A 57,671-nucleotide genomic window follows, 5' to 3' on the forward strand; every position below is an offset into this window, starting at 1 on the left:
CCGCCCGCCATTACAGATGCCATCACGACGCTACCACCTTCAGCAACGGTCGTTGCCAATGTTGCAGTACCAAAAACATAAGCGGCTTTGTTGATTGGGCCGCCTAGATCGGCTGCCATCATCGCTGCTAACAAAGCGCCAAGTAAAGCTGCGTTGGTACCACTTAAGCCAGTCAAGAAGCTGTTCAAACCGTCGTTGATAGCTTTCATTGGCACGTTGATCAGTAACATCAAGAAGCCAGTGATCAATAGGCCGAAAACAGGGTAGAAGAGGATCGTTTTGATTCCTTCTAATGATTTTGGTAAGCCTTTGAATAATGAACGTAAGAACTTGATGACGTAACCAGCTAAGAAACCGCCGATCAAGGCACCTAAGAAACCAGCACCACCTGTATTTGCTAACGCACCTGCTGCAAAACCGACGATCAATCCAGGTCGGTCACTGATACTTGAAGCGATAAATCCAGCTAAGACAGGTAGCATAAAACCAAATGCCGCGCTACCGATTTGATTGAACCAAGAAGCTGCTTGGTTGTAGTTTCCTAATTGACTCAAGGCATCTTGAGGGACACCCATGAACTGGTCCACCATGAAGGAAATAGCGATCATGATTCCACCGGCAATAACAAATGGCAGCATATGAGAAACACCATTCATCAAATCTTTATAGATTCGTTGACCGACTGAACCATCAGCAGAAGCGTCCTCTTTATCAGAAGCTTGGCCGCTACCATGAAAAACAGGAGCAGTACCGCTCATTGCTTCATTGATTAATTGCTCGGTTTTACGGATACCATCACTGACAGGACGGTTTACTAAATGTTTGCCGTCAAAGCGATCCATTTCTACTTTTTTATCAGCAGCTACGATTACACCAGTAGCTCGGGCGATATCAGCTTCTGTTAGACGATTTTTGATTCCTTCTGAACCATTTGTTTCGACTTTGATGTCAACACCCAGCTCTTTGGCTTTCTTTTTCAAAGCATCTTCTGCCATGTAGGTATGGGCGATTCCTGTCGGGCAAGCTGTAACTGCGACGATATAGGGACGTTCGCTAGCGGGTGCTGCTTCTTGGTTTGCCGCTTCTTCTGCTAAAGCATCGGCTTCTTGCTGTGCCTCAGCTTCTGAGAAAAGTTGCTGTACTTGATCAGCAGTCGTCGCTGTTTTTAATTTAGCAACGAAATCCGGATCGATCAACAAGCGAGATAGCGCTGCTAATGCTTGTAAATGAGTATCATTTGCTCCTTCTGGTGCTGCGATCATAAAGAAGAGGTACGTTGGTTGTCCATCTAACGCCTCATAGTCAACACCCGCATTACTTTTTGCGAATAAGACCGTCGCTTCTTTGACCGCACTGTTTTTGGCATGAGGCATTGCGATGCCGTCACCTAGCCCTGTTGATGTTTGAGCTTCTCGGGCAAGAATTCCTTCTTTGTAGACCTCGATATCTGAAATTCGTCCGACAGCATATAATTTTGCTACCATTTCATCAATGGCACCTTTTTTGTCTGTTGCTTGTAAGTCCATGATCATGGACTCTTTCAGCATCAACTCATTGATTTTCATTTTTTCCATCCTCCTATAGATTCACTTGTTCAATTATGACTTCCGGTAGTAATTCTTCGATAAATGACGCCTCAGCTAAATCATCTGAAAACGCAGTGGCACTGCCACAAGCGACTCCCCATTTGAATGCTTCAACCACATCTTTGGTCTTTGCATAACGCCCAATGAATCCAGCAATCATGGAATCTCCAGCGCCAACTGAATTTTTCAAAGGTCGTTTCAAAACATTGGATCGATAGATCTCATTGCCAGTAAAGAGCAGGGCGCCATCGCCGCCTAGAGAGACAATGACATTTTTAGCGCCATCCTTTAGCATTCTTTGACCATAAGGCAAAATATCTTCGATTGTTGAAAAAGAAGTTTCATAAAGTTCGGCTAATTCATGATTATTTGGTTTGATCAGCAAAGGCTGATCGGATAAAGCATCAAAAAGTTCCGCGCCGGTCGTATCAATGACAAATTCCGCACCCGCTTCTTTAACGATTTTGATCAATTCTTTATAAAAGTCGGTTGGAAGACCAGCTGGTTTACTTCCTGATAGGATGACGATGTCTTCGGCAGAAAGAGTGGCTAATTGGTGTTTCAATTCAGCAATTTCTTGCTGGCGAATGACTGGACCAAGACCGTTGATTTCTGTTTCTTCGCCGGATTTTAGTTTGATATTGATTCGTGTGTCCGCAGCGACTTGGGTAAAGTTGCTGCGGATTTCCTCTTTGGTCAGCCACTCTTCAATAAAACGACCAGTAAATCCGCCAACGAAACCAAGGGCAGTCGAGGCGATGTCGATGCGTTTCAAAATCCGTGAGACATTGATTCCTTTGCCGCCAGGTAGTTTAAAGTCTTGTTTCATTCGATTAAGGGCGCCGATTTCCAAATGATCGACATGGACGATAAAGTCGATCGATGGATTGAGTGTTACTGTGTAAATCATTGTATTACCTCCATAATGGTTGTTTTTGCTCTGAATTTCGCTAAATAGTTTTTTGGGCAATAATCGGTGATGATCGTCGCACCTTCGATAAAGGCAACTTGAGCAAAAGTCGTTTGCTGAAATTTGGAATGGTCTAGCAAGACATAGGCTTGTTGACTGTGCTCTAAAGCGATCTGCTTGATCAGGGCTTCTTCAGGATCAGGTGTTGTGAATCCAGCCTCAGAATGAGCCCCGTTCATGCCCATAAAGCAACGATTAAAGCGTAGTTTTCGCAGTTGCTCACCAGCATTGATCCCTAACACAGCGTTCGTCGATATCTTAATGGTTCCCCCTAAAATCATGGTGTCGATCCCGTGATCGATCAATAGGGAAGCGTGTTTGACGGAGTTTGTGACCACCTTAAGGCCTGTGATAGCCGATAGGAAAGGAATCATTTCGAGGGTCGTTGTGCCAGCATCTAAGTAAATGACTTCACCATTTTTGATCGTCTGGGCAGCTGCTCTTGCTATCTTTTGCTTTTCCGTTTGAAACTTCGCCGTTTTTTCTGACATGTTTGGTTCGAAGCCTAATTGCTGACTTTTCTTGGCTCCACCGTGAATTCTGACTAAAAATCCTTTGTCTTCCAACTCTTGCAGGTCTCGACGGATCGTTGATTCTGAAGCATCTAACAGTTGAATCAGTTCACTGACCTTGACGATCTCTTCTTGTTCCAATCGTGCCAAAATCGCTTGATGACGCTCCTCTGTAAGCATTTTCATCACCTCTTCACCTGCCATGATACCATATGATTCGTTCAAAATCAATCATAAACAGTAAAAAACATTCAAAATGAAAGCGTCAATAAATGGAATCGGTCATAAACGGTCATGATAACCGTCATTTTGATTTAATAGCTATCCTTATATTTGACAATTTTTACTATTATTTGGCTTAATTGAAGTAAGGGGGGATAAATAAATGAATAACAAAGTCATTTTACAAGGGTTCGAATGGGACCTGCCGGCAGATAGCCAGCACTGGAACAAATTGAAAGAAATGAGTAAAGAAATCAAAGAGTATGGATTTACCGCAATTTGGCTGCCGCCTGCCTATAAAGGGACAGCTGGGTCCGAAGACGTTGGGTATGGTGTCTATGATTATTATGATCTAGGCGAATTCGATCAAAAGGGGTCGGTGCCAACAAAATATGGGACAAAGGATGAATACCTAGAAGCCATCAAAGCACTGCAAGAACAAGGAATAGAGGTTTATGCCGACATCGTTTTCAATCACTTGATTGGTGCCGATGAAAAAGAAGTCGTTCCAGCGGTTAAATACAATACCGAAAACCGTAATGAACCGATCAGTGATGAGGAAGAAATCGAAGCTTGGACCAAGTTCACTTTCCCAGGACGTCAGGGGACGTACAATGATTACGTTTGGACGTGGCATAATTTTTCTGGTGTCGATTATGATGACCGCAACAAAGACCACGGGATTTTTAACTTCGCTGATAAGGGCTGGGAAAACCAAGTGGATGATGAGATGGGCAATTACGACTACTTAATGGGTTGTGATTTGGACATGGAAAATCCCGAAACAGTGGAACAACTCAATAAATGGGGCCAATGGTACCAAGAACTGACCGGCGTTGACGGGTATCGACTAGATGCGGTCAAACACATTGAGTTCAACTATTACGCGGATTGGATTTTAAACCGACGCGAGGAAAAAGGCAAACCACTATTTGTTGTCGGAGAATATTGGTCAGGGGATCTGCCAAAATTAGAAGAGTATTTGGATTCTTCAGGAAATTTGATTTATTTATTTGATGTGCCATTGCACTACAATTTATATGAAGCATCTCACTCAAATGGCGAATACGATATGAGCCAAATTTTTGCAGGTACGTTGACCGCCGCTCGCGAAGATTATGCAGTGACTTTTGTGGATAATCATGACACGCAGGTTGGGCAAAGTTTACAATCTTGGATAGACGGATGGTTCAAAGTCCATGCCTATTCATTGATCCTTTTACGTAAAGCTGGCGTACCAGTAGTTTTCTGGGGGGATTTATTTGGGATTCCCGCGCAAGAAATCGCCCCTGTCGGGGATGCGCTGGTCCATATGCTGAAACTTCGGGAGAAGCTTGCATTCGGGAATCAAGTCGATTATTTCGATGATCCTAATTGCATTGGCTGGGTATTAACTGGCGATTATGAACATGAGCTTTCTGGATTAGCGGTCGTGATGACCAATGCCCAAGGAGCGGAAAAAGAAATGACTATCAGTGCGATCCATGGTGGAGAGACATTCGTGGATATATTGAGAAACAATGAAGCGAAAGTTGTTTTAGATGATACCGGAAAAGGTGTTTTCCCGGTCAATGATGGGCAAGTCTCGATTTATGTAAATGAAAAACTAGTAGAGAAGTACTTTAGTTAACCAAAATCTTCAAACGAATAAAAAGGCTGGTAGGTTTACAGCCTTTTTATTATGTAAACAAACCAAGCCTGCTTTCTCTTGAAAAATCGCATGAATCGTAAGGGAAAAAATCAAAGCGCTTTTAATTAAAAGTTTTCAAAGCGTTCGGTTTTCCCCTTTCCCGGATAATGCTATAATTGAGAAGATTGAGAAAGAAAGGATGTTTAAAATCATGTCATCCAAAAGTGAATTACTTGAACGCATGAACCCACGGCAAAAAGAAGCCGTTATGCATACGGAAGGACCGTTGCTGCTGATGGCAGGTGCAGGAAGCGGGAAGACCCGTGTCCTAACCCACCGAATCGCCTATTTAATAGAAGAAAAAAATGTGAATCCATGGAATATTTTAGCCATCACATTTACCAATAAAGCGGCACGTGAAATGAAGGAACGGGTCAGTCAACTATTAGGATCGGGTGGAGAAGACGTTTGGGTTTCAACCTTCCACTCGATGTGTGTCAGAATCTTGCGCAGGGACGTTGATCGTATTGGCTATTCGAAGAATTTTACCATCATTGACTCTTCTGAGCAAAATACACTGATGAAACGGGTATTAAAAGAATTGAATATCGATCCCAAAAAATATGATCCTCGTTCTATTTTGGGAACGATCTCTCATGCAAAGAACGAGCTGTTGACACCTGAAGCTTACCAAGCCATGGAAGGTAGTCTATTTGAGCAGATCGTAGGTCGTTGCTATGAAAAATATCAAAAAGAGCTGCGAAACAATCAATGCATGGACTTCGATGATTTAATCATGAATACGATCCGCCTCTTCCAAGACAATGAAGATGCGCTGCAATTTTATCAACGGAAATTCCACTATATCCATGTCGATGAATACCAAGATACCAACCACGCCCAATACACGCTGGTCAATTTATTGGCCGCTCGTTTTCGAAATCTTTGTGTTGTTGGGGATGCGGACCAAAGTATTTACGGTTGGCGTGGTGCCAACATGCAAAATATTTTAGACTTTGAAAAGGACTATCCAGATGCCGCAACGATTTTGTTAGAGCAAAACTATCGTTCAACGCAAACGATTTTAAATGCGGCAAACCAAGTAATCAAAAATAACCGCAACCGTCCAGATAAAAATCTATGGACAGAAAATCATGATGGGGAAAAGATCACTTATTATCGCGGGGATAGTGAACGAGATGAAGCGCGATTTATCGTCAGTGAAATGCAAAAACAAATTGCAGAAAAGAACCGTAAATTCGGTGATTTTGCGATATTGTATCGGACCAATGCCCAGTCACGGATCATTGAAGAAATGCTTTTAAAAGCCAACGTTCCTTATACGATGGTCGGCGGCAGAAAATTCTATGACCGCAAAGAAATCCGTGATATTTTGGCCTATTTATCGGCGATCGCCAATCCGCGAGATTCCATCAGCTTAGAGCGTATCATCAATGTACCAAAACGTGGGATCGGTGAGACATCCGTCGAGAAACTACGAGCGTTTGCGAATCTTCATGAATGGTCATTGTTAGAAGCAGCCATGAACGTCGAGTTAGCGAATATTTCTGGAAAGGCTGGCAAAGAATTAGGGAGCTTTGGGATGATGATGGATGGCTTCGCCCAGATGGTTCCTTACCTATCAGTAACCGAACTGACGAAAGAAATATTAGAAAAAACGGGTTATCGTCAAGAGTTAGTCAACCAGAATAATTTAGAAGCACAAGCTAGACTTGAAAACTTGGAAGAATTTTTATCGGTTACCCAAGAATTCGACAAACGATTTGAGGCGCAAAACGAAGACGATGCAGATGCACCAGATGAGAAGTTGAGTGTTTTCTTAAATGACTTAGCTTTATTGTCAGACGTCGATAGTTATGAAGAAGAAAGTAGTCAAGTGACTTTGATGACCTTGCATGCTGCAAAAGGACTAGAGTTTCCAGTGGTATTTTTGATTGGGTTGGAAGAAAATATCTTCCCGCTTTCTCGTGCCTTAATGGAAGAAAGCGAGCTCGAAGAAGAACGGCGCCTTGCTTACGTGGGAATCACTCGTGCCGAGGAAGAGCTCTTTATGACCAACGCTTTTTCCAGAACATTATACGGTCGGACCCAATACAATCGTCCGTCTCGGTTTATCGAAGAGATCGAACAAGATCTGCTGCAATCATTAGGCGAGCGTTCACAGCCGAAAGCTGCTGCACCGTTTCAACCAAAAGTGTTCAAACCGAGCTATACACAACCGCGTCAAACGACCGTCGCTTCTAAACAACAGACTTCTGCAGCTGGTAATACTTGGCAAGTAGGCGAGAAAGTTCAACATAAAAAATGGGGAATCGGTACCGTCGTTCGGACGACTGGCAGCGCGCAAGATGTTGAATTAGATGTGGCGTTCCCACAACAAGGCGTCAAACGATTGTTGGCGGCCTTTGCGCCGATTGAAAAAGTTGAAAAATAAGGAGGATATTAGGATGGATGTCCCTTCAAAAGAAATCCAATCACGAGCAGAAGAGCTGCGCACACAATTAAATCAGTATGCTTACGAATACTATGTAAAAGATCAGCCTTCCGTGGAAGATTATCTCTATGATCAGCTATATGCAGAACTGGTTGAAATTGAAACCAATTATCCGCAGCTAGTAACCGAAGACTCACCCACCCAACGAGTAGGCGGTATCATTTTACCTGGCTTTGAAAAGGTCACGCATGATATTCCGCTGTATAGCCTGAACGATGTCTTTGACAAAGAAGGAATCGTGGCTTTTGATGCCCGTGTTCAAAAAGCACTGGGGAAAGCGGTAGATTATGTCTGCGAGTTAAAGATCGATGGATTGTCAATTTCCTTGAAATATGAAGAAGGGCGCTTTGTTCGGGGAGCAACTCGAGGAGATGGTACGGTAGGTGAAAACATTACAGAAAACCTAAAGACCGTCAAATCGATTCCACTGAAATTAAAAGAACCGATCTCGTTGGAAGTTCGTGGCGAATGCTATATGCCAAAGGCTTCGTTTTTGAAATTGAATCAACAGCGAGAAGAAGAAGGGGCGGAAGTTTTTGCCAATCCTAGAAACGCAGCGGCTGGAAGCTTGCGACAATTAGACACACGGATCGCAGCCCAAAGAAACTTAAGCACCTTCTTGTACACACTAGCTGACTTTGGACCAATTGAAGCCAATGATCAATTTTCAGCATTGAATGAACTGGATCAATTAGGCTTTCGTACAAATCACGAACGCAGAGTGTGTCATACCATCGATGAGGTTTGGGCATATATCGAAGAGTTTCATGACAAGCGCAGTGAGCTTCCCTATGAGATTGACGGCGTAGTCATCAAAGTCAATAATTTCAAAGATCAAGATGCGCTAGGCTTTACCGTAAAAGCACCCCGATGGGCGGCGGCATATAAGTTTCCACCGGAAGAAGCGGAAACAGTGATCGAAACGATCGAATGGACCGTGGGACGGACGGGTGTTGTGACACCGACCGCTGTTATGACCCCTGTTCGTGTTGCTGGAACGACGGTCAGCCGTGCCAGTCTCCATAATGTAGATTTCATTAAAATGAAAGACATCCGCATTGGCGATTCGGTCATCATCTATAAGGCGGGGGACATTATTCCAGAGGTTGCGAAAGTCTTGGAAGAAAAACGCACAGAGGCAAGTCAACCCTTTGAATCGCCTACACATTGTCCCGAATGTGGGAGTGAGCTGATCCATTTAGATGAAGAAGTTGCCTTGCGTTGTATCAATCCAAAGTGTCCAGCACAGATCAAAGAAGGACTCAGCCATTTCGTTTCACGGAATGCTATGAACATTGACGGTTTAGGGCCCCGTGTTTTAGAGCAAATGTTCGATAAATCCTTAGTTAAAGATGTGGCCGACTTGTACTTTTTAACAGAAGAACAATTGTTGACCCTTGATAAAATCAAAGAGAAATCAGCCAATAACCTGTTGCGGGCGATTCATCAAAGTAAAGGAAATTCGGTTGAACGTTTGATTTTTGGGCTAGGCATCCGTCATGTCGGTGCGAAAGCGGCTCGGATTTTAGCAGAACATTTCGGTGATCTGCGGGCGCTCAGCAAAGCCAAGGAAGAAGAAATCATTTCGCTAGAAGCTATCGGCGCAACGATTGCTGAAAGTGTAGTCACGTATTTTGACAATCAAGAAGTTCACGACCTGTTAGATGAACTTGAAAGAGCGGGTGTCAACTTTGCTTATTTGGGGCTTAGAAATGAACAGTTGGAAGACGTCGAATCACCATTTAAAGAGAAAACCGTCGTTTTAACAGGAAAATTAAGTCACTTCACTCGTGAAGAAGCCAAGGAACGAATTGAAAATCTCGGTGGGAAGGTAACAGGGAGTGTATCGAAAAAGACCGACATCGTTGTTACTGGGGAAGAGGCAGGCAGCAAACTGACCAAAGCACAATCCCTAGGTGTCACTGTTTGGGATGAAGCTCAAATGGTGGCTGCGATCGAAGGCAGTCATTCGGCAGATCAATAACCTTTAAGCATTGTCACAGACGAGAAGCAGTTGTTTTTTCTTGTCTAATTGAAATCATTTCTTCCCTGCACTACGAGGAAAGAAATGATTTCTGCTTTTATTTACAATTATATTTGATAATTTTCAAATTCTATTTCATGATTTGTTAAAAAAATGATACAATACATTGGAAAAACGTAAACGTAGATTACGGATACGAGAAAGAGGAGGATTTTATGGCGATCAGCGAAGAACAAGTCAAACACGTTGCCAAACTAGCAAAACTTTCATTCTCAGACGATGAATTACATGAGTTTACCTCTCAGCTAGGGAAAATTATTGATATGGTTGAAACACTTGAAGAAGTGGACACCACAGGAGTACCATTCACATCGAATGTCGCAGAAACGATTAACGTGATGCGTGAAGATGTAACGACCGGCGGCTGGGACCGTGATGAATTAATGAAAAATGTTCCAGAATCCGAAGAAGGCTTTATCAAAGTGCCTGCAATCATTGATAATGGGGAGGCGGGTGCCTAATGACTGAATTATATAAAAAAAGCTTAGAAGAATTACACAGCTTATTAGTGTCAAAGGAAATTACTGCAACAGACTTAACGAGCGAAACCTTTGCTCGCATTAAAGAAACAGAGCCGAAAGTCGATGCGTTTCTAGCGTTGAATGAAGAAAAAGCGCAGGAATTGGCACAAGCCATCGATCAAAAAGGCATCACTGAAAGCAATGTGTTGGCGGGAATTCCAATCGGAATCAAAGACAACATCGTTACCAAAGATTTGCGGACAACAGCTGCTTCAAAAATCTTAGGTAATTTTGATCCAATTTACGATGCGACCGTTATGGACAAAGTTTACCAAGCAGACATGATTCCAGTTGGTAAGTTAAATATGGATGAATTTGCCATGGGCGCAAGTACCGAAACGTCGTTCTTTAAGAAAACGAAAAACGCTTGGGACGAAACAAAAGTACCTGGTGGTTCATCAGGTGGCTCGGCAGCTGCCGTTGCAGCTGGACAAGTTCCCCTATCATTAGGTAGCGATACGGGTGGTTCGATTCGTCAACCAGCAGCTTTCAATGGGATCGTCGGGATGAAGCCAACCTACGGACGGGTTTCTCGTTTTGGTCTGATCGCGTTTGCATCATCTTTAGATCAAATTGGTCCGATGACGCGTGGTGTGAAAGACAATGCCTTTGCATTAAATGCCATCAGTGGGTTTGATGCGAAAGATAGTACGTCAGCAGGCGCTGCTGTTCCTGATTTTACAGCAGGTTTGACGGGTGATATCAAAGGTATGAAAGTCGCTTTGCCAAAAGAATACTTAGGTGAAGGGATCCAAGCAGGCGTTCGAGAAGCAATCTTAAAAGCAGCGGACACTTTCCGTGAGTTAGGAGCGACTGTGGAAGAAGTCAGCTTGCCACACTCAAAATACGGGGTAGCCGTTTACTATATCATCGCTTCTTCTGAAGCAAGTTCTAATTTGCAACGTTTTGACGGTATTCGTTATGGTTTCCGTTCAGAAAATGTCAGCAATCTAGAAGATGTCTATGTCAATTCTCGCAGTGAAGGATTCGGGGAAGAAGTAAAACGCCGGATCATGTTAGGTACGTTTTCACTAAGTGCTGGCTACTACGATGCCTACTTCAAAAAAGCCGGTCAAGTACGGACGTTGATCAAACAAGATTTCGATAAGGTCTTCAGCCAATACGACTTGATCATTGGCCCAGCTTCCCCAACGGTAGCATTTGGTATTGGAGAAAACATCAATGATCCGATCACCATGTACTTGAATGATATTTTAACCATTCCTGTGAACTTAGCAGGACTGCCAGGGATGTCGATCCCAGCAGGTTTTTCTGAAGGACTGCCAGTCGGCTTGCAGATCATTGGGAAACATTTTGATGAAGCAACCATGTATAAAGCGGCTTATGCCTTTGAACAAGCAACTGATTTCCACACGAAAAAACCAGTGATTTTAGGAGGGGATAAGGCATGAACTTCGAAACAGTCATTGGGCTTGAAGTCCACGTAGAATTAAAAACAGAATCAAAGATTTTTTCTCCAGCACCTGCTCACTTTGGCGCTGAACCAAATAGCAACACGAATGTGATCGACTGGGGCTATCCAGGTGTTTTACCAGTAATGAACAAAGCGGCTATCGAATTTGGGATGAAAGCTGCGCTTGCGCTGAATTGTGAAATCTCAAAAGAAACGCATTTCGACCGCAAAAACTATTTCTATCCCGACAATCCAAAAGCGTATCAAATTTCGCAATTCGATCAACCGATCGGTCATGATGGGTGGATCGAGATCGAAGTGGAAGGCAAAAAGAAAAAGATTCGCATCGAGCGAGTTCATTTGGAAGAAGATGCTGGGAAAAACATGCACGGCAAAGGCGGTTATTCTTATGTTGATCTAAATCGTCAAGGAACCCCTTTGATCGAGATCGTTTCCGAAGCGGATATGCGTTCACCAGAAGAAGCATATGCGTATCTAGAAGCGTTGCGTTCAATCATCTTGTTTACAGAAGTATCCGATGTGAAGATGGAAGAAGGTTCCATGCGTTGTGATGCGAATATTTCGTTGCGACCTTACGGCCAAGAACAATTCGGAACAAAAACAGAACTGAAAAACTTAAACTCTATGTCCTTCGTGAAAAAAGGGTTGGCATTTGAAGAAAAACGCCAAGCCAAAGTATTGCTTTCTGGAGGCGAGATCCAACAAGAAACTCGACGTTTTGATGAAGCAACCAGCAAAACCTTATTGATGCGTGTCAAAGAAGGTTCTTCTGATTATCGTTACTTCCCAGAACCAGATATCCCACGGTTTGTGATCGATGATGAATGGATCGAACGTGTACGTCAAAGCTTGCCAGAAATGCCGCAAAAACGTCGTGCCCGTTACATCTCTGAATTGGGCTTACCAGAATATGATGCAATGGTCTTGACTTTATCAAAAGAAATGTCCGATTTCTTTGAAAAAACCATCGATGCTGGTGCTGATCCTAAACAAGCTTCTAACTGGTTGATGGGTGAAGTTTCAGCGTATCTGAACAGCGAGAAATTGGAACTGCCAGAAACGAAATTAACCCCAGACAATTTAGCGGGAATGATTCGTTTGATCGCCGATGGCACGATCAGTTCGAAGATTGCGAAAAAAGTCTTCAAAGAGTTGATCACAAACGGCGGCGACGCTGAAGAAGTCGTAAAAGCCAAAGGATTGATCCAATTATCAGATCCTGCGCAATTACTACCAATGATCAATGAAGTATTAGATAATAACCAACAATCCGTCGATGACTTCAAAAACGGAAAAGACCGCGCAGTCGGTTTCTTAGTTGGTCAAATCATGAAAGCAACCAAAGGACAAGCGAATCCAGGCGTTGTGAATAAGCTGTTGCAAGAAGAACTAGCAAAGCGATAAGAGGCAAGCGATGAAAAGAGCAAGAGTAATCTACAACCCGACATCTGGGAAAGAATTGATTCGAAAAAACTTAGCAGATATTTTAGATGTTTTGGAAACTGGCGGTTATGAGGCGAGTGCATTTGCCACGACCGCTGCGCCATTTTCCGCTCGTGATGAAGCAAGAAGAGCCGGCGAAGCTGGTTTTGATTTGGTGGTAGCTGCCGGTGGGGATGGCACGATCAATGAAGTCGTCAATGGGATCGCTCCTTTAGAAAAGCGACCAAAAATGGCGATCATTCCTGGAGGCACGACCAATGACTACGCACGAGCGCTAAAGATTCCCCGTACGGATATCAAAGCAGCTGCGGAAGTGATTTTGAAGCAGCAGACAGTGAAAATGGATGTCGGAAAAACACCCAACACGTATTTTATCAACATTGCTGCTGGTGGGCACTTAACGGAATTGACCTACGATGTTCCTTCTGAACTGAAAAGTGTTTTTGGCTACTTAGCTTATCTAGCAAAAGGAGCGGAATTACTCCCTCGTGTCAAACCAATCAAGATGCATCTAAAGTATGAAGACGGAGAATACATTGGCGGAGCGTCGATGTTCTTTTTAGGGCTGACGAATTCAGTGGGGGGCTTTGAACAGATTGCGCCTGATGCAAAGCTTGACGATGGGAAATTTTCGTTGATCATTGTCAAAACGGCCAATATTTTTGAGATCGTCCACTTAGTTGCTTTAATGATGAATGGTGGAAAACACATCAACGATCGTCGTCTGATTTATACGAAAACATCTTTTCTTGAAGTAGACGCACCAGAACAGGTCAATCGTTTAATGATCAACCTTGATGGCGAATACGGCGGAGATGCTCCTATGCGCTTTGAAAACCTACACAATCATATTGAGTTTTTTGCAAATGTCGATCAAATCCCTGACGATGCGGTCGTTGGTGAGCAAAATTATCAAGAGATGAGCGAAGGTTTTATTAAAGAAGTCGAACGTCTTTCCGATGAGGACATCAATGGGGATGGCAAGATCGGCGACGAAACAAAGTAAACGATTTTTCTTTTCATGCGAGTTGAAAGAACAGGGACTTTTGGACCTGTTCTTTTTTTAAAACGTAATTGTGGAAAAGCAGGCACCGATTTTTTTCGAATACTTGATAGAATAGCTTTTCTTAAATTTTAGTAAAGGATGTTTTTTATAAAGTGTTTCACTATTTGTCTTTGTTTCACGAGATCGGGCACGGATCATATAAATAAAACGAATAAAATTTCCAAAACACGAATGATAATCATCAAAAAGCGAACTTTTCGAATATATGCTCATTAAAGTTCGTTATTTCCGTATTTCTATCCAATCTATGGATGCAAAAGCGAATAAGAATATGCTATAATGGTGAAACGAAGAAATGGGGGGACCGGAATGGAGCAAATCGATTCTACAAAAGCGCTTGATCTGCTGAGAGATGACGCAGAACGAATCAAAAAGCTGATCCGAAACCAAGAAAATAGTTTATGTATCGCACAATGCAAAGCATTTGAAGAAGTGGTTGATACCCAGATGTATGGTCTATCACGGCAAGTGGCATTTGCGATCCGCTTGGGGATCGTTGATAATCAAACAGGGCAGCAATTGATGGCGGATCTTGAAAAAGATTTGAACCAATTGTATAGCGAGGTCTACGAGGACCAGCGGACACCTGACATCGGCAAGGAGGCATAAACTTGCCAGAGAAAGTAAAGAAAAGACATTTATTAGATTATAGTATTTTATTACCATATATTGTTATGTGTGTCACGGGCTTGATGATGGTTTATAGTTCCACATCTTACGTTGCGATGACCGCCACACAACCGACCACAGCTGCTTCTTACGTCATCAATCAAACATTATTTTGGTTGGTGAGCCTAATAGCGATCACTGTCATGTATAAAATGAAAACGGATGTTTTTCGGAACAAAAAATTTGTCCAGATCGCCATGATCGTCATCTTGTTCTTATTGATCGCTGCCTTCTTTTTCCCAAGAAGAAATGGGGCACTCGGTTGGTTATCGATTGCTGGCTTTTCCATTCAACCAGCAGAGTATTTAAAGTTTATTGTGATTTGGTTTTTATCGGTGACGCTATCTTATCGTCAAAAAGGTATCCAACAAGAATTTTGGAAAACGGTTTGGCGTCCAATCGGAATCGTTTTTGTCTACACCGGGATCATGGCACTTTATCCCGACTTAGGGAATGCTGTAATCGTTATGTTGCTGGCATTTGTCGTGTTATTGTCTAGCGGATTGAATTACCTGTATACCTTAATATTAGGTGTGGCAGGTATTATCGGTAGTATGTTGATCGTCTTGTTTGTGAATCTAACCGGTGGTAAGCTTTTACCCGACTATGTCTATAGTCGTTTTTCATCTTTTTTGAACCCGTTTGCTGATGAATACGATACAGGTCATCAAATGGTTAATGGGTATTACGCAATGTTCAACGGTGGGCTGTTCGGGCGCGGGCTTGGAAATAGTATCCAAAAACGTGGCTTCTTAAACGAAGCGCACACCGATTATATATTTTCGATCGTTATGGAAGAATTAGGGCTGATTCCATCGATCATCATTTTAGGTGTTTTGTTCTATATGGTGGGACGAATCTTTCTTGTCGGTATCCGTTCAAGAGATCCCTTTAATTCCATGATGTGTATAGGTATAGGGACATTATTTATGTCTCAGATTTTTATCAACTTAGGTGGAATCACTGGTTTGATCCCGTTGACGGGAATCACTTTCCCATTTCTAAGTCAAGGTGGATCAAGCTTGCTGATGCTATCGATTTGTATCGGTTTTGTGTTAAATATCAGTGCCGAAGAAAAGAGGAAACAGGTTTATTTGAATTATTGATCAATTGAATGGAGTGGATTAGATGAAGAAAATTCTTGTTGCCAATCGTGGAGAAATCGCGATCCGTGTCTTCCGCGCATGTGCGGAACTTGGGATCAAAACTGTCGGAATTTATGCTGCGGAGGATGAATACTCCGTCCATCGCTTTAAAGCAGACGAAGCGTATTTAGTGGGGAAAGGCAAACGTCCGATCGATGCGTATTTAGACATTGAAGATATCATTCGCACGGCGAAAAAGGCCGGTGCCGAAGGAATCCATCCTGGATACGGCTTTTTATCAGAAAATCTGGGATTTGCTCAACGCTGTGAAGAAGAAGGTTTGATTTTCATCGGACCATCCACCCATCATTTAGATATTTTTGGCGACAAGATCAAAGCAAAAGCAGCAGCGATCGAGGCCGGGATTCAATCAATTCCTGGCTCTGACGGTCCAGTTGCATCGATCGATGACGTTTTAGCTTTTGCAAACGAACATGATTATCCAATTATGATCAAAGCAGCCCTTGGGGGCGGTGGGCGAGGCATGCGTGTCGCTCATGATGAAAAAGAAGCAAGAGACGGCTACGAACGTGCCAAAAGTGAAGCCAAAGCGGCATTTGGTAGCGATGAAGTCTACGTTGAAAAATACATTAGTAATCCAAAACATATTGAAGTCCAAATTTTAGGAGATACGCACGGAAACGTCGTTCACTTATTTGAACGTGATTGCTCGGTTCAGCGCCGCCACCAAAAAGTAGTCGAGGTGGCACCTTGTGTGTCAATGACTGATGAACAACGGGAAAAAATATGCCAAGCAGCCGTTCAACTAATGAAGCATGTCGGGTATATCAATGCTGGAACCGTGGAATTTTTAGTAGAGGGCGACAAATTCTACTTTATCGAAGTAAACCCACGGGTTCAAGTGGAACATACGATCACTGAAATGATCACCAATTTAGACATCGTGACGACACAAATTTTGATTGCACAAGGCAAAGACTTGCATAAAGAAATCGGAATTCCTGAACAAAAAGACATTCGCTTTGAGGGTGTTGCGATCCAATGTCGCGTGACGACAGAAGATCCAGCGAATAATTTTATGCCAGATACTGGTAAGATCGATACCTACCGCTCTCCGGGTGGATTTGGGGTTCGTTTAGATGTCGGAAATGCTTATGCCGGTGCAGTGGTAACCCCTTATTTCGACTCGCTACTTGTAAAAGTCTGTACGCATGCTGCTTCGTTCGACCAAGCAATTCAAAAAATGATGCGCTGTCTGAAAGAATTCCGAGTACGTGGTGTGAAAACAAACATTCTCTTTATGCGTAATGTTGTTTCTCATCCAGCCTTTCGTTCAGGGGAAGCCAAAACCACCTTTATCGACAATACGCCAGAACTATTCAATTTCCCTCGGATTCGTGACCGTGGAAACAAAACCATGAAGTATATCGGTGAAATCACGATTAATGGATTCCCGGGAATCGAAAAACAAAAGAAACCTTTCTACAATGAACCACGGATGCCACAACACATCCAAGCAACGCCTGATTTTGTCAGCGCCAAAAATATTTTAGATACGAAAGGTGCCGAGGGTGTCGTTGAATGGATCGGTCAACAAAAGAATGTCTTACTGACGGATACAACCTTCCGAGATGCCCATCAAAGTTTGTTGGCAACTCGTGTAAGAACCCATGACTTTAAGAAAATTGCCGCGATGACGGAAGCTGGCCTACCACAATTGTTCTCAAGTGAAATGTGGGGTGGGGCAACCTTTGACGTTGCATACCGTTTCTTAACAGAAGATCCATGGGAAAGATTGCGGATGTTCAGGAAAAAAATGCCGAATACACTCTTACAAATGTTGTTTAGAGGCTCCAACGCTGTCGGGTATTCCAATTATCCAGACAATGTTTTGGAAGAATTCATCAAAGAATCTGCGGCACAAGGAATCGATGTATTCCGAATCTTTGATAGTTTGAACTGGGTCCCACAAATGGAGAAAAGTATCCAAGCTGTTCGTGATACGGGGAAAATTGCAGAAGCGACGATTTGTTATACAGGGGATATCAATGATCCATCCCGCCAAAAATATTCGGTACAATATTACAAAGATATGGCAAAAGAATTGCAAAATCTTGGTGCCCATATTATTGCGATCAAGGATATGGCTGGATTATTAAAACCGCAAGCGGCTTATCGTTTGATCAGTGAGTTAAAAGATACGATCGATGTACCGATCCATCTGCACACGCATGATACCAGCGGGAATGGGATTATCACTTACTCAGCAGCTACCAAAGCTGGCGTTGATATCGTGGATGTCGCTATGTCAGCTATCAGTGGCGCAACGAGTCAGCCAAGTATGAGTAGTTTGTATTATGCTCTTTTAAACGGCGAGCGTTGCCCAGAGATCAATGTGGATAATATCCAACAATTGAATCACTATTGGGAAGATGTCCGCATGTACTATCATTCCTTTGAAAATGGCTTGAACGCCCCTCAAACGGAAGTGTACAAGCATGAGATGCCAGGAGGACAATATACCAATCTCCAGCAACAAGCCAAAGCCGTTGGTTTAGGCGAAAAATGGGATGAAATCAAAGAAATGTATCATGAAGTCAATATGATGTTTGGAGACATCGTGAAAGTGACACCTTCTTCGAAAGTCGTGGGCGATATGGCGCTCTTCATGGTACAAAATGGCTTGTCAGAAAAAGATATTTTTGAAAAAGGCGATACATTGAGTTTCCCAGAATCAGTGATCACCTTCTTCCAAGGCGAGTTAGGTCAGCCAGTCGGTGGTTTCCCGAAAGAATTGCAACGCATTATCTTAAAAGGACGCCCAGCCTTTACGGAACGTCCAGGAGCCTTTGCCAAACCAGTTGATTTTGCTGAAGTGAAACAAGAACTAGCTGAAAAAATCGGCTATGAACCAAAACACGAAGAAGTCTTGAGCTACTTGATGTATCCGCAAGTCTTCCTTGATTATCGAAAAGCGTATGAGCAGTTTGCCGATGTAAAAGTCCTTGATACACCAACCTTCTTTAATGGTATGCGTTTAGGCGAAACGATCAATGTCGAATTAGAAAAAGGCAAAATTTTGATCATTCGTCTCGATGAAATCGGTGAACCAGATATCGAAGGCAATCGGACCCTCTTCTTTAACTTGAACGGTCAACGACGAGAAATCGTTGTGAAAGATAGTTCGATCATCAGTTCTGTTCAAACAAAACGCAAAGCAGAGCCAACGAACAAAGAACAAATCGGTGCCTCCATGAGTGGTTCAGTTTTAGAAGTATTAGTCAAAAAAGGTGACCGAGTAGCACGTGGACAGACGTTGATGGTCACTGAAGCGATGAAGATGGAAACTTCCGTCGAAGCTCGCTTTTCTGGTGTAGTTGAGCATGTTTACGTGACCGATGGGGAACCAATCCAGTCAGGAGACCTTCTGATTGAAGTCAAAGAAAAATAAGGAGTCGATCAGCAGATGAAGCGAAGGGGATTATTATTTTGCGGCTTATTTGTCCTAGCCCTGATAATCGTGTATTTGCAGCCAGTATTCATGCAAAACGCTTCAGATTCAAGAATGACGATCGAGAACCCAATCAAAGCACCAACGACCATGAATTACGAACCAATCGCAGCCCAAGGATTAGCTGAATTGATTGGGGAGCCTGTTTCTGATTTTGAAGAAATCTACGGGCTTCCAGTTCAAACGTATCGCTCGGGCTACGAGTTTGAAATTCGGGTCTACAATCAATTAGACGATCAGCAATATGTTGAGATCAATACTGATGGTGAGAGTGTGCAGGCAATCAAAGTGATCGGCGCCGGGGGATCTTCCCTAGCGCCCTTTGCAATGGGCATGACCTTGACTGACTTGACTGAGCTGACCATGATTTATCCAAATTTTACCTTGACACAAAATGATCGCACCATCAGTTTTGAATTGATGGAAGAAGATATGAACTACCGACCCTTAGTAGCGTTTGATAATGGGACATTTGCTGTTTTATTCTTTGATCAAGAGACGGCTCAACTGCAGGCGATCACTTATTTGGATCAGACGACCCTGCTTAAGTTAGCGCCCTATCCCTTGACAGAAGGAGAACGACCGCTGTTTCAAGTTTCGCAAACGATTGACCAAGCACAAGCTGATCTTGAAAAAGAGACGTTAGCCTTTGTCATTATTGATAAGCTTCGTAATCAAATCGGTTTGGAAAGCTTTGTACAAGATACCCAGACGCATCAAGATGCGGTCGGACTTTTAGCGGATTTGACGAATAATCTATCGGATCATTTGACCTCTCAACGCATCCATTCCTATCAACGTGCTCTTTCTTCGGAAAAAACGAGTAATTTTGTTTTGACGAACGATGAGTGGCAGGAGTTATTAGCAGCGAAGGAGTTAGAGGCTTCTGCTTCGATTTTTGAAGCGCCTGTCTATGATCCAACCTTTACTATTTTATCTTGGTTCAGTAACCCAAGATTTACTGAACGTTTGACCCATGAACAATCAGAAAAGATAGGAATTGCTTTTTCTGAAGCAAATATGGTAGTCTTAGTGCAAGAAGATGTAGAAGGGACCGAGGATAGTACATCAGATGATTTACGATGAAGCCTTTTTCGAGATTGAAGATCAAATCGATTCACTTGTAACGGCAATCAAAGCGAGTGAAACGTGTAGAAACTATCAAATAGCGAAACAAACCATGCATCAAGATCCTGTTGCTCAGGAATTGATGCGAACGTTTTTAGAAAAAAAGCTGGATTTTGAAAGAATTGAAGCGTACGGCGCATATGCCCCTGATTTCAAAGAGAAAAAGCGTGCGATGCGCACAGCTAAGCGACAGCTGGATCTCAATGAGCAAGTGAGCGAGTACCGCTGGAGTGAAACGCAGCTGCAGCGTTTGCTGGATGAACTGACCGTAGCGATTTCTACGTGTTTTTCACCAACTGTCAAAGTGGATGCTGGAAGTCCTTTTTTTCAATCAAAATCAAGTTGTGGAGGAAATTGTCATGCACGAGGATAAAACGCCTTTTACGATGCAGAAGCGTCGAGGATTGATCGTATGGGTCTACAGCCTACGTCAACTAAAAAATTTGCGTCGTTTTGGCTTCGTTCATTATGTGTCACGCAAAATGAAATACGTGGTCATGTATTTGAACGAAGAAGAATACGAAAGCAAAAAAACAAAAATCGAGCAGTTTCACTTTGTTCGACAAGTTGAAGCTTCCTATCGACCAGATGTCGAAATGGATTTTGCTGAAAAAATTGGTACATCAGCAGCCTATCCAGTGAAAGATGAAGGGTTTGATATCGAAGAAAAAAATACGATGATTCGATTGGCAGAAAACGTGTAATAGAAAAGTGGGGGTGCCTTGAGTCACCGCCATTTTTTTATTGCTATTTATAGAAACAGTGCTATATTTGTATTTACGAAGATCTTGGAGGGAAAAACGCATGCGTGTAGTAGCCGGAGAATATGGTGGCCGCAGATTAAAAAGTCTTGCTGGAGATAACACTCGCCCCACGACAGACAAAGTAAAAGGGGCGATCTTTAACATGTTAGGGCAATATTTAGATGGAGGAGTTGTACTGGATCTGTTTAGTGGGAGCGGGGGCTTAGCGATCGAAGCGGTATCTCGTGGTGCGGAGCATGCCGTTTGTGTCGACCGTAGTTTTCCAGCTATCAAAGTGATCCGTGAAAATATTGCAATAACCAAAGAACCAGAAAAGTTCACGGTACTAAAAATGGATGCCAATCAAGCCTTACGCCAGTTTGCAGCTGAGGGACAAAGCTTTGACTATCTATTTTTAGATCCACCTTACGCAAAGCAAGAGATCCTGCAACAGCTAGAAGCTATGCTGAAGGATGAATTGATTCGTCCGTTTGCTTATGTGGTTTGCGAAACAGATAAGTCCATCGTCTTGCCAGAAAAGATTGGTTCTTTGCATTTGATGCGCGCCCAAACCTATGGCATATCTGCGGTGACGATCTATAGAAATGAGGGATAACATGAAAAAGATTGCTTTATTTCCAGGAAGTTTTGATCCGCTGACGTCAGGTCATGTGGATCTGATTGAGCGAGGCGCAACGCTTTTTGATGAACTGATCGTGGGTGTTTTTACAAATACCAATAAAAAAAGTTTTTTTACAAGTGAAGAAAAAGTTCATCTAATTGAAGAAGCCCTCGCTCATATTCCAAACGTCAAGATTCTGGCGCAAGAAACGGAGCTGACGGTCACGATCGCGAAAAAACTAGGCGCACAGTTTCTGCTTAGAGGCATTCGCAGTGTGAAAGATTATGAGTATGAGCGGGACATCATGGAAATGAATCATCACTTAGAACCTTCCCTGGAGACCGTCTTTCTTTTAGCAGATGCAAAGCATAGTTTCATCAGCTCCAGTTTGTTGAAAGAAATCTTAACCTTTAACGGCGATGTGGCGGAATATTTACCACAAAATATCTACGATGCTATAGTAAAGAAGCGTGATACCAATGAATCTTAAATCAACGATCAAATATGTTCTCTTGTTTGTTTTAGCACTGATCATCGCAGCCTGTGCCTTTTTGCCGATTCCTTATTATATCGAGCAACCTGGTGCAACGATCGATTTAAAAGAATTGATTACCGTCAATCAAAAAGAAGACACCTCAGCCGGCTCCTTTTCTTTAACCAGTGTCGGGATTCGACAGGCTACCGTGTTTACGGCGATTGGAACGAAATTCAATGAATTTCAAGACTTGATCAGTGAGGAAGAACTTTTAGGCGGTTCGACAGATGAGGAGTACAATCGCATCCAGCGCTATTATATGGAATCCTCGCAAAATAGTGCGATTGAGCAAGCATTAAAGCTGGCAGACTTGCCTTATGAAATGACCTATAAAGGGGTCTATGTCATGGGGATCGATCCAAATTCCAGTTTTGCGGGGAAAATATCCGTTGGAGATACCGTCACCGCTGTCAATGGCAAAGAATTTAAAAGTAGCCAAGACTTTATCGACTATGTACAAAGTCAAACCATTGGTGATGAGATCACCGTAACTTACTTGCAAGATGGTGAAGAAAAAGAAGCAACAGGCAAATTAATTGAACTGGAAAGCAATCAAAAAGCAGGTATCGGCATCTCACTCGTCGATCATACAGAGATCACTTCTGATGAAGAGATCGTGATCGATTCTGGCAATATCGGTGGGCCTTCAGCTGGGTTAATGTTCACCCTTGAAATCTATGAACAGCTAACTGGAGATAACTTGCGTAAAGGCCATAATATTGCTGGAACCGGAACGATCTCAGCTGATGGGACGGTTGGTCGAATCGGTGGGATTGACAAAAAAGTAGCGAGTGCCAGCGAAAGTGGAGCAGAAATCTTTTTTGCTCCGGACGATGAAATCACTGATGAAGAGCGTGAAATAGATCCTTCCATTAAAACGAATTACGAAGAGGCAGTGGCAGCAGCGAAGAAGTTAGACACAGACATGAAAATCGTTCCGATCGCCAATGTCCAAGATGCATTGGACTACCTAGCAACACTAAAAGAAGCAAATTAAAACGGCACTTGCCGTTTTTTTTATTGTCTAAAGAATACAGTAGGCTCAAAGAAAAGGTTATGCTATACTTTTAGATAAGGAGTGTGAATCTAGTGGAATTAAAAAGACAACAACCGATCGTTGAAGCATATCATTTTGATATGAAACCGAAAGACAAAGAAATGGAAACAAAATTGAATGTCGGCTTTGCGCCGTTAAAAGTCAAAGATGAAGAATATATGGAAAAAAACAGTATTATTGGTGCCCGCTTAGAATTCCAATTGGTGTTCCCTGATTACGTTTTGTCAGGACGTGTCGGACAAGTCAATCATATTTTGAATCGCAAAGTCAATTCTGGAGAGGATTTGACGAAAGCCGAAACTGATCGCTTGGTTGAGCCCTTGTTTGATATCGTCAAACGCTTGACTTATGAAGTGACAGAGATCGTGACCGACAAACCAGGTTTACAATTGAACTTTAATACCAATTCGAACGCTGCGCAAGAAGCGAAGGAAGCAGACGAATAACGAGAAATAGGAGGGATGCCCATTGTTTTCCAATCAAATGCAAGTGATGCTATACGTTGACGATGTGACGAAAGCAGTTGAGTTTTGGCAAGAACTAGGGTTTGTGATCATTGAACAACAAACCGTTGATGGAACATCCGTCGTTGAAATCGCGCCATCAAAAGAGGCGGAGGCACATTTTGTCTTATATGACCGTGAGTTTATCGAAACACATTCACCTGAAGTCGCTTTGAATTCCCCATCGATCATGTTTTTTGCAGAAGATATTACGATACTTTATAAGAAGCTTTTAGAGATGGAAGTAGAAGTGGGTGAATTGATTCAGATGGAAGAACAACTGGTTTTCAATTTTGCCGATCCGGATGGCAATTATTTTGCTGTATCAGGAAAATAGCTTTTGTCGATCGTAACCAATCATTCGTCCTTTTGAACCCGACTTTATGTTGTCGTACTGTTCAGGACAAATGGTTGGTTTTTTCGTTTTATTGCAAGACATTTTACAGGCAAAGGTCTAAAATTGATAACAAGAGAATCAATTGCCTTTAAGGAGGAAATGACTATGCAAAACTATCTATATGCAATCAGTGATATTCATGGAATGGCCGATCTGTTTAAAAAACTTCTTACCGATTATGACCCTAAGCTCCATCAGCTGCTTTTGATTGGAGACTTAAATGATCGGGGGCCGAAGTCAAAAGAGTGTTTTTTTCTGGGAAAAAAGTTAGTCGAAGAATACCAAGCGATTTATTTACGCGGCAATCACGAGGAGTATTTTCTGCAATTTCTAAATGCCCCTGAGGATTGGTTTGCCGCTTACGTACGCAATGGCGGCAAAGAAACGATTGAAAGTCTTTTGCATACAGGCGCTACTGAGGAGTATTCGCCGACGGAAATCGCCTTAATGATCCGCAGTAGCTATCGAGACTTAATAGAGTTTTTGATGGAGCGACCGCTTTATTACGAATGGGGAAAGTATCTCTTTGTTCATGCGGGCGTGGATTTAAGTAAAAAAGATTGGCGTAAGACCGCAGACCATGATTTTATCTGGATTCGCGAGCCGTTTCATAAAGGAAAAAACCGTACAGGAAAAACGATCGTTTTTGGCCATACCATCACGCCCATGCTGCATGGAGATATGCAGACGACGGATCTATGGCAACAAGACGACAAAATCGGCATCGATGGCGGGGCAGTATTTGGTGGATCGGTGCATGGCGTGATTTTTGATGACAAAGGGATCGTTCAGGACATCGAATACCAAAATTTAGCAGGTCCTTGGCAACCAGACTTTTAAAAGTCTTTTTGAGAAAAGACAAAAGCAGCCATAACAAGAGTCGCGAAAGCAACATTGTTTTCGTGCAATCTTGTTCGCTCAATGGCTGTCTTTTTTATGTTAAAATAGCAAAAGCAACAAAGGAAAGGTGAGAACAAATGGCAGAAATGAATCAAGAGGTACTTGATTTAGTAAAACAAGAATTAACCGCTTTTACCCAAAAACAAATCAGTACGGTGTTGCAGTTATTGCAAGAAGGAAATACCGTCCCCTTTATTGCCCGCTACCGTAAAGAAATGACGAATGGACTTGACGAAGTTCAGATTCGAGAAATTGAAGAGCGATACCAGTACTTAGAAAACTTAGAGAAACGCAAGCAAGAGGTTTTGCGTTTGATAGAAGAACAAGAAAAGCTAACGCCTGAACTATCACAGGCGATTTTAGCTGCGACAAAAATGCAGGCTGTCGAAGACCTGTATCGTCCTTATAAACAAAAACGACGCACCAAAGCGACGATCGCCAAAGAGAACGGCTTGGAACCATTTGCTCAGTGGCTGTTAAGCTTCCCAAAAGCAGGTGACGTTCAAGAAAAAGCGGCCGAATTTATCAGTGATGCTGTTCCTACTGTAGAAGATGCCTTAGCAGGCGCGCACGAGATCATTGCAGAAGGCGTTGGTGATACTGCAGAGTTTCGTAGTTGGATCCGCAGCTATTACACAAACAAAGGACTGTATCAAAGCACGGTCAAAAATGCTGAAAAAGATGAAAAAGGCGTTTATGAAATGTATTACGATTTCCAGCATCCTATCAATAAGATGGTATCCCACCGAATTTTAGCCACTAATCGTGGGGAACAAGAAGACATCTTGAAGGTCGCCCTTGTGGCAGATGAAGAAAAAATCATGGATTACCTACGTCGCAAATTGATCACGAATAGGGATTCACCCGCAGCCGGTTTTGTTGAAGCTGCAGCTGCTGATGCGCTGAAACGGTTTATTTCACCAGCCATCGAACGAGAGATCCGCAATGAATTGACAGAAAAAGCTGACGAACAAGCAATTGCGATTTTTGGAGAAAATCTTCGCAATCTGTTGCTGCAGCCGCCATTGAAGGGCAAAGTCGTTTTAGGTTTTGATCCAGCGTATCGTACAGGCTGTAAACTAGCCGTCATTGATGAGACTGGAAAAGTACTAGCGATCGAAGTGATCTATCCTCATAAACCAGCGCCTATGAATAAGCGAGAAGCTGCCGGACCAGCGTTTCGTCGCTTATTACAAACCTATAGAGTCGAGATGGTCGCAATCGGTAATGGGACTGCGAGTCGGGAATCAGAGCAATTCGTCGCTGAACAATTAAAATTGATCGATCAAGAAGTATATTATGTGATCGTGAATGAGGCAGGCGCTTCTGTTTATTCTGCCAGTCCGATCGCTCGTCAAGAATTCCCTGATCTGCAAGTGGAAGAACGCAGCGCTATCAGTATTGGCCGCCGTCTGCAAGATCCCTTGGCAGAATTAGTCAAAATTGATCCACAATCCGTGGGCGTCGGACAATACCAGCATGACGTTTCGCAAAAACGCCTCGCTGAACAATTGGATTTTGTTGTTGAGACTGTTGTCAACCAAGTTGGCGTTGACGTCAATACCGCAAGTGCGGCACTCTTGCAGCATGTAGCTGGTTTAAATAAAACCACTGCTCAAAATATCGTGACTTATCGAGAAGAAAATGGTGTATTTACGCAGCGGAATCAACTGAAAAAAGTCCCTCGCTTAGGACCAAAAGCTTATGAACAGGCGATCGGCTTTATGCGGATACCTGGCGGAAAAGTCATTTTGGACAATACCGGGATCCATCCAGAAAGTTATGACACTGCCAAAGAAATTTTGGCGATCGCGGGTATTTCTTTAGCGGAGCTAGGGAAAGAGCAAATGGAAGAAAATAAAGCGAAACTTGCCCAACTACGCCCAGCGGAGCTTTCCGCAAAATTGTCAGTCGGCAAAGAAACCATCACGGATATCCTAAAGGCGTTAATGCAGCCTGGACGCGATATGCGTGATGAAATGCCAGCGCCATTATTGCGCAAAGATGTGCTGAGTATGGAGGACCTAAAACCGGGAATGGAACTGAAGGGAACGGTTCGAAATGTGATCGACTTTGGTGCTTTCGTCGATATCGGTGTCAAACAAGATGGACTGGTGCATTTGTCGAAGCTGAGCCATTCGTTTGTAAAGCATCCGAAAGACGTTGTTTCCGTCGGTGATGTCGTAACCGTTTGGATCGAGCAAGTAGATGTCAAAAAAGGCCGTATCAGTTTAACCATGGTCGATCCGGGAAATGCAAAATGACCCAACAAGAACTGCAGCGGTTGGTGGAAGAGCTGTCGCTGTCTGTTTTCAACAAACCATTCACGCATCGAGCGTTGTTTAATTCTCGCTTAAAAACAACCGGTGGCCGCTACCATCTAAGTGATCACCACTTGGATTTCAATCCAACCATGCTCACAGAACACGGGATGGAGGTTTTTATCGGCATTATCAAGCATGAATTGTGTCACTATCATTTGCACTTAGCAGGTCTTGGTCACCGTCACCAAGATCCTGCTTTTAAAGCATTGCTGGCAAGAACGGGAGGCTTGCGTTATGCACCTCCTGCCAAAAGGGCAGCGAAACATCGCTATCGATGCCAAAATTGCGGCTGCGAGATTCGGCGGCAGCGACGTGTGGATATCAAAAAATATGTTTGTGGAAAATGTCGTGGACGTTTGCTAGAAATAGGAAATGATGAGAAAAGTCAAGTCGAAAAATAAAACTCGTTGCTATTTTTTTCATTTTGTATGATAATGTAGGTCGTGTGACAACCTGATATTTGTCAATACACGCGTTTTATTACGACGCGGATTTGAGAAAAGAGGATTATAATAATGGAAAATCAAAACAAAATACATCATTTTGTTGGAATCAAAGGTTCCGGTATGAGTTCATTGGCTTTGATTCTGCACGAAAAAGGCTACCAAGTACAAGGCTCTGATGTGGAAGAATATTTCTTCACTCAACGTGATCTAGAAAAAGCAGCGATCAAATTGTTGCCTTTCGATAAAGCAAACATTCAACCAGAAATGGTCATTATCCAAGGGAATGCTTTTCCTGACACCCACGAAGAAATCGTACGGGCAAAAGAACTTGGTTTAGAAGTTACTCGTTATCATGACTTTATTGGCCAATTCATTCAGCCCTATACGAGTATTGCGGTGACCGGTTCTCACGGGAAAACCAGTACGACAGGATTGCTTTCTCATGTCTTAAGCGGCATCCGTCCAACAAGTTTCTTGATTGGCGATGGGACTGGTCATGGGGAACCTGATGCGGAATTCTTTTCATTTGAAGCCTGTGAATACCGTCGTCATTTCTTAGCGTATTCACCGGATTATGCAATCATGACCAACATCGATTTTGATCACCCAGACTACTTCCACTCGATCGAGGATGTCTTCTCAGCCTTTCAATCGATGGCAAGTCAAGTGAAAAAAGGCATCTTTGCTTTTGGTGATGATGAATACTTGCGTAAACTTGAAGCCGATGTCCCAATCTACTATTACGGCGTCAACGATAACGACGATGTCCAAGCAAAAAATATTGAACGCACCACCCAAGGTTCAGAGTTCGACGTCTTTATCCATGGTGAAAATATTGGCCATTTTGTCTTGCCAGCGTTTGGTCAGCACAACATCAACAACGCATTAAGTGTGATCGCTGTGGCTTACAAAGAAGGATTGGATATGAAAGAAGTTGCTGCTGAGATGATTTCATTTCCTGGAGTGAAACGCCGCTTTAGCGAAAAAATCGTGGCGGATATGACGATCGTGGACGACTACGCCCACCATCCTGCAGAAATCAAAGCAACGATCGATGGCGCTCGTCAAAAATATCCAGAGAAAGAAATTATTGCTGTCTTCCAGCCACATACCTTTACCCGCACGATCGCTTTGATGGATGAATTTGCGGAAGCATTGGATCTTGCAGACCATGTCTATCTATGTGACATTTTTGGATCTGCTCGTGAATCACGAGGAGATGTTAAAATTGAAGATCTAGGCAAGAAAATTCAAAAAGGCGGAACTGTGATCAAAGAAGAGAACGTATCTCCGCTATTGGATCATCAAAATGCTGTCGTGATTTTCATGGGAGCAGGCGATGTGCAAAAATTTGAGACAGCCTATGAAAAACTATTAAGCAATACAACTCGTAACGTATTGTAATCAAAGACTCTTGTGGCGTGTTTGCTGCAAGAGTTTTTTACATCTGAAGTTTTTGCAAAAGCAGCACCGCGAACTTGCACTTTTGTCGGCATCTGATAGAATATACTCAGATGAAACTATTCTTTTTGGAGGAATTAAATTTTGAATATAGGGAAACCGCGAAAAATAGGAAAAAGTATTGAAGATATCGAGGAAGGCGATTCGTTATCCTTAACAGAATCGATCGAAGACAATCAACTGTTGTTATATTTAGGACTTACTAATGATGCAAACCCTTTGTATATTCAACATGACTACACGCAAAATACTGAGTATCAGCGTCCAATCGTCCCATCCATCATGTTGATGGGGATCATCACCAGTGCCGTATCGAAACATTTGCCTGGTCCTGGCTCTCATGTAGTCAATTTTTCGGTGAACTTTATTGAACCTGTATATCATTATGAAACATTGACCTTTGAATTCGAAGTGATCAAAGTGGATAAAATGAAAGACGTGGTAACTATTTCGGTTGAAGCGATCAACACAGAAGATCATCGTATTTTAGATGCTGTGGTCATGGTCCAGCCGCCAAAAGCAGTAGCAGTAAATGAGGAGGAACAACAAGATGAATAATTTAAACAATGAAACCGTCCAAGCCCAAGGCTTAAATCGCTTTTATTCAAAAGTGTATTTATTCTTCGGCGTTGGGCTTGCGATCAGTGCGATTTCAGCCTATATTTTTGGGGAAGTCTTCAAAGCGCAAACCCTGCAATTTATCGACAATTTTCCGCTAGGATTTACCGGTCTTTGGATCTTACAGATCATTCTAGTTATTGTATTAGGGGTGAAGGCGCAGAAAAATCCGTCCTTGACCGTTGCTGGCTTTTTAGTCTATTCGCTCTTGAATGGATTGACCTTGTCTGTGACATTGATGATCTATGACTTTGGATCGATCGTGGGAGCATTTGTTTCAGCAGCCGTCACTTTTGGTGTCATGTCAGCATTTGGGATCATGACCAAACGTGATCTAAGTGTGGTTGGTCGTATCGGCTATGGTCTGTTGATCGGGATCATCATCTCAACGCTCTTGAATGTATTTATTTTACGCAGTCAACCGGTTGACTTTTTCTTATCGATCGTGACCGTCTTTGTCTTTATGGGAATCACCGCTTATGACAATCAGCAAATCCGCAATGTATACTTCGCAACGAATGGTGGCGCAAATACTGGAGTGGCCGTTTTCATGGCACTACAACTGTATTTAGATTTTATCAACTTATTCCTTGCGTTATTGCGTATCTTTGGAAAAAACAACTAAAAAAGTGCGAGGAAACTCGCCTTTTTTTTTGTATAAAATGAGAGAGAAAACAAAGCAATTCATCGCTTTTGTGCCCGTTCTTTGATAGAATAAAGAGGAACTTTTTGAGAAAAGGAGTAATCAAATGCCAAAAAATAAATTACTACTCGTTGATGGGAATAGTGTGGCTTTTCGCGCGTTTTTTGCGTTGCATAATTCATTAGAACGGTTTAAAAATGCCAATGGGCTGCACACAAATGCCATCTATGCGTTTCATACTATGTTTGAAAATGTGATGGCAAAAGAACAGCCAACACATGTTTTAGTGGCTTTTGATGCTGGAAAAACCACCTTCAGGACAGCGATGTATGAAGATTATAAAGGTGGACGTTCAAAAACCCCTGGGGAATTTAAAGAACAAATGCCTTACATTCGCGAATTGATCAACGCGTTAGGTGTTCAATACTACGAATTAGATAACTATGAAGCCGATGATATCATTGGTACATTGGCAAATAAAGTCGATAAAGAGCTGTTTGATGTCGTCGTTTTATCTGGCGATCGCGATTTGACCCAGCTGGCAACGGAGCACGTGAAAGTTGACATTACGGTCAAAGGCGTTAGCGAAATTGAAAGTTATACGCCCGCTCATGTGGCTGAAAAATATGACGGCCTAACGCCCTTACAAATCATCGACATGAAAGGACTTGCTGGCGATGCTTCCGATAATATTCCCGGCGTCACCAAAATTGGTGAGAAGACAGCCATCAAGCTATTGAAAGAATATGGCTCTGTTGAGGGGATCTATGAACACATCGATGAAATGAAAAAAAGCAAGATGAAAGAAAACTTGATCAATGATCGTGAGATCGCCTTTCTTTCAAAACAATTAGCAACCATTGATGTGGATGCGCCCATTGAGGTCGATGTTGACAAACTGAAATATGAAGGCAAAGATTTAGAGAAGTTAGTGCCATTCTACCAAGAAATGAACTTTAATAGCTTCTTAGATAAGCTGCAAATTATAGCTGAACCAGTTGAGATGGAAGACATTTTGTTTTCGGTCGTTGAAGAAGTAACGGAAGATATGTTCCAGGGAGACACAGCATTGTATGTCGAGATGATGGGGGATAACTATCATTTGGAAGACATTGTCGGTGTTGCTTGGGGCAATCAAGAAAAAATTTATGTCAGCAATCGTGAAGAATTGTTTGAAAGTCCAGCCTTTACCGATTGGTTAAAAGACGAGAAACGTAAAAAATTCGTCTATGATGCCAAACGCACGTACGTGGCGTTAAACCGGTACACGACAGCACCAAAAGGAATCGCTTTTGATGTTTTATTGGCAGCTTATCTTTTAGACACGAATGATACGAATAATGACATCGCAGGTGTTGCCGCTCACTATGGCTATGATGCGATCCAATCGGATGAAGCGATTTATGGAAAAGGAGCGAAAAAAGGGCTGCCGGCGGATGAGGAAGACTTCTTTGCTCATTTAGCCCGTAAAGTAGCGGCGATTACAAACCTAACCCCAAAACTTACGGAAGAATTGGCAGCGAAGAATCAAACAGCGCTCTTTGAAGAAATGGAATTGCCTTTATCAATGATTTTAGCTGAGATGGAGATTACCGGCATCAAAGTTGATGCGTCTCGCTTGCATCAGATGAAGGGCGAATTTGCACAACGGTTGCATGAAATTGAAGAAAAAATCTACGCCGAAGCTGGAGAAACCTTCAACTTAAACTCGCCGAAACAATTAGGTGTGATTTTATTTGAAAAAATGGGCTTACCAGTTATCAAAAAAACCAAAACTGGCTATTCGACAGCAGTCGATGTGTTAGAACAACTAAAAGAGCAAGCACCAATCGTTGAAGACATTTTGACTTATCGTCAAATCGCTAAGATCCAATCAACCTATGTAGAAGGCTTATTAAAAGTGATCCAAGGAGATTGCAAAGTCCATACGCGATATGTACAAACCTTGACCCAAACTGGTCGTTTAAGTTCTGTCGATCCAAACTTACAAAACATTCCGATTCGTTTAGAAGAAGGTCGAAAGATCCGTGAAGCCTTTGTGCCACGAGAAGCTGATTGGGTGATCTATTCTTCTGACTACTCTCAAATCGAATTACGAGTGTTGGCACATATCTCAGATGATACCCATTTGAAAGAAGCCTTTATCGAAGGTCAAGATATCCACTCAAGCACAGCGATGCGAGTCTTTGGTATCGAAAAAGCAGAAGATGTGACACCAAATATGCGTCGTCAAGCCAAAGCGGTCAACTTTGGTATCGTTTATGGTATTTCCGATTATGGCTTATCCCAGAATCTAGGAATCACCAGAAAAGCCGCCCAACAATACATTGATACGTATTTTGAAAAATATCCTGGTGTGAAAACGTATATGGAGGATGTGGTTCGTGAGGCGAAGGACAAAGGGTACGTTGAAACCTTGTATCATCGCCGTCGTTACCTACCTGATATCAATTCGCGCAATTTCAATATTCGGACTTTTGCTGAAAGAACCGCCATCAATACACCGATCCAAGGCAGTGCGGCGGATATCTTAAAGATTGCCATGATCGATTTGGCGAAACGTTTGAAAGAAGAAAAATTAGCAGCAACGATGCTGCTGCAAGTACACGATGAACTAGTCTTTGAAGTACCTGAATCTGAATTGCCTCGTCTTGACGCTTTAGTGAAAGAAGTGATGGAGCAAGCCGTTGCATTGCATGTCCCTTTACTGACAGACAGCAATTGGGGCAAAACATGGTACGATGCAAAATAAATGAGGTGAACAGAGGTGCCTGAATTACCAGAAGTCGAAACGGTCCGCAAAGGACTTGAAAAACTTGTTTTAAATAAAACGATCGAATCGGTCGAGATCCTTTGGCCGCGAATCATCGAAAGTCCTGAAGTGCCGATCTTTTCGGCACTGTTGAAAGGGCAACGGTTTGAAAAATTTGAACGACGTGGAAAATTTTTGATTTTTAAATTGACAGATTATGATCTGATCTCTCATCTACGAATGGAAGGCAAGTACGAGTATTTTGAGTCAGACCCGATTGTCGATAAGCATACGCATGTTATTTTCCATTTTACAGATGGCAGTCAGTTAAATTACCATGATGTAAGAAAATTTGGTCGTATGACTTTAGTGGATAAAGACCAAAGCGCAGCCTATAAAGGCATCATGCAATTAGGTCCTGAGCCTAAGCCTGAATTGTTTTTATTGGAAGCATTTGAACAAGGATTGAAGCGGTCTAAAAAAGCCATCAAACCCCTTTTGTTAGATCAAAAACTTGTGACTGGTTTGGGCAATATTTATGTAGATGAGGCGCTATGGCAAGCGAAGATCCATCCTGAACAACCAGCAGATTCGCTCACCCCAGCAGAAGCCAACGTGTTGCATCAAGCGATCATCGATGTCTTGGAACGCGCCGTTGAAGCAGGGGGGACAACCATTCGGACCTATCTCAATGCATTGGGCGAAGCAGGAAAATTCCAAATGTCATTAAATGTCTATGGCCAAACGGGCAATCCGTGCGGGCGATGCGGGACACCAATCGTCAAGACCAAGGTTGCCCAACGGGGGACGCACTTTTGTCCTCAGTGCCAAAAATTGCATGTGAGGTCCAGCAAATGAGTTTTGTCTTAGGGGTCACTGGCGGGATCGCCACTGGGAAAAGTACGGCAGTCGCGCATTTTCGCTCACTGGGCTTACCGATTATTGATGCCGATATCATCGCCAGAGAAGTCGTTGAACCGAATACGGAGGGCTTGCAGGCGGTGACACAAGCCTTTGGTCCGCAGATTTTGAGCGATGACGGACACCTGGATCGGCAAACCCTCGGTGCCCTGATATTTAATGATCCAGAAAAACGTCGCTTGCTGAATCAGACGCTGTCGCCATTTATTCGACAAGAGATTTTGTCTCAGATCGAAGAAAAAAGGCAGCAAGTGCCCTTGTTGATCGTTGACATTCCTTTGCTTTATGAAGCCGACTACGACCAATACATGGATCAAACCGCAGTCGTTTATGTGCCAGAAGCGCTTCAAAAAGAGCGGTTGATGGCACGTAATCAACTGAGTGAGCAAGAAGCGCAACAACGAATCGACAGTCAGCTTTCCATTGAGAAAAAGAAACAACGGGCAGATATTGTCTTTGATAATCAAGGAACGATCGCCCAACTCAATCAGCAGATCGATGATTGGTTAGCATCCTTAAACAAATAGATAAGACAGCAGGTTCCCTTCAGTGAAAGGGAACCTGCTATTCTATCTTTCAATAGCAATCCTAGCCCTATCATTTCTAAAAACAACTTGCGCTGAATCACGTCGTAAACTGTTTGGTTTGGAAAGTAAGACGATCGTGTATGAATGGTTAAACATCAAAGTACCAGCCCAGATTTATTTTGGGGTCACGATCACGCGATTGCTGGAAAAGGGGTGAAGAACGATCGGCTGATCATAAAAAGAGGTGAGAACCTCCTCAGTAAAAATCGTCTCTCGTTGACCAGCGGCATGGACTTCGCCGTTTTTTAACATCAGCAAATGAGTGAAAATCGGTAGTAGCTCTTCCGTATGATGGGTAACGTAAAGAAGTGTCGGCGTATTCGGCAGCTGTGAAAAAGCCTCCAGACGGGTTAGCAGTTCTTCTCGGGCAAATAAATCAAGGCCCGTACAAGGTTCGTCCAAAATGAGGATCTCTGGTTGTGCCATCATGGCACGTGCGATCATGACAAATTGTTTTTCCCCTTGCGAAAGGACGTGATAGGAACGATGGATCAAATGCGACAAACCTAAGTCAGTCAAAAGCTCTTTTGCTTGGATCAGCTGCTCTTCTTCGTAGGACTCATAAAGACCAATACTGGAATAAAGCCCGGAAAGAACGATCTCTTCGGCAAGATCGCGACCATAAAACTTGCTTTGCAGCGCTGAACTGACCCAACCAATGCGCCGTTGAAGATCCGGCACAGACGTTTTTCCGTAACGCTCACCTAAGACCGTTCGTTGACCAGAAGAAGGCCATAAACTTCCCGTGATCATTTGGAGTAATAAACTTTTGCCAGCACCATTCAGACCTAAAATCGCCCAATGCTCATTTTTTTTCACTTGCCAATTGATTGCTTTTAATAAATAGTTCTTGTTGCGAACGAATGAAACCTGTTGGAAATCGAGGATTGTCATCTATTGTCGAACCTTAAACAGGTTCTTCACCTCCAGTTGTAAGAATATTCAGAAAATAATCGCTCATATTATAGCATAAAGAAAAACATTTTGCTGACTGTTTGGTATCGCATTCATATCTTTTGTCAGAAAACAGAATGCTTGTTATGATGAAACTATACAGGAGGGATGATAACTATGGGTACTTTTAAAGATGAAAAAGATGTGATCGTTGGCAAAGCCAAAGAAAAAATCGGTGAGTGGACCAATAATGGAGAACTTGCCCACTCTGGAAAAGAACAAGCACAAGAAGGTCAAATCAAGAAAGAGCACGATCAAAAACGAGTCAATGAACTAGATGATCAAAATGATGAGCGTGATGCCCGCAATGATCGAACCACCCCTGAAAATGTCAGCAGCGAAGAACTATTGCGAGCTGAAAATCCCGATGCAAATAAAATTTCTTCGAATGATCGACGGGATGCAGACCAGCTGAAGCATTACACAGGAATTGAAGATAAATTATAAACAAACATGGATGCCTTCGTCTTCTAGACGAGGCATTTTTTGTTAATGAGACCAAAGAGAGGTTGAAAGACAACCACCTACACAGTTGACAATTTCTCAACCTCTCATTATAATCCATTAAGATCGCATGGAAAGAAGCAAAGAAATTGGGAGGTGGTCATCAAATGCTTATTTATGCATTGTGTACGACTGTCAAGAAAGTAGAACAGCCGCAATAGGAAACGGAAAATTAGAAAGAAGGCTTTTTTATGATCGAACCTTACCAATTTCATTCAATTAAACATCAAGTATACCAATTAGTACGAACGTATCAATCGGTCAATGATCCTCGAACGATCAAAACGGTTGAAACGATGACAAAAGACGCCATAGAACAATTTTTTCCTGAAGAAGAAACAGCACCACGAGAAATTTTAGCTGCTTTCTTTCAACCGGGGATGACGATCAGTCGCAGCAATGAGCTGTTAACAGAGCTCAAAGAGTACGTCCGACCCTTTCAGGTACCGACAACAAAACAAATTGAAAAAATGTTTCGGAAAGTAAAAAAACTGAAAATACCTGATTTTGCTTCCGTTGATTTAAAAGAGACCACCTATCTTTCTTGGGATGATATCGGTAGTCAAAGCAAGTTTATGATCATTGCCACTGAGCAGGGCTTTACAGGACTTCACGGTCATGTCTCAACCGAGGTCAAGAAAGGAATCTGTCCCTTATGCCAGCATGAAGGGAATGTCTCGATGTTTCTTTCTCTGACAAAAAGCAATGGCGATGGAACGTATACCAAACGGGGGAACTATATTTGCCGGGATAGCCAACGGTGCAATCAGCAGATGGAACAGCCAGCAAATTTGCATGACTTTGTTTCTTTGCTGCAAATGAAAGATAAATAACGAAATGAAACGGCAGAAAAATTTCTGTCGTTTTTTCAAATTCAAAAAAACAGTAGTTATAACATTATTTAAATTTTGTATTAAATGAACAGAATAAACCACTTTGGCTATTGTACCAACGGATTTCATGTTATAATTAATCATAGAAACCGATGACTTTACGTAAATACGTAAGCGCATAAGAGAGAAAATGAGGTGGAACTATGCAATGTCCAAAATGTCATCATAACAATTCTAGGGTAGTTGATAGTCGACAAGCCGATGATGGACGTGTGATTCGCCGCCGTCGTGAATGCGAAAATTGCGGCTATCGCTTTACAACATTTGAACGTATCGAAGAGGCACCCCTACTTGTCATTAAGAAGAATGGTGCCCGTGAAGAATTCAATCGCGAAAAAATCCTACGGGGTTTGATTCGTTCTGCTGAAAAACGACCAGTGACAATGGATCAAATGGAAACGATCGTCGATCATGTGGAAAGTCGTGTTCGTGCTCTTGGTGAAAATGAAATTTCTACAACACAGATTGGTGAGTATGTGATGGAAGATTTAGTTGATTTAGACGAGATCGCTTATATCCGTTTTGCCAGTGTCTATCGCCAGTTTAAAGACATGTCAGTTTTCTTAAAAGAACTACAAGACATCGTCGAAAAAGCGAAAGAACCACAAGAATAGAGGGGGACAACAAGTGGGCAATAGTTTACCGAATCAATCGTACAAAGTGTTCAAAAGCCGTCCACTTACAACGGAAGGGAAAGACGCCCTCATTTATTTGTATCAACCAATTATTGAAAGTGATGCTTTAGCGTTGTATTTGACACTCGCAAGCGATGTCCAAGCCCAAAGCTTTTCTGGCGAGGAGTCGATGACGACCGTGCATCTAGATATCTTGAATGCCATGAATGCGGGAATGCCTCGCTTCATAAAAGCCAAGCAAAACTTAGAGGGCATCGGCTTGCTAAAGTCTTATGAGAAAGCAGATGCTCAAAACGGGAGCTCGTATCTGTATTGGTTGCAAGAACCGGTCCATCCAGCAGCGTTTTTTCAAGATGAATTGTATGCTTATCTGTTGTTGGAAAGAGTCGGGGAGCGTAAATTTGATCAGCTGGTCAAGCTGTATCAACCAAAGCAGTGTTCCTTGACCGATTATCAGGAAGTGACGCAATCCTTCTCAGCCGCCTATGGGTTAAATACCGCACGTTTTGCTTCACATGAAGAAACGTTACAGGCAGTCAGTGATTCTTTTCAAGAAACCAAAGCGAACTTGGTGCTTGACGAAAAGCAGTTGGATTGGGACTTTCTTTTATATGAAGCGCAGCGTCGGTATATCCGTGCCGCTAATTTCACGCCAAGTTTTCGACAAAAGTTAGTTCTATACCATTCTTTATATGGCTATGATGTGTTGGAATTGTTGGATTTGATGGCGGACAATGTTTCTTTGACAACAGGCGAGGTCGACCAGAAGAAGCTGGAACAAGCTATCATGAAGAAATCACGGCAAACATTCACGAAAACATCAAAAAGAGAAGATCCCCAAGCGGAAAGTCAGTTGCGCCGCTTCAATACCTTAAAACAGAATGGTTTTTCAGAAAATGATGTCTTATTGATTCAAGAAAGTGAGAACAATGCACCGATCGCTTTTCTCAAGGCGATCAAAGCGGAGAAGAACAGTTTCATGACGGATTCAGAACAATGGCTGATCAAGAGCCTTGTCGAACGGTCACCATTGCCAAATAGTGTGATCAATGTTCTGGTTCATTATGTCTTGGTGGTCCAAAACAATGCCGCTTTGTCAGGGAATTATGTGAACAATATCGCCGCCCAGTGGTCAGAATTAAAAATTGGCACGGCAGAAGATGCCATCAAACATGTTCGGAGCCTTGTTCGAAGTGCCAAGGAAAAACGCAGCCGACCACAAACCAGCGGCAAAAAAATCATTCGCGAAGAAAAGCTGCCTTCTTGGGCTGAAAAACCAGTGGAAGAGACAGCCTTAACGCCAGAGCGACAAGCAGAATTAGATAAAAAACTGCAAAACTACTTGCATAAGAAAGCTGGTGACAAGTAATGGAAGATGTAGGGAAAAACTTAGGAAAACTATTGGATAAACGCAATTACCGTGATCAGTTTTCAGCAATGATGGCAGAAGTTTTACAAGATCCTGATGTCAAAGCATTTATTGCCGAAAATGAAGAGGTATTGACCGAAGCAGATATTCAAAAAAGCTATGCGAAACTGTATGAGTTCGTCCAAGAAAAGCGGAAATTCCGCATCAATGATCCATCCATGATCGCACCGGGCTATGAGCCGCGCTTAGCGTTAAATTTTCATTTTATTGACGTCACCTATGTACCAACGAAAGAACTACTGGCATATCAGAAACAAGAAGAGATCCGCAGTCGCATCAAAGCGATGGATATGCCTAAAGATATACAAGAAGCAAGTTTTGCAGATTATCAGCAAACGCCTGGCCGAATGGAGGCCATCGCAGCTGCCGTTGATTTTATTAGTGAGTTGACAGCCAATCCACAGGAGTTTCATAAAGGACTATACTTTGTGGGGAGTTTTGGGATCGGAAAAACCTATCTGCTTGGCGCGATCGCCAGAGATTTAGCGGAGGCTGGCTACACGACGACATTGGTTCACTTCCCGACATTTGCAGTAGAGATGAAACAAGCAATCGGCAAAGATCAGGTGGGGGATAAGCTGAATGCAGTGAAAAAAGCCCCAATCTTAATGATGGACGATATCGGTGCGGATGCGATGAGCAGTTGGATTCGTGACGAAGTCTTCGGTGTGATTCTACAATACCGAATGCAAGAGCAACTCCCGACGTTCTTTACCTCGAATTTTACTATGCATGAGTTGGAGCAGCATCTTTCAGTAACGCAACGCGGCGAATCCGAACCATTGAAAGCCAAACGTATTATGGAGCGTATTCGTTACTTGACACAAGAGATCCAAATGACGGGCAAAAATCGACGAAATGATGCCTAAAAAAACCATTACTGGAGGAAGAAGATGATGAAAAAACAAGTGATTCTAGGCTTGTCCTTAGCAGCAGTGTTGCTGTTAACGGCTTGTGGCAGTCCCGAAAACAACAATGCATCAAGTGGCGATAACACGCCTTCTGAATCAAGTGAGAATGCTAGTTCCGTTGCCAATAGTTCTTCAGAGAGCGAAACAGCGACGGTTTTTACTGGTATTATCCAAGAAGATGCCCGAGCAGGTTCGGATGATACCTTTCAATTATTTTTGAAAGACGTAGCGGCAGTTGAAGATGAGGATCAAGTCGTCCAAAGTTTTCAAAATGATGGGGTCATTCTCCATGTCCCTGTCGAGGCCTATTCGGGAGAGATCGAGGAGTTAGTTGAAGGAGACAAGGTCCAAGTGTCGCTGCAAGGTGTCCCGATCATGACGATGTCGATCCCACCGCAAATTCCCGGTAACTCGATTCAAAAGGTTGAATTAGTGAACGATTAATGCAATGTGCGCCTTGGCAATGGCACCACAGTCAAGACGCACATTTTTTTCTATTTATGGAAAGCGTGTTATACTACGAAAGAAGGAGTGACAATATGAACGAACATGCATTATCGGATCGTTTGGCTTGCGTGGGCGAACAAATTCCCGACCAAGCACGTATCGCCGACATCGGCTCCGACCATGCTTATTTACCTGTGGCATTGATGCTGCAGAACAAAATCACTTATGCTGTAGCTGGAGAAGTCGTTCAAGGACCTTATGATTCTGCCAGTAAACAAGTACGTAAAAACGGGCTAACAGAGAAGATCGTGGTGCGCTTAGCAGACGGATTGGACGCTATTCAGCCAGCAGATAAGATCGACACGGTTGTTGTTGCTGGAATGGGGGGGACTTTGATTCGCTCTATTTTAGAAGAAGGCAGCAGAAAAAATCGCTTAGCGGGGGTCAAGCGTTTGGTCTTACAACCGAATGTTGGCGAAAGGACTTTGCGGGAATGGCTCGTTGATCACAATTTTACGATCATTCATGAAGTGCTGTTAGAAGAAAATGACAAAAATTACGAAATCATCGTTGCGGAAACTGGAAAAGCGACGTACACGCCCCAGCAATTATTTTTTGGTCCCTTTTTATTAAAAGAAAAAAATCCAGTTTTTTATAAAAAATGGCAGCATGAATTGAAGCAGCGTCAACGAGTGGTCAAAGAGTTAGAGAAAGCCAAAGAACCACCTGCTGAGAAAATGAATGAATTGAAAGAACAAATCGAATGGATCAAGGAGGTACTGGCATGATTTCTGGTCAAGAATTTATCAAACGCTTTGAAGCATATTGCCCATTATGGTTGGCAGAAGAAGGCGATCCTGTTGGTCTGCATGTTGGTACATTAAACAAACCCCTCGAGCGAGTCATGATGACCCTTGATGTCCGTCCAGAAGTGGTAACCGAAGCCATCGAGAAAAAGATCGACTTGATCATCGCGAAACATCCACCGATCTTTCGCCCTTTGAACCGCTTGCTGACCGATGATCCGCAACAAAAGATGTTGATGGATCTCGTCAAGCATGATATCGCCGTTTACGCCGCCCACACCAATATGGATATTATTGAAGACGGTTTGAACGATTGGTTTTGTGAACTGCTAGAAGTTGAACCAGATACGTACTTGAAGCAAACCCATCAAGTAAAAATGAAGAAACTAGCTGTATTTACACCTGTTGAATCGGCACCAGCATTGCGAAAGGCATTAGGAAAATCTGGTGCTGGTCAGCAAGGCAATTACCAGAACACCAGCTATTCATTGATTGGCACCGGTCGCTTTACACCACAGCAAGCGGCGCATCCTGCCATCGGTGAGATTGGGAAAGAAGAACAGGTGCAAGAAACGAAAATCGAAGTCATTTTTCCAGAAACGATCGAGAAAAAGGTCCTTTCGGCAATGATCGCTGCTCATCCTTACGAAGAGCCAGCTTATGATCTGTATGCCTTAGACAATTTGCCGAAGACCTATGGAATCGGACGGGTTGGCAACCTCGCTGAGCCTCTTTCCATTGATCAGTTTGTCGCACGTGTCAAAGAGCGGTTTGGTTTGACTGCTTTACGTGTTGTCAGTTTTCCTAATGCACCTGAAAAAATTCAGCGAATCGCCATTTGTGGCGGCAGTGGCCAATCGTTTTATTCCGATGCCTTACGCCATCAAGCGGATGTGTATATTACTGGCGATATCAGTTACCATTTCGCCCATGACATGCAAGCCAATGGGTTGATCGCGATCGATCCAGGGCACAACATCGAAAAGGAATGTATTCCGCGGTTTATTGAGAAATTCAATCAGTGGAAAGCAGAAGAGAACTGGGCTGTGACCTTTGTTCCTTCCACCACTTCAACAAATCCATTTGACTATAGATAGGAGAATCTTTTATGTACGAAAATTTATTGCCTCGCTTTTTAAAATATGTCAAAACAGAAACTCGCTCAGATGCGACAAGCACCACAACACCTTCCACCCAAACACAAGTCGCGTTTGCTAAAGAACTGCAAAAAGAACTTGAAGAACTAGGGTTAAGCGATGTTCATTACAATGAATCCAATGGTTTCGTGATCGCAACATTACCAAGTAACGTCGATCATGACGTGCGCTCCATCGGTTTTATCGCCCATATGGATACCGCCGATTTTAATGCAGAAAATGTTGATCCGCAGATCATCGAAAATTACGATGGCGAATCGACCATTAAATTAGATAAAGAAGGAAAATACACATTAAACACAAAAGATTTTCCGAATTTAAAAAATTATGCTGGCGAAACCTTGATCACTACTGATGGTACCACTTTATTAGGTTCTGATGATAAGTCAGGTATTGCAGAAATCATGACTGCCATGGAAATTTTACTGAAAAACCCAACGATCAAGCATGGGGAAATCAAAGTCGCATTTGGACCTGATGAAGAAATTGGTGTTGGTGCCGATAAATTCGATGTTGAAGATTTCAATGTTGATTTTGCCTATACAATGGATGGCGGTCCAGTAGGAGAATTGCAATACGAAACCTTCAATGCGGCGCAAGCTGAAATTACGATCCAAGGAAAGAATGTCCACCCTGGAACAGCTAAAGACACCATGATCAACGCCTTGCAACTAGCAGTCGATTTTCAAAATGCGCTACCTGCTGATGAAGTTCCTGAGAAAACCGAAGGGACAGAAGGGTTCTTCCATTTGATGAGCCTTAGTGGTTCAGTAGAAGAAGCAAAAATGGCATACATTATTCGAGATCATGACCGGAGTCGTTTCGAAGAAAGAAAAGCACAATTATTAGCGGTTCAAGAAAGCTTGAATGCCCGCTTTGATGAACCACGAGTGCACGTTCATCTATATGATCAATACTACAACATGAAAGAAATCATCGAAAAAGATATGAGCATCATTGATTTAGCGAAAGATGCGATGAAAGCAGTTGGAATCACACCGATGACAGAACCTGTCCGTGGTGGGACCGATGGCTCGAAAATCTCCTATCTAGGGATTCCAACCCCGAATATCTTTGCTGGTGGAGAAAATATGCATGGACGTTATGAGTTCGTCTCACTACAATCAATGATGAAAGCGACCGATGTGATCGTGAAAATCGCCGAACTGAATGCGCAAGCATAGCAGCAGCTTCTTCATTGAAAGAAAAGAATAACTTTAGGGCTGGGAACTCTTCACGCAGGTCTTGCGTAAGGCCCGGCCTTTTATTAGGATGTGAATAGGATGAAAATTCTCGTATTATACAACGATACAGCGGGGAAAAGTGAAGCAAAAGAAACAGCAGAAAAATTCCAAGCCTATGTGAACGAACAAGGCGATGAGCATCAAGTGTTTTTACAAGCATCAAATCCCGATGTTGACCCTGAGGATGTTAAAGAGGCAGCCAAGAAACATGCGGTCGATACGATTGTTATTATTGGTGGGGATGGAACGATCCATCATGGGCTGCAAACATTCAAAGAAAAGCTGGATGAGCTGAAGATCGGGATCATTCCTGGAGGAACGGTAAATAACTTCGCTCGAATGTTAGGTATTCCAGTCAAGCCAGAAGAAGCGTTTGAGAATATTTTAACAGGGGTTGAACGTCCGATCGATTATGGGATGGTCAATGATCAAGTAATGATCTCGACGATGACCATTGGTCTTTTAGCAGATACTGCAGCAGCAACTTCCCAAGAAGAAAAACAACAGTACGGTCCGTTGGCGTTTATGAAACGGTTCATTCATCTGTTGATCAAAAAGAAACAATACAAATTGGAAATCATCGCTGACGAACGGAAATGGCAGGGGAAAAGTCAATTACTGACGATCGTTATGTCGAATTCAGCAGGTGGGTTTAAGAACTTTGATGAAGAAGCAAAACCTGACGATGGCTTGTTCCATGTTATTCTTTTGCCAAAATTGAACATTTTACGGTTTATTTTGTATTTGCCAAGAATTATTCGGGGTAGAATTGCCAAAGTACCAAGTGTTGAATACTTCACTGCCGCAAAGGTCTCGATCAAAGCGAAAGAAAAAACGGTTCATACTCGGACCGACGGCGATCCAACGGATGATCTGCCAATCGAGATGAAAGTCATCAAGCATGGGTTGACGATGTTGGTACCTGAGGAAGCACAAGAATCAAAATAATGGTCCCTACGATCAATCATATGGAGGAAATGGATGGATGCACTGATTTACAATCCATTGTGGTTTTATTTAATTGCAGTCAATCTTTATCTTTTCTGTCTGATGGGTTATGATAAATATCAGGCAGTAAAACAAGGTTGGCGGGTTCCCGAAGCAAATCTCCTTTTTATGGGGGCGATTGGCGGCGGATTAGGCGGTTTGATCGCGCAACGCGTGTTTCGCCATAAAACAAGAAAGAAGAAGTTTTATTTCTTTTTTGCTTTCGGCACCGTTTTTGCTATCCTGCTGATGGTCTTTTTTGCATAAATTCGGTTTAACAAGCAAGGAGTTAATATGAAAACTAAAGTGAAGTTCGCCCTTAATTTACTTTTACTAGTAGGCATTCTGGGTGTGATGTATTTTTTTGTCCGTAACTCGATGATGGAAATTTTAGCGGGGCTAAGAGAGACCAGCTTTCTCGTCGTCTTACTGGTTATGGGGCTTGGCACATTGTACCTAGTGATTGAAGGACGAACAGTTAAAGAGATCGCAGTGACTTTTCAACCGGAATTCACCACCAAGGCGGGGTTTCTAACCGTCTGTTACAGTGGGTTTTATCGGATCGTGACGTTTGGCGCGGGCACCTTGATCTCAGAGGTGAATTTTTATCGTAAAAATGGTTTGCAGTTGTCACAAGGGGTTGGGGTCACCACCTTACACATGGTGATGTATAAGTTTGCCATATTGACTTATGCGATCGCTGGGTTGATCATTCAATTCTCGTTATTCTATGACAATGCGCCGAATATGATTTGGGTGATATTGGCGGGGATCGTACTCGTCTTTTTGATCATTGCCGCTTTACTGGCACTTTCTGTCAGTATCAACATTCAAGTCTTTTTTGTGATCGTCAGCAATAAGCTATTCAAAAGTGCAGCGTTAAGAGGGATCGTTGACAAATGTAACACCCAGATCTATTCTTTGCGAGAAACGGTCAATGCAATCATTACCGACCGGACCGCTTTCTTACGCATCTACCTTTGGAATCTTTTGAAGATGCTGCCTTGGTACGTGATCCCTTATGTGATTCTTGTCGTGCAGCACCCAGAGATCGATTTCTTGTTGACGTTATCCTTCATCAGCTTTGCCGTCGTCTTGTCCGGGGTGATTCCAACACCGGCAGGGATCGGTTCCTTTGAATTTATTTATATGCTGCTTTTTGGTCCATTAGTCGGCACAGTCGATGCAGCATCTTCTATGCTGCTGTATCGCTTAGCGACATTCATTTGGCCCTTCATTATTGGCTTTGCATATGTAATGAAAGAAAAGCGCAAAGACATTAGCCAAGAGCTGACAGAGCTTAGAAAAGAAAAAGTGGAAAGTTAAAAAAACGCTTATCTTCGAGTAGAGGATAAGCGTTTTTTTTAGTCTTTCAAATCAATGATCCGATCAACAAAGGATTCATAGAATTCAGCTTCATGGGAAACGATCAGAACGGTTCCGGGAAAAGCTGCCAGGGTTTCTTCCAAATTGTTTTTCGTGTCTTGATCGATATGGTTGGTCGGTTCATCAAGAATCAAAAAGTTGCTTTTGATCAGCATCATTTCAGCTAACTTCACTTTTGTCTGCTCGCCACCACTTAATAATTTCAATTCCTCTTGAGCAAGCTGGCTAGGTAATCCCGCACGAGAAAGTTGTCGTCGCAATTCTTTGTTGGTTGCCTTTGGGAAAAGATCCTCGAGGTATTGCAGAGGCGTCTGTAATGGATACTCCCAGTCAAGATCTTGAGAAAAGTAATTAAACTTTGTATGCTGTGGGTAAGAAACGGTTCCTTCAATTGCAGGGATCACACCAAGTATTGTTTTGATCAACGTCGATTTACCGATCCCATTAAATCCCCGAATCGCAATTTTTTCGCCATAGCGGATCGTTAGGTTGATTGGCGATAGTAAAGGCTTTTGGTCATAACCGATCACTAGATTGGTCGTCTCTAATGCCAAGGTCGTAACGATCGGTGCCAAATCAAATCCTAGATGCGGTTTAGGGACATCTTGGGGTGGGGTCAAACGTTCGATTTTTGCCAATTGTTTTTCACGACTCTTTGCCATTGTTGAACGAGAACCAGCTTTGTATTTACGGATATAGCTTTCGGTTTTCTTGATATGCTCTTGTTGTGCTTCGTATTGCTTCATATAACTTTCATTTTGCAGCGTTTTTAGCTTTAATGCTTTGTCTAAATTCCCCGTATACTTAGAAAGCTTGCCAAATTCGATATCAATGATATGGGTAGTGATTTCATTCAAGAATTGACGATCATGAGAAACGACTAAGTAGGTACCAGTAAAGTCCTGTAAAAACTCAACCAGCCATTTGATATGCTCATCATCTAAGTGGTTGGTCGGTTCATCTAAAATCAGCATGTCGGGTTTTTCTAGCAACATTTTTGCTAAGATCAATTTTGAGCGTTGACCACCACTTAAGGAAGCAAGGGGGGTATCCATGCCGAGAACCGAAATACCTAATCCTTCTGCTAAATCATCGATCAATGTATCCATTTGGTAGAAATTTCCTTGATCCAATTGATTTTGCAATTCGCCGGCTTTTTCTAAAAGCTTATCGTCAAGACTTTCTCCATAAGCAGTATAAAGATCTGCGATCTGTTGTTCTTTTTCGAAGTCTTCTGCAAAGGCAGAGCGCAAAAAATCACGGATCGATTGCGTTTCATCAACATTGACGTATTGATCCAAATAGCCCATTTTCAAATTTTTCGGAAATTGAACAAAGCCATCGTCTGGGAGAATTTCTCCTGTAATGATTTTGATTAAAGTACTTTTGCCAGCGCCGTTCCGTCCAATCAACCCGACTTTTTCCCCACGGTTGATTTGAACGGAAACATCTTCGTAAAGCAATTTGTCGCCAAATTGTTGGCTAATATTCGTTAATGTTAACATCGTTTCCTCCATATAAAAAAGCTGTAAACAGTAGACGTTACAGCTAAGTAGATAATCTTACTGAATAACTATCGCCAAAGAGCGATCAAAAGGATCAGGAAAATCGATTGTTCCTGACCAATCAGGACCTAGCATACCATTGCGGCTTCCTATCTGTCAATTTTCATGAAAGAATACTGAAAAAAATCTTGATCTTCGAGGGAAATCTTTTGACCATTACTGACCAATATTGTATAATGGAAGAGTAGAAAAAAGGATGCTGCTTGCAGTGTACTAATTTTTCTGACTACCATTTTGGGAGGGAAAAGTATGAACCCAGAAAAAATGACGACTACATTACAGAGTGCCATCGCGGAAGCACAGCAGATTGCCATGACGCGTCACCACCAAGAAATCGATATTCCGCATTTATGGAAGATTTTATTGCAAGCCAATCAATTCGGCCGCAATTTTTATACGGATACAGGCCTTGATGTCGATGCATTTGAAAAGGAAGTCGACCAGCTACTAGATGAACTGCCTTCGGTTGAAGGAGGAAATGTTCGTTATGGTCAATCCATGAGTCAAAATCTGTTTCATCTTTTGTCTGAGGCAGATCAATTAAAAAATGAATTTCAAGACGAGTATCTTTCCACAGAAATCGTCCTTTATGCGTTGATGAAATTGAAAAATCATCCATTGACGGTGTATTTAAAGAAACAAGGAATCACCGCGAAAGAAATCAAGCAAACGATCGAAACATTAAGAGGAGGGGATCGTGTGACCTCACAAAATCAAGAAGAACAATATAAAGCATTAGAAAAATACGGCGTTGACTTGGTCCAACAAGTCCGCAGCGGAAAAATGGACCCCATTATCGGACGAGACGAAGAAATTCGCGACGTGATTCGCATCCTTTCTCGGAAAACAAAAAACAATCCCGTTTTGATTGGTGAACCGGGGGTTGGTAAAACAGCCATTGTTGAAGGATTGGCTCAACGGATCGTGCGAAAAGACGTCCCAGAAAACCTAAAAGACAAAACGATCTTTTCTCTGGATATGGGTGCCTTGATCGCAGGTGCCAAGTTCCGTGGTGAATTTGAAGAGCGTTTGAAAGCCGTCTTACAAGAAGTGAAAAAAGCCGATGGACGGATCATTCTCTTTATTGATGAGATCCACAATATTGTAGGTGCTGGTAAGACGGAAGGCAGCATGGATGCTGGAAACTTACTAAAACCAATGCTGGCAAGGGGAGAATTGCATACGATTGGCGCAACCACCCTTGATGAATACCGTCAATACATGGAAAAGGACAAAGCCTTGGAACGTCGTTTCCAAAAAGTGCTGGTACAGGAACCAACCGTTCAAGATACGATTTCGATTTTACGTGGCTTGAAAGAACGGTTCGAGATCCATCATGGCGTCAACATCCATGACAATGCGCTTGTTGCTGCTGCGACCTTATCTGATCGGTATATCACGGACCGCTTTTTACCAGACAAAGCCATCGATTTGATCGACGAAGCAAGTGCCACGATTCGGGTAGAAATGAATTCGATGCCTACCGAGCTCGATCAGGTCACTCGACGTTTGATGCAATTGGAGATCGAAGAAGCCGCACTGAAAAAAGAATCTGATGATGCATCGAAAAAACGTTTAGGCATTTTACAAGAAGAATTGGCGGAATTGCGTGAAGAAGTCAATACCATGAAAATGCAGTGGGAAACGGAAAAAGAAGAAGTCAATGCAGTTTCAAATAAACGGGCAGAGATCGATAAAGCCAAGCATGAGTTGGAAGATGCTGAAAATAACTATGATTTGGAACGGGCAGCTGTTCTTCGTCATGGGACGATTCCCCAACTGGAAAAAGAACTCGCTGAATTGGAAGAAAAAAACCAAGACGAAGGCATTCGGATGGTTCAAGAGTCAGTGACAGAAAATGAGATCGCCTTAGTCGTGGGCCGCTTGACAGGAATCCCTGTTGCGAAATTAGTGGAGGGCGAACGAGAAAAACTGTTGAAATTAAATGAGACCTTGCATCAACGAGTGATTGGACAAGACGAGGCAGTCGATGCCGTCAGTGACGCAGTCATTCGTTCCCGAGCTGGTCTGCAAGATCCAAATCGACCATTAGGTTCCTTCTTGTTCTTAGGACCGACCGGCGTCGGTAAGACCGAATTAGCGAAAGCGTTAGCGGTCAACCTCTTTGACTCTGAAGAGCATATGGTTCGGATCGATATGAGCGAATACATGGAAAAACATTCGGTGTCTCGTTTGGTCGGTGCCCCTCCAGGCTATGTTGGATTTGAAGAAGGCGGACAATTGACCGAAGCCGTTCGACGCAATCCATACACGATCGTCTTATTGGATGAGATCGAAAAAGCCCATCCAGATGTCTTCAATATCTTATTGCAAGTGCTTGATGATGGCCGTTTGACAGACTCAAAAGGACGCGTCGTTGATTTCAAAAATACCGTCTTGATCATGACCAGCAACATCGGCTCTCAAGTCTTGCTAGATGGCGTGACTGCAGAAGGGACGATCCCAGAAACTGTCGCAGAAACTGTCCGTAATCTCTTGAGAGGCCATTTCAAACCAGAATTCTTAAATCGGATCGACGATACGATTTTATTCACACCGCTTAGTCTAAGCGATGTGACAGGCATCGTCGACAAGATCATCGCACAGCTTTCACAACGACTGGAAGTCCAAGATATACTGTTGACGATCACTGAAGAGGCCAAACGCTGGATCGCTGAAAATGCTTATGAGCCAGCGTATGGTGCGCGACCTCTCCGTCGGTTTATCACAAGAGAAGTCGAAACCCCATTGGCAAAAGAAATCGTTGCTGGCAGAGTCTTACCAAAGACCCAAGTCACGATCGAATTATTGAACGATCAGCTGGTTTTTGAAAATACGCCAATGACCGAGTAATAAAAAGAGAACAAATGAATAAATACAAAACGATGGTTGCCATTTCATTGGCAGCCATCGTTTTTTTGTCTCTCAACATATGACAAAAAAGTTCTCCTTGCTTGTTGTTTGGAGGAAATTCGCACTTCGATTATACTGTTCTTATGGAGTAGGAGAGGAATGAAAAAATGAATACTTTTTTTGAAACGTTGAATGAGCGAAAAGGGGAATTGCTGACAGCTGTCTTTGAACATTTGTCATTGTCGATCATTGCGCTGCTCGTGGCGATCGTTATTGCTGTTCCTTTAGCTATTTGGCTGGTTAATCATAAACGGGCAGCGGAAGTCGGCCTACAAATAACGAGTGTGTTACAGACGATTCCATCACTGGCACTGTTAGGTTTATTGATTCCATTCGTGGGGATCGGAACGCCACCTGCATTGATCGCATTAGTTATTTATGCATTATTGCCGATCTTTCAAAATACCTATATTGGCCTTTCGGAGATCGATCCATCAATCGAAGAAGCTGCTGCGGCATTTGGTATGTCTCGGATGCGCCGATTGATCAAAGTCGAGTTGCCGATTGCTTTGCCTGTCATAATTTCTGGGATTCGCACGGCGCTGGTCTTGATCATCGGAACAGCGACCTTAGCCGCTTTGATTGGCGCTGGCGGGTTAGGTTCCTTTATTTTGTTAGGGATCGATCGAAATGCGCCTGAGTTAACGTTGATTGGTGCGATCGGGTCTGCCTTGTTGGCGATTGTTTTCAGTACCCTGATCCGTTACCTGCAACATTTAAAACCGCGCTATACCTTGATCACGTTGGCAGCAATCATCTTGCTGATTGGTGGGGTTTCCTTCTCACAAAGCGGATTTTTTGCTCCCAAAACCATTACGATCGCAGGGAAACTAGGGTCTGAACCTGATATCTTGATCAACATGTACAAAGAATTGATTGAACAAGAAGACCCTGATGCCCAAGTTGAACTAGAGCCAAATTTTGGAAAAACCTCTTTCTTATTCAGCGCATTGGACAATGGTCAAGTTGATATATATCCAGAGTTTACTGGTACCGTGTTGGAGAGCTTAGTTGAGGTACCAGAAGAGCTTGCGAGTCAAAACCTTGACTCCGACGAAACCTATACCGAAGCAGTCAATCTATTGAAGGATCAGTTTGAGATGACCTTGCTTCAGCCGATGGCGTATCAAAATACCTATGCGTTGGCTGTCAAAAAAGAATTTGCTGAGGAAAATGGACTAACCACGATCTCTGATTTGAAGAAAATCGAAAATCAAATCAAAGCTGGCTTCACTCTCGAATTCATTGATCGGACGGACGGATATGCGGGGATCCAAGAACTTTATGGGCTAGATTTTCCAAGTGTCCAAAGTATGGAACCAGCATTGCGTTACCAAGCCATCAATAATGGTGATATCAATCTACTGGATGCCTATTCCACGGACAGTGAATTGCGTCAATATGGCTTAGTTATTCTAGAAGACGATCAGGAACTATTTCCACCTTATCAAGGAGCGCCTTTGATGAAAGAAGCCTTTGCCGAGGAACATCCAGAAGTCGTCCGTGCATTGGAAAAGTTGGCAGGGAAAATCACCGAAGAACAAATGAGTGAAATGAATTATCAGGTCAATGTCGAAGGAAAAAATCCAGCAGAAGTCGCACGTACCTTCCTGATAGACGAAGGATTAATTAAGGAGGGACAAGAATGACACCAATTATTGAATTTAAAAACGTCAGTAAAAAGTTTGATCAAAAACTAGTGATCGATCAATTAGATCTGAGTATCAATAAAGGAGAAATCTTTGTTTTGGTCGGTCCTTCTGGGAGTGGGAAAACGACGACTTTGAAGATGATCAACGCGTTGTCAGAACCGACAGATGGTGATATTTACTTCAAAGAAAAACGCATCAAAGAATACAATATTCAAAAGATGCGTTGGCAAATGGGGTATGTTCTCCAACAAATCGCTCTGTTTCCGACGATGGATGTCAAACAAAATATCGAAGTGATCCCAGAGATGTTAGGGTGGTCAAAAAAAGATCGCTCAGAAGCCGTGGATCGTTTGCTGACACAGGTCAAACTTGACCCAGAGCAGTACCGTCATCGAATGCCGAAAGAATTGTCTGGTGGAGAACAGCAACGGATCGGGATCTTGCGCGCATTAGCTGCCAATCCCGAAATCATTCTGATGGACGAACCCTTTAGTGCCCTTGATCCAATTTCTCGTAATTCCTTACAGGAGCTAGTCCTCGATCTGCACCAAGAGCTTGGGACAACGATTATTTTTGTCACGCATAACATGAAAGAAGCGGTAAAATTAGGGACGCGCATCGCTGTGATGAATCAAGGGAAGATCGTTCAATGCGATACACCAGAAGTCATTGTTTCACAACCAAAAACCGCTTTTGTGAAAAGCTTCTTTGAAGAAACCGGGGAAGATGAAGCGAAACTGGTCACAGCAGGAGATTTGATACGGATGAACTTTTTCAGCAATGACATCAATCAAGCTGACCCGAAAATTGCAGCATCTACGCCATTAAATGAGTTGTATACTTTATTTGCGAGTCATGAGACGTTGGTGATCGAAGAAAATCACCAACTGATAGGGAGTCTACGTCGAAAAGATGTGTTTGCTTTCTTGAGTCGTGATCGAACATAAACGATTCTTTTCTCAACGAGAAATATCATAAATTTTTTAAAATCGATGATTTCTCTTGCTCAAAGCAAAAATTCCACGTAAGATTGAGGAAGATATCTTTTGTCAAAATGGCAGAACAAGCTTTCGCCGATGACAAAAGATGCAGTAAAGGAGCGAAAGAGCAGCTATGGTAAAAATCCTCAAAGAAAATTGGTTACTGCTTTTCTTTATCGTCGCCGTGGTTCTCATCCGTCTGTTTGTCCTGACCCCAGTTCAAGTCAGTGGCCATTCTATGGACCCAACGTTGGCAGATAAACAGCGTTTGATTGCATCAAAAATCTCCTCCTATGACCGACAAGACATCGTGATATGTGTTGAACCAGATGATCCAAGTAAAATCGCTGTCAAGCGGTTGATTGGTTTACCCGGTGATACCATCGAGATGAAAGATGATGTCCTAACGATCAATGGAGAAGTATACGAAGAACCTTATTTAGATGAGTTTAAAGAGAAATTTGCAGACGATCAATTACAAGACGAATATTCTTATCGCGAAATGTTTCAGCAAATCGCCGCTGGTGCGGAACAGTTTACGGAAGATTTCTCAGTAATGGTGCCTGAAGGCAGCTATTTTGTGATGGGAGACAATCGTTTGATCTCTAGAGACAGTCGCAGTTTCGGGGTTGTAACGGAAGATCAACTGGAAGGGAAAGTGCTGCTGCGCTTTTGGCCATTGAATCAAATCAAACTATTTTAATCAAAAGAAAAAACATTCTTGCCAGTGCAGCGAAAACGATCGCAACTGACAAGAATGTTTTTTAGATGACCCAAGCGACAAATGCAACCATTGAAAAGAACATTGTCCAAACCGCAATAATAGCTGATGCAATAAAAATAATTTTGATTGATAAAGGTTGGACAAATTTTCGAGCATCTTTAGAGAACGCATAGGTGATCGATGAAAAAATCAAGCAGCATAAAATAAAAAACACTGTTAGAACCATAAGCCTCTCCTTTACTGACGCAACGTCAAATGAATAATGTAATTATAACAGACCATGGTTTTTTGGGGAAATAAAAATGATTAAACGAGGGAATTTTTTTGTGGATGTAATCGTTTTATAGGGAAGTGTAAGAAAGGTCAAACCTTGATACACAGCGAATCTATAAAAATAAGATGTGTTATTTAAGTATTTTTATAAATTTTTCTTTATGAATAAAAGAACAAAAGAAAAAAGCTTGTTGAAAAACGCTGGTTTCAACAAACTTTTAAAGGTCGTTTATGATAATTTTTTAATCCGATAACTTTCAAAGTAATCAGGTTTGCCTCGACCTTGCACATACGCGATCACGCCCATTAAGGCAGCACCAATCGTGTTGGTCAGTAAATCACCCATCGTATCCATCAATGCTTCACGACCGATAAACGGAGTACCATCTAAGGTTGCATAACGTTGGAGGTTCATTCCACCAACAGAATCGCAGATAAACTCCCAAAACTCCCAGAAGATACCACACAAGCCAGCAAAAGCAAAGCCCATCAGTAAGAATAACCAGGGAGAGACGTTTGAAACTTTGACTTCTTTCAGCAGCAGACAGATCAATCCATAGCCGACAGCCGTCAAGACCATTGGACTTACCGCATGCAGAATTTTATCCCAGAAAGTAATGGTTTCGATCAAATGTAAGATCGTCCCCATAAATACAGAGATCAGCAAGAAAAACCAATAAAAGTAGACGGTGGCGTTTGGTAGCTGGATTTTCAAGAACTTTTTACTCATTTCTGGGACGAAGATCAATAAAATCCCAAGCAAGGCTTGGGCGAGAAAAATCAATCCTTGTGTTTGCGGATAGACACCACGGAAAAATTCCCACAAAGAAAAACAAAACACGAGAATACCAAAAATAGTGAATACCTTTTGCAGTCGCTGATAATTTTGCCCCATTTAGTTGTCCTCCGAAAGATAGTCGGCTAAGCCAGCTAAAAGGGCTGCTTCAGAGGAGTAAATTTCCCCGTTTAGCTTGATCAAACCCACCGTATAAAGATTGACATAGTGGAACTGATTTTCCGCAACGGTTTGTAATGCTGCCAGTTTTTGCTGATTGTCGGCACCTTGTTGGCGACTATCCGTATAAAGCCCTAAAACAGGAATGCCTTTAGCATAAGCGACACCGATCTCAGAGGCAACCCCAGCATCGATGGTCAAACCATCCAGCAATGCGATCATCAAATCACTTTCCAGCACTTTTTCGGTATCTGCCAAAGCGATCATTTTGCTATCCGCATAGGCGGATTTATCATTGATCGCGGCATTTTCTTGAGGTAAATAAATCTCCAGCTGCGGATACTGCTGACGAATCGACGCAACAAGTTCGGCGTTGTAGCGCAGGTCACTAGCAGCAAACAGGGGAGCAGCAAAATATAGTTTCATTCAAAAACACTCCTTAATCATTCATAGTTTACGTTTGGTTGATTCGTTGTTTAGAAATAATCGCTGAAATAGGCTTCCATATCAGGGATGATCGATTCCAGTAATGCCAGTGTTTCTGAATCGGTATTTAGCCGTTCCACACGCTCTAAGTAAGCTGGGCGGCGGTAATTCATCAACAGACAAGACAATGTCTGAATATCCAGCTGGACCGCTTTTCCGATGGCTTCTCTTGAAACCACGATCTCCCCGTGATTGTATTGGACACCGAAGATCCCGTTGTTCCAATCGGCAACTGGGTCGGAAACAACAAAGTGAAAGGGTGTTTGGAAGGCTTCAAATGGGAAGTTTTTCAAAAACTGTTCAACATCGACGATCCGCGCCATGTAATAAGGCTCGATGGTTTCTTTGATTTGGCTATCGTCCAAGTAGAAGGACAGGGGTTCATTTGAATATATGTCTCCTTTGACCCAATAAACCATTGAGAAATGGGCAGAGATAAAATTCCAAAGACCATTGCGGGCTTCTTGATTCAAGTAGAACATTTCCTTTACATGGAAGACTTCTTCGGCTACCCAATAAAAAAGTACACCAGTCGGATGACCACTGGCATTGTAATAAACAGCCGCGGTGCGCTCTTCTTCATTTTCATAGCGCCAATACTCTTCCCAGTGAAAAGAGGTCCGCTGCAAGGCACCATGGTTGTCGCGGGAGAATTGGTTGTAGACAGTAAAGACATCAGGATCATCCACTTCTTTGCGCTCTACGATCCCAGGGACTTCTTTGGTTTTCGGAAGCTGGGTATCACGAATTTTGAAGGTCAGCTTGTCGGACATGATCTCCCAGCCCTTGCGACGATAGTAGGGCACATTATAAGGGTAAAGGTAGGAGATCCATTGCTGGTCTTCCCGCATCGTTTCTAAGGCAAGCTTGATCAAGTCTTTCATCAGGCCATGCCCGGCATACTCAGGGTAGGTCCCAACACCGGTCACTCCACCCATTTTGATCAATTTGCCGTGTATATTGACTTCACAAGGATAAACGGCGATTTGCGAGATCAACTTGTCTTCATTGAACCAGCCAAAGACTTTGGAAAGCTCTAAGATCGGGCGCTTAGATTTAATCATTTCCCGTTTGCTCTCATAGCCGCTTTCTTCAATATCCGATTCAGTGATCTGAAAAACATAGCTTAACAGTTCATTGAACTGATCAACGTCTTTTTCTTCCACCGCTCGAATATGTAGATTTTGATGAAAATTATTGTCCATTCTTTCAACTCCAATTTATTTGCTAGCTCTAGTATAGCAAAACCTGAATGAATATGTCTAAATAACGGTTAAGAAAAATACTTTATCTATTGGCGTTTCGTTGGTATAATAGAAAAGCTGACTAAAAGAAATGAGGAACGTATCCATGAACATAGAAGAAATGAAAAAACGACAGGAGAAGATTCGTAATTTCTCGATTATCGCCCATATCGACCATGGGAAATCAACACTGGCGGACCGTATTTTGGAACAAACCCATACGGTGACGTCACGGGAAATGCAAAACCAATTATTAGACTCCATGGATCTTGAACGTGAACGAGGAATCACAATCAAATTAAATGCCGTGGAACTTAACTATACCGCCAAAGACGGCGAAACCTACATCTTCCATTTGATCGACACCCCAGGGCACGTCGATTTCACCTATGAAGTTTCCCGCAGTTTGGCTGCTTGTGAAGGCGCCGTGCTCGTCGTTGATGCAGCTCAAGGGATCGAAGCACAGACATTGGCAAACGTCTACTTGGCGTTAGACAATGATTTAGAGATCCTACCAGTCATTAATAAAATAGACTTGCCAGCTGCCGATCCTGAGCGAGTACGAACAGAGATCGAAGATGTGATCGGTATCGATGCCAGTGAAGCTGTTTTAGCAAGTGCCAAAGCAGGTATTGGGATCGAAGACATTTTGGAACAAA

General features: G+C 42.7%; 53 protein-coding genes (2 of these 53 only partly in view). 44 read left to right on the forward strand and 9 right to left on the reverse strand.

What is annotated here, in order from left to right; all coding sequences use genetic code 11:
- The 3 genes in view from A5867_RS09005 to A5867_RS09015 are tightly spaced (at most 13 nt apart) and all read right to left on the reverse strand, a layout consistent with a single transcriptional unit that may run on beyond the window.
- Nucleotides 1-1,565: the 5' portion of a fructose-specific PTS transporter subunit EIIC gene (locus tag A5867_RS09005; RefSeq protein ID WP_087627416.1), read on the reverse strand. It extends 361 nt beyond the left edge of the window; the window shows 1,565 of its 1,926 coding nt (coding positions 1-1,565); its start codon is at nucleotides 1,563-1,565; the stop codon falls past the left edge of the window.
- A 13-nt stretch (nucleotides 1,566-1,578) separates the two neighbouring features.
- Complete coding sequence (pfkB, locus tag A5867_RS09010) at nucleotides 1,579-2,496, reverse strand: 1-phosphofructokinase (protein WP_087627417.1); 918 nt, start codon at nucleotides 2,494-2,496, stop codon at nucleotides 1,579-1,581.
- Nucleotides 2,493-3,248 (reverse strand): DeoR/GlpR family DNA-binding transcription regulator, encoded by a 756-nt coding sequence (locus A5867_RS09015; RefSeq protein WP_005225973.1) that lies wholly within the window; start codon nucleotides 3,246-3,248, stop codon nucleotides 2,493-2,495. Before A5867_RS09015 ends, pfkB begins: the two co-directional genes overlap by 4 nt.
- A 205-nt stretch (nucleotides 3,249-3,453) precedes the next feature.
- Here A5867_RS09015 and A5867_RS09020 point away from each other — a divergent pair, with 205 nt between their 5' ends.
- The 27 genes from A5867_RS09020 to coaE all read left to right on the forward strand — a co-directional run bounded on the left by A5867_RS09020 (nucleotide 3,454) and on the right by coaE (nucleotide 34,807).
- Complete coding sequence (locus A5867_RS09020) at nucleotides 3,454-4,920, forward strand: alpha-amylase (protein ID WP_015509620.1); 1,467 nt, start codon at nucleotides 3,454-3,456, stop codon at nucleotides 4,918-4,920.
- 211 nt (nucleotides 4,921-5,131) lie between these two features.
- On the forward strand, nucleotides 5,132-7,375 hold the full coding sequence (gene pcrA / locus A5867_RS09025) for a DNA helicase PcrA (RefSeq protein ID WP_087627418.1): 2,244 nt from the start codon (nucleotides 5,132-5,134) through the stop codon (nucleotides 7,373-7,375).
- A gap of 13 nt (nucleotides 7,376-7,388) precedes the next feature.
- Complete coding sequence (ligA, locus tag A5867_RS09030) at nucleotides 7,389-9,419, forward strand: NAD-dependent DNA ligase LigA (RefSeq protein ID WP_087627419.1); 2,031 nt, start codon at nucleotides 7,389-7,391, stop codon at nucleotides 9,417-9,419.
- 215 nt (nucleotides 9,420-9,634) lie between these two features.
- Nucleotides 9,635-9,940 (forward strand): Asp-tRNA(Asn)/Glu-tRNA(Gln) amidotransferase subunit GatC, encoded by a 306-nt coding sequence (gene gatC / locus A5867_RS09035; RefSeq protein ID WP_005225977.1) that lies wholly within the window; start codon nucleotides 9,635-9,637, stop codon nucleotides 9,938-9,940.
- Entirely contained in the window at nucleotides 9,940-11,412 is a 1,473-nt protein-coding gene (gene gatA / locus A5867_RS09040) for an Asp-tRNA(Asn)/Glu-tRNA(Gln) amidotransferase subunit GatA (protein ID WP_087627420.1), read from the forward strand. Before gatC ends, gatA begins: the two co-directional genes overlap by 1 nt.
- Nucleotides 11,409-12,839, forward strand: a complete 1,431-nt coding sequence (gene gatB / locus A5867_RS09045) for an Asp-tRNA(Asn)/Glu-tRNA(Gln) amidotransferase subunit GatB (RefSeq protein WP_005225979.1) — start codon at nucleotides 11,409-11,411, stop codon at nucleotides 12,837-12,839. The genes gatA and gatB overlap by 4 nt, the downstream gene beginning before the upstream one ends.
- 10 nt (nucleotides 12,840-12,849) lie before the next feature.
- Nucleotides 12,850-13,884, forward strand: coding sequence for a diacylglycerol kinase (locus A5867_RS09050; protein ID WP_010748185.1), 1,035 nt, complete (start codon nucleotides 12,850-12,852; stop codon nucleotides 13,882-13,884).
- Between the two features lie 369 nt (nucleotides 13,885-14,253).
- The gene (locus A5867_RS09055) at nucleotides 14,254-14,553 is read left to right on the forward strand and encodes a YlaN family protein (protein ID WP_010748186.1); all 300 of its coding nucleotides are present in this window, start codon (nucleotides 14,254-14,256) and stop codon (nucleotides 14,551-14,553) included.
- A 2-nt stretch (nucleotides 14,554-14,555) separates the two neighbouring features.
- Entirely contained in the window at nucleotides 14,556-15,719 is a 1,164-nt protein-coding gene (locus A5867_RS09060; RefSeq protein ID WP_087627421.1) for an FtsW/RodA/SpoVE family cell cycle protein, read from the forward strand.
- 22 nt (nucleotides 15,720-15,741) lie between these two features.
- Nucleotides 15,742-19,170, forward strand: a complete 3,429-nt coding sequence (locus tag A5867_RS09065) for a pyruvate carboxylase (protein ID WP_074933985.1) — start codon at nucleotides 15,742-15,744, stop codon at nucleotides 19,168-19,170.
- 15 nt (nucleotides 19,171-19,185) lie between these two features.
- Nucleotides 19,186-20,316, forward strand: coding sequence for a CAP-associated domain-containing protein (locus A5867_RS09070; protein WP_015509623.1), 1,131 nt, complete (start codon nucleotides 19,186-19,188; stop codon nucleotides 20,314-20,316).
- Nucleotides 20,303-20,731, forward strand: coding sequence for a YlbF family regulator (locus A5867_RS09075; RefSeq protein WP_005225985.1), 429 nt, complete (start codon nucleotides 20,303-20,305; stop codon nucleotides 20,729-20,731). Before A5867_RS09070 ends, A5867_RS09075 begins: the two co-directional genes overlap by 14 nt.
- The gene (locus tag A5867_RS09080; RefSeq protein WP_005225986.1) at nucleotides 20,718-21,062 is read left to right on the forward strand and encodes a YlbG family protein; all 345 of its coding nucleotides are present in this window, start codon (nucleotides 20,718-20,720) and stop codon (nucleotides 21,060-21,062) included. Before A5867_RS09075 ends, A5867_RS09080 begins: the two co-directional genes overlap by 14 nt.
- 100 nt (nucleotides 21,063-21,162) lie before the next feature.
- On the forward strand, nucleotides 21,163-21,717 hold the full coding sequence (gene rsmD / locus A5867_RS09085; RefSeq protein ID WP_005225987.1) for a 16S rRNA (guanine(966)-N(2))-methyltransferase RsmD: 555 nt from the start codon (nucleotides 21,163-21,165) through the stop codon (nucleotides 21,715-21,717).
- 1 nt (nucleotide 21,718) lies between these two features.
- On the forward strand, nucleotides 21,719-22,213 hold the full coding sequence (coaD, locus tag A5867_RS09090; RefSeq protein ID WP_005231326.1) for a pantetheine-phosphate adenylyltransferase: 495 nt from the start codon (nucleotides 21,719-21,721) through the stop codon (nucleotides 22,211-22,213).
- The gene (locus tag A5867_RS09095; protein WP_087627422.1) at nucleotides 22,203-23,255 is read left to right on the forward strand and encodes a SepM family pheromone-processing serine protease; all 1,053 of its coding nucleotides are present in this window, start codon (nucleotides 22,203-22,205) and stop codon (nucleotides 23,253-23,255) included. The genes coaD and A5867_RS09095 overlap by 11 nt, the downstream gene beginning before the upstream one ends.
- A gap of 92 nt (nucleotides 23,256-23,347) precedes the next feature.
- Nucleotides 23,348-23,761: a DUF1149 family protein gene (locus A5867_RS09100; RefSeq protein WP_005225990.1), complete on the forward strand. Its 414-nt coding sequence runs from the start codon at nucleotides 23,348-23,350 to the stop codon at nucleotides 23,759-23,761.
- A 22-nt stretch (nucleotides 23,762-23,783) separates the two neighbouring features.
- Nucleotides 23,784-24,155, forward strand: a complete 372-nt coding sequence (locus A5867_RS09105) for a VOC family protein (protein ID WP_087627423.1) — start codon at nucleotides 23,784-23,786, stop codon at nucleotides 24,153-24,155.
- 165 nt (nucleotides 24,156-24,320) lie between these two features.
- On the forward strand, nucleotides 24,321-25,055 hold the full coding sequence (locus A5867_RS09110) for a metallophosphoesterase family protein (RefSeq protein ID WP_005231330.1): 735 nt from the start codon (nucleotides 24,321-24,323) through the stop codon (nucleotides 25,053-25,055).
- A gap of 137 nt (nucleotides 25,056-25,192) precedes the next feature.
- Nucleotides 25,193-27,379, forward strand: coding sequence for a Tex family protein (locus A5867_RS09115; RefSeq protein ID WP_087627424.1), 2,187 nt, complete (start codon nucleotides 25,193-25,195; stop codon nucleotides 27,377-27,379).
- Complete coding sequence (locus tag A5867_RS09120; RefSeq protein ID WP_087627425.1) at nucleotides 27,376-27,840, forward strand: SprT family protein; 465 nt, start codon at nucleotides 27,376-27,378, stop codon at nucleotides 27,838-27,840. The genes A5867_RS09115 and A5867_RS09120 overlap by 4 nt, the downstream gene beginning before the upstream one ends.
- A gap of 114 nt (nucleotides 27,841-27,954) precedes the next feature.
- Nucleotides 27,955-29,289, forward strand: a complete 1,335-nt coding sequence (murC, locus tag A5867_RS09125; protein WP_005225995.1) for a UDP-N-acetylmuramate--L-alanine ligase — start codon at nucleotides 27,955-27,957, stop codon at nucleotides 29,287-29,289.
- A gap of 141 nt (nucleotides 29,290-29,430) precedes the next feature.
- Nucleotides 29,431-29,904 (forward strand): MaoC/PaaZ C-terminal domain-containing protein, encoded by a 474-nt coding sequence (locus tag A5867_RS09130; RefSeq protein ID WP_005235769.1) that lies wholly within the window; start codon nucleotides 29,431-29,433, stop codon nucleotides 29,902-29,904.
- Entirely contained in the window at nucleotides 29,897-30,589 is a 693-nt protein-coding gene (locus tag A5867_RS09135; RefSeq protein ID WP_005235771.1) for a Bax inhibitor-1/YccA family protein, read from the forward strand. Before A5867_RS09130 ends, A5867_RS09135 begins: the two co-directional genes overlap by 8 nt.
- A gap of 124 nt (nucleotides 30,590-30,713) precedes the next feature.
- Complete coding sequence (gene polA, locus A5867_RS09140; protein WP_087627426.1) at nucleotides 30,714-33,359, forward strand: DNA polymerase I; 2,646 nt, start codon at nucleotides 30,714-30,716, stop codon at nucleotides 33,357-33,359.
- A 15-nt stretch (nucleotides 33,360-33,374) separates the two neighbouring features.
- Nucleotides 33,375-34,217, forward strand: a complete 843-nt coding sequence (gene mutM / locus A5867_RS09145) for a DNA-formamidopyrimidine glycosylase (RefSeq protein ID WP_060792046.1) — start codon at nucleotides 33,375-33,377, stop codon at nucleotides 34,215-34,217.
- On the forward strand, nucleotides 34,214-34,807 hold the full coding sequence (gene coaE, locus A5867_RS09150; protein WP_086338258.1) for a dephospho-CoA kinase: 594 nt from the start codon (nucleotides 34,214-34,216) through the stop codon (nucleotides 34,805-34,807). The genes mutM and coaE overlap by 4 nt, the downstream gene beginning before the upstream one ends.
- Nucleotides 34,808-34,981: 174 nt before the next feature.
- On the opposite strand, the gene A5867_RS09155 is transcribed toward coaE, so the two are convergent.
- Nucleotides 34,982-35,761: an ABC transporter ATP-binding protein gene (locus A5867_RS09155; RefSeq protein WP_087627427.1), complete on the reverse strand. Its 780-nt coding sequence runs from the start codon at nucleotides 35,759-35,761 to the stop codon at nucleotides 34,982-34,984.
- A 168-nt stretch (nucleotides 35,762-35,929) separates the two neighbouring features.
- Here A5867_RS09155 and A5867_RS09160 point away from each other — a divergent pair, with 168 nt between their 5' ends.
- The 12 genes from A5867_RS09160 (at nucleotide 35,930) to A5867_RS09215 (ending at nucleotide 46,160) form a co-directional block, all read left to right on the forward strand.
- Nucleotides 35,930-36,268 (forward strand): CsbD family protein, encoded by a 339-nt coding sequence (locus tag A5867_RS09160; protein WP_170927523.1) that lies wholly within the window; start codon nucleotides 35,930-35,932, stop codon nucleotides 36,266-36,268.
- A 248-nt stretch (nucleotides 36,269-36,516) separates the two neighbouring features.
- On the forward strand, nucleotides 36,517-37,158 hold the full coding sequence (locus A5867_RS09165) for an elongation factor G-binding protein (protein WP_015509634.1): 642 nt from the start codon (nucleotides 36,517-36,519) through the stop codon (nucleotides 37,156-37,158).
- Between the two features lie 203 nt (nucleotides 37,159-37,361).
- Nucleotides 37,362-37,832, forward strand: a complete 471-nt coding sequence (gene nrdR / locus A5867_RS09170; RefSeq protein WP_005226004.1) for a transcriptional regulator NrdR — start codon at nucleotides 37,362-37,364, stop codon at nucleotides 37,830-37,832.
- A gap of 13 nt (nucleotides 37,833-37,845) precedes the next feature.
- Nucleotides 37,846-39,222, forward strand: a complete 1,377-nt coding sequence (locus tag A5867_RS09175; RefSeq protein ID WP_087627429.1) for a DnaD domain protein — start codon at nucleotides 37,846-37,848, stop codon at nucleotides 39,220-39,222.
- Nucleotides 39,222-40,151, forward strand: coding sequence for a primosomal protein DnaI (gene dnaI, locus A5867_RS09180; RefSeq protein WP_005226006.1), 930 nt, complete (start codon nucleotides 39,222-39,224; stop codon nucleotides 40,149-40,151). The genes A5867_RS09175 and dnaI overlap by 1 nt, the downstream gene beginning before the upstream one ends.
- 24 nt (nucleotides 40,152-40,175) lie before the next feature.
- Nucleotides 40,176-40,637: a hypothetical protein gene (locus tag A5867_RS09185; RefSeq protein ID WP_086338255.1), complete on the forward strand. Its 462-nt coding sequence runs from the start codon at nucleotides 40,176-40,178 to the stop codon at nucleotides 40,635-40,637.
- Between the two features lie 95 nt (nucleotides 40,638-40,732).
- Nucleotides 40,733-41,428 (forward strand): tRNA (adenine(22)-N(1))-methyltransferase TrmK, encoded by a 696-nt coding sequence (locus A5867_RS09190; RefSeq protein ID WP_010748203.1) that lies wholly within the window; start codon nucleotides 40,733-40,735, stop codon nucleotides 41,426-41,428.
- Nucleotides 41,425-42,543, forward strand: coding sequence for a Nif3-like dinuclear metal center hexameric protein (locus A5867_RS09195; RefSeq protein ID WP_283160466.1), 1,119 nt, complete (start codon nucleotides 41,425-41,427; stop codon nucleotides 42,541-42,543). The genes A5867_RS09190 and A5867_RS09195 overlap by 4 nt, the downstream gene beginning before the upstream one ends.
- Before the next feature lie 11 nt (nucleotides 42,544-42,554).
- Nucleotides 42,555-43,787: a peptidase T gene (gene pepT / locus A5867_RS09200; RefSeq protein WP_005226010.1), complete on the forward strand. Its 1,233-nt coding sequence runs from the start codon at nucleotides 42,555-42,557 to the stop codon at nucleotides 43,785-43,787.
- 99 nt (nucleotides 43,788-43,886) lie between these two features.
- Nucleotides 43,887-44,795, forward strand: a complete 909-nt coding sequence (locus A5867_RS09205; protein WP_087627431.1) for a diacylglycerol kinase family protein — start codon at nucleotides 43,887-43,889, stop codon at nucleotides 44,793-44,795.
- Nucleotides 44,796-44,828: 33 nt separating this feature from the next.
- A complete protein-coding gene (locus A5867_RS09210) occupies nucleotides 44,829-45,101 on the forward strand; it encodes a DUF1294 domain-containing protein (protein ID WP_010748207.1) in 273 nt (90 codons plus the stop codon).
- A 27-nt stretch (nucleotides 45,102-45,128) separates the two neighbouring features.
- Entirely contained in the window at nucleotides 45,129-46,160 is a 1,032-nt protein-coding gene (locus tag A5867_RS09215) for a lysylphosphatidylglycerol synthase transmembrane domain-containing protein (RefSeq protein WP_074535939.1), read from the forward strand.
- A gap of 38 nt (nucleotides 46,161-46,198) precedes the next feature.
- Here the strand turns inward: A5867_RS09215 and A5867_RS09220 are convergent, their stop codons facing one another.
- Nucleotides 46,199-47,725 (reverse strand): ABC-F family ATP-binding cassette domain-containing protein, encoded by a 1,527-nt coding sequence (locus tag A5867_RS09220; RefSeq protein ID WP_010748209.1) that lies wholly within the window; start codon nucleotides 47,723-47,725, stop codon nucleotides 46,199-46,201.
- A gap of 309 nt (nucleotides 47,726-48,034) precedes the next feature.
- On the opposite strand from A5867_RS09220, the gene clpB reads away from it, so the two are divergent.
- From clpB to lepB, 4 genes are all read left to right on the forward strand, one after another.
- Nucleotides 48,035-50,638, forward strand: coding sequence for an ATP-dependent chaperone ClpB (gene clpB / locus A5867_RS09225; RefSeq protein ID WP_005226015.1), 2,604 nt, complete (start codon nucleotides 48,035-48,037; stop codon nucleotides 50,636-50,638).
- A gap of 167 nt (nucleotides 50,639-50,805) precedes the next feature.
- Complete coding sequence (locus tag A5867_RS09230; RefSeq protein ID WP_005226016.1) at nucleotides 50,806-52,347, forward strand: ABC transporter permease/substrate-binding protein; 1,542 nt, start codon at nucleotides 50,806-50,808, stop codon at nucleotides 52,345-52,347.
- A complete protein-coding gene (locus tag A5867_RS09235; RefSeq protein ID WP_005226017.1) occupies nucleotides 52,344-53,297 on the forward strand; it encodes an ABC transporter ATP-binding protein in 954 nt (317 codons plus the stop codon). The genes A5867_RS09230 and A5867_RS09235 overlap by 4 nt, the downstream gene beginning before the upstream one ends.
- Nucleotides 53,298-53,463: 166 nt before the next feature.
- Nucleotides 53,464-54,033 (forward strand): signal peptidase I, encoded by a 570-nt coding sequence (lepB, locus tag A5867_RS09240; protein ID WP_087627432.1) that lies wholly within the window; start codon nucleotides 53,464-53,466, stop codon nucleotides 54,031-54,033.
- 61 nt (nucleotides 54,034-54,094) lie between these two features.
- Here lepB and A5867_RS09245 read toward each other — a convergent pair whose 3' ends face one another.
- From A5867_RS09245 to A5867_RS09260, 4 genes are all read right to left on the reverse strand, one after another.
- The gene (locus A5867_RS09245) at nucleotides 54,095-54,280 is read right to left on the reverse strand and encodes a hypothetical protein (RefSeq protein WP_005226019.1); all 186 of its coding nucleotides are present in this window, start codon (nucleotides 54,278-54,280) and stop codon (nucleotides 54,095-54,097) included.
- A gap of 276 nt (nucleotides 54,281-54,556) precedes the next feature.
- The gene (locus A5867_RS09250; protein ID WP_087627433.1) at nucleotides 54,557-55,222 is read right to left on the reverse strand and encodes a hypothetical protein; all 666 of its coding nucleotides are present in this window, start codon (nucleotides 55,220-55,222) and stop codon (nucleotides 54,557-54,559) included.
- Nucleotides 55,223-55,708, reverse strand: coding sequence for a nucleoside 2-deoxyribosyltransferase (locus A5867_RS09255; protein ID WP_010748216.1), 486 nt, complete (start codon nucleotides 55,706-55,708; stop codon nucleotides 55,223-55,225).
- A 50-nt stretch (nucleotides 55,709-55,758) separates the two neighbouring features.
- On the reverse strand, nucleotides 55,759-56,973 hold the full coding sequence (locus A5867_RS09260) for a GNAT family N-acetyltransferase (protein ID WP_005226022.1): 1,215 nt from the start codon (nucleotides 56,971-56,973) through the stop codon (nucleotides 55,759-55,761).
- A gap of 145 nt (nucleotides 56,974-57,118) precedes the next feature.
- Between A5867_RS09260 and lepA the strand changes: the two genes are divergently transcribed.
- Nucleotides 57,119-57,671, forward strand: the 5' end (the start) of a protein-coding gene (lepA, locus tag A5867_RS09265; RefSeq protein ID WP_005226023.1) for a translation elongation factor 4. 1,283 nt of this gene lie beyond the right edge of the window; 553 of the gene's 1,836 nt are visible here — the first part of the coding sequence; it begins with the start codon at nucleotides 57,119-57,121; its stop codon lies off the right edge, out of view.

The organism is Enterococcus sp. 6D12_DIV0197 (assembly GCF_002174385.1).
Lineage (GTDB): Bacteria > Bacillota > Bacilli > Lactobacillales > Enterococcaceae > Enterococcus_D > Enterococcus_D casseliflavus.

Excerpts from the sequence above, each read along its gene's own strand:
- A5867_RS09245 (WP_005226019.1), bottom strand. The coding sequence starts at position 54,280 with ATGGTTCTAACAGTGTTTTTTATTTTATGCTGCTTGATTTTTTCATCG.
- A5867_RS09155 (WP_087627427.1), bottom strand. The coding sequence starts at position 35,761 with ATGACAATCCTCGATTTCCAACAGGTTTCATTCGTTCGCAACAAGAAC.
- A5867_RS09255 (WP_010748216.1), bottom strand. The coding sequence starts at position 55,708 with ATGAAACTATATTTTGCTGCTCCCCTGTTTGCTGCTAGTGACCTGCGC.
- coaD (WP_005231326.1), top strand. The coding sequence starts at position 21,719 with ATGAAAAAGATTGCTTTATTTCCAGGAAGTTTTGATCCGCTGACGTCA.
- coaE (WP_086338258.1), top strand. The coding sequence starts at position 34,214 with ATGAGTTTTGTCTTAGGGGTCACTGGCGGGATCGCCACTGGGAAAAGT.
- ligA (WP_087627419.1), top strand. The coding sequence starts at position 7,389 with ATGGATGTCCCTTCAAAAGAAATCCAATCACGAGCAGAAGAGCTGCGC.
- clpB (WP_005226015.1), top strand. The coding sequence starts at position 48,035 with ATGAACCCAGAAAAAATGACGACTACATTACAGAGTGCCATCGCGGAA.
- A5867_RS09235 (WP_005226017.1), top strand. The coding sequence starts at position 52,344 with ATGACACCAATTATTGAATTTAAAAACGTCAGTAAAAAGTTTGATCAA.
- A5867_RS09195 (WP_283160466.1), top strand. The coding sequence starts at position 41,425 with ATGATTTCTGGTCAAGAATTTATCAAACGCTTTGAAGCATATTGCCCA.
- pcrA (WP_087627418.1), top strand. The coding sequence starts at position 5,132 with ATGTCATCCAAAAGTGAATTACTTGAACGCATGAACCCACGGCAAAAA.
- A5867_RS09080 (WP_005225986.1), top strand. The coding sequence starts at position 20,718 with ATGCACGAGGATAAAACGCCTTTTACGATGCAGAAGCGTCGAGGATTG.
- pfkB (WP_087627417.1), bottom strand. The coding sequence starts at position 2,496 with ATGATTTACACAGTAACACTCAATCCATCGATCGACTTTATCGTCCAT.
- A5867_RS09015 (WP_005225973.1), bottom strand. The coding sequence starts at position 3,248 with ATGCTTACAGAGGAGCGTCATCAAGCGATTTTGGCACGATTGGAACAA.
- A5867_RS09220 (WP_010748209.1), bottom strand. The coding sequence starts at position 47,725 with ATGTTAACATTAACGAATATTAGCCAACAATTTGGCGACAAATTGCTT.
- murC (WP_005225995.1), top strand. The coding sequence starts at position 27,955 with ATGGAAAATCAAAACAAAATACATCATTTTGTTGGAATCAAAGGTTCC.
- A5867_RS09070 (WP_015509623.1), top strand. The coding sequence starts at position 19,186 with ATGAAGCGAAGGGGATTATTATTTTGCGGCTTATTTGTCCTAGCCCTG.
- dnaI (WP_005226006.1), top strand. The coding sequence starts at position 39,222 with ATGGAAGATGTAGGGAAAAACTTAGGAAAACTATTGGATAAACGCAAT.
- rsmD (WP_005225987.1), top strand. The coding sequence starts at position 21,163 with ATGCGTGTAGTAGCCGGAGAATATGGTGGCCGCAGATTAAAAAGTCTT.
- A5867_RS09260 (WP_005226022.1), bottom strand. The coding sequence starts at position 56,973 with ATGGACAATAATTTTCATCAAAATCTACATATTCGAGCGGTGGAAGAA.
- A5867_RS09095 (WP_087627422.1), top strand. The coding sequence starts at position 22,203 with ATGAATCTTAAATCAACGATCAAATATGTTCTCTTGTTTGTTTTAGCA.
- A5867_RS09230 (WP_005226016.1), top strand. The coding sequence starts at position 50,806 with ATGAATACTTTTTTTGAAACGTTGAATGAGCGAAAAGGGGAATTGCTG.
- A5867_RS09185 (WP_086338255.1), top strand. The coding sequence starts at position 40,176 with ATGATGAAAAAACAAGTGATTCTAGGCTTGTCCTTAGCAGCAGTGTTG.
- A5867_RS09250 (WP_087627433.1), bottom strand. The coding sequence starts at position 55,222 with ATGGGGCAAAATTATCAGCGACTGCAAAAGGTATTCACTATTTTTGGT.
- polA (WP_087627426.1), top strand. The coding sequence starts at position 30,714 with ATGCCAAAAAATAAATTACTACTCGTTGATGGGAATAGTGTGGCTTTT.
- A5867_RS09205 (WP_087627431.1), top strand. The coding sequence starts at position 43,887 with ATGAAAATTCTCGTATTATACAACGATACAGCGGGGAAAAGTGAAGCA.
- lepB (WP_087627432.1), top strand. The coding sequence starts at position 53,464 with ATGGTAAAAATCCTCAAAGAAAATTGGTTACTGCTTTTCTTTATCGTC.
- A5867_RS09210 (WP_010748207.1), top strand. The coding sequence starts at position 44,829 with ATGGATGCACTGATTTACAATCCATTGTGGTTTTATTTAATTGCAGTC.
- A5867_RS09215 (WP_074535939.1), top strand. The coding sequence starts at position 45,129 with ATGAAAACTAAAGTGAAGTTCGCCCTTAATTTACTTTTACTAGTAGGC.
- A5867_RS09065 (WP_074933985.1), top strand. The coding sequence starts at position 15,742 with ATGAAGAAAATTCTTGTTGCCAATCGTGGAGAAATCGCGATCCGTGTC.
- A5867_RS09050 (WP_010748185.1), top strand. The coding sequence starts at position 12,850 with ATGAAAAGAGCAAGAGTAATCTACAACCCGACATCTGGGAAAGAATTG.
- A5867_RS09160 (WP_170927523.1), top strand. The coding sequence starts at position 35,930 with ATGATAACTATGGGTACTTTTAAAGATGAAAAAGATGTGATCGTTGGC.
- A5867_RS09190 (WP_010748203.1), top strand. The coding sequence starts at position 40,733 with ATGAACGAACATGCATTATCGGATCGTTTGGCTTGCGTGGGCGAACAA.
- A5867_RS09115 (WP_087627424.1), top strand. The coding sequence starts at position 25,193 with ATGGCAGAAATGAATCAAGAGGTACTTGATTTAGTAAAACAAGAATTA.
- A5867_RS09110 (WP_005231330.1), top strand. The coding sequence starts at position 24,321 with ATGCAAAACTATCTATATGCAATCAGTGATATTCATGGAATGGCCGAT.
- gatC (WP_005225977.1), top strand. The coding sequence starts at position 9,635 with ATGGCGATCAGCGAAGAACAAGTCAAACACGTTGCCAAACTAGCAAAA.
- pepT (WP_005226010.1), top strand. The coding sequence starts at position 42,555 with ATGTACGAAAATTTATTGCCTCGCTTTTTAAAATATGTCAAAACAGAA.
- gatA (WP_087627420.1), top strand. The coding sequence starts at position 9,940 with ATGACTGAATTATATAAAAAAAGCTTAGAAGAATTACACAGCTTATTA.
- A5867_RS09165 (WP_015509634.1), top strand. The coding sequence starts at position 36,517 with ATGATCGAACCTTACCAATTTCATTCAATTAAACATCAAGTATACCAA.
- A5867_RS09075 (WP_005225985.1), top strand. The coding sequence starts at position 20,303 with ATGATTTACGATGAAGCCTTTTTCGAGATTGAAGATCAAATCGATTCA.
- A5867_RS09020 (WP_015509620.1), top strand. The coding sequence starts at position 3,454 with ATGAATAACAAAGTCATTTTACAAGGGTTCGAATGGGACCTGCCGGCA.
- A5867_RS09055 (WP_010748186.1), top strand. The coding sequence starts at position 14,254 with ATGGAGCAAATCGATTCTACAAAAGCGCTTGATCTGCTGAGAGATGAC.
- gatB (WP_005225979.1), top strand. The coding sequence starts at position 11,409 with ATGAACTTCGAAACAGTCATTGGGCTTGAAGTCCACGTAGAATTAAAA.
- A5867_RS09135 (WP_005235771.1), top strand. The coding sequence starts at position 29,897 with ATGAATAATTTAAACAATGAAACCGTCCAAGCCCAAGGCTTAAATCGC.
- A5867_RS09120 (WP_087627425.1), top strand. The coding sequence starts at position 27,376 with ATGACCCAACAAGAACTGCAGCGGTTGGTGGAAGAGCTGTCGCTGTCT.
- nrdR (WP_005226004.1), top strand. The coding sequence starts at position 37,362 with ATGCAATGTCCAAAATGTCATCATAACAATTCTAGGGTAGTTGATAGT.